General features: G+C 63.6%; 60 protein-coding genes (1 of these 60 running past the window's edge). 26 read left to right on the forward strand and 34 right to left on the reverse strand.

What is annotated here, in order from left to right:
• Positions 1–71: 71 nt before the first annotated feature.
• The 6 genes from FJW07_RS13095 to FJW07_RS13120 form a co-directional block, all read right to left on the reverse strand.
• Positions 72–1,484: a pyridoxal-dependent decarboxylase gene (locus tag FJW07_RS13095; RefSeq protein WP_140856843.1), complete on the reverse strand. Its 1,413-nt coding sequence runs from the start codon at positions 1,482–1,484 to the stop codon at positions 72–74.
• Between the two features lie 98 nt (positions 1,485–1,582).
• The gene (locus FJW07_RS13100; RefSeq protein WP_140856845.1) at positions 1,583–2,314 is read right to left on the reverse strand and encodes a peptidase; all 732 of its coding nucleotides are present in this window, start codon (positions 2,312–2,314) and stop codon (positions 1,583–1,585) included.
• A gap of 134 nt (positions 2,315–2,448) precedes the next feature.
• Positions 2,449–3,243, reverse strand: a complete 795-nt coding sequence (locus FJW07_RS13105) for a transglutaminase family protein (RefSeq protein WP_140856847.1) — start codon at positions 3,241–3,243, stop codon at positions 2,449–2,451.
• Between the two features lie 21 nt (positions 3,244–3,264).
• The gene (locus FJW07_RS13110) at positions 3,265–4,206 is read right to left on the reverse strand and encodes an alpha-E domain-containing protein (RefSeq protein ID WP_140856849.1); all 942 of its coding nucleotides are present in this window, start codon (positions 4,204–4,206) and stop codon (positions 3,265–3,267) included.
• Between the two features lie 122 nt (positions 4,207–4,328).
• Positions 4,329–5,741 carry a circularly permuted type 2 ATP-grasp protein gene (locus FJW07_RS13115; RefSeq protein ID WP_181181547.1) on the reverse strand — a complete coding sequence of 471 codons (1,413 nt, stop codon included), beginning with the start codon at positions 5,739–5,741 and terminating at the stop codon, positions 4,329–4,331.
• A 167-nt stretch (positions 5,742–5,908) separates the two neighbouring features.
• Positions 5,909–6,145: an Lrp/AsnC family transcriptional regulator gene (locus FJW07_RS13120; protein WP_040995065.1), complete on the reverse strand. Its 237-nt coding sequence runs from the start codon at positions 6,143–6,145 to the stop codon at positions 5,909–5,911.
• A gap of 216 nt (positions 6,146–6,361) precedes the next feature.
• Here FJW07_RS13120 and FJW07_RS13125 point away from each other — a divergent pair, with 216 nt between their 5' ends.
• The gene (locus tag FJW07_RS13125) at positions 6,362–6,781 is read left to right on the forward strand and encodes a DUF4864 domain-containing protein (protein WP_140856851.1); all 420 of its coding nucleotides are present in this window, start codon (positions 6,362–6,364) and stop codon (positions 6,779–6,781) included.
• A gap of 84 nt (positions 6,782–6,865) precedes the next feature.
• Here the strand turns inward: FJW07_RS13125 and tgt are convergent, their stop codons facing one another.
• The 7 genes from tgt to coaD form a co-directional block, all read right to left on the reverse strand.
• A complete protein-coding gene (tgt, locus tag FJW07_RS13130; RefSeq protein WP_140856852.1) occupies positions 6,866–7,996 on the reverse strand; it encodes a tRNA guanosine(34) transglycosylase Tgt in 1,131 nt (376 codons plus the stop codon).
• Entirely contained in the window at positions 7,989–8,258 is a 270-nt protein-coding gene (locus FJW07_RS13135) for a hypothetical protein (RefSeq protein WP_140856854.1), read from the reverse strand. The genes tgt and FJW07_RS13135 overlap by 8 nt, the downstream gene beginning before the upstream one ends.
• Positions 8,248–9,336, reverse strand: coding sequence for a tRNA preQ1(34) S-adenosylmethionine ribosyltransferase-isomerase QueA (queA, locus tag FJW07_RS13140; protein WP_140856856.1), 1,089 nt, complete (start codon positions 9,334–9,336; stop codon positions 8,248–8,250). The genes FJW07_RS13135 and queA overlap by 11 nt, the downstream gene beginning before the upstream one ends.
• The gene (locus FJW07_RS13145) at positions 9,336–9,785 is read right to left on the reverse strand and encodes a DMT family transporter (protein ID WP_140642855.1); all 450 of its coding nucleotides are present in this window, start codon (positions 9,783–9,785) and stop codon (positions 9,336–9,338) included. Before FJW07_RS13145 ends, queA begins: the two co-directional genes overlap by 1 nt.
• Before the next feature lie 10 nt (positions 9,786–9,795).
• Positions 9,796–10,308, reverse strand: coding sequence for a peptidylprolyl isomerase (locus FJW07_RS13150; RefSeq protein ID WP_140653014.1), 513 nt, complete (start codon positions 10,306–10,308; stop codon positions 9,796–9,798).
• Between the two features lie 29 nt (positions 10,309–10,337).
• Positions 10,338–10,868, reverse strand: a complete 531-nt coding sequence (locus tag FJW07_RS13155) for a peptidylprolyl isomerase (protein WP_246672319.1) — start codon at positions 10,866–10,868, stop codon at positions 10,338–10,340.
• Positions 10,869–10,945: 77 nt separating this feature from the next.
• Positions 10,946–11,446 (reverse strand): pantetheine-phosphate adenylyltransferase, encoded by a 501-nt coding sequence (gene coaD, locus FJW07_RS13160; protein WP_140642862.1) that lies wholly within the window; start codon positions 11,444–11,446, stop codon positions 10,946–10,948.
• Between the two features lie 191 nt (positions 11,447–11,637).
• Between coaD and FJW07_RS13165 the strand changes: the two genes are divergently transcribed.
• Complete coding sequence (locus FJW07_RS13165) at positions 11,638–11,790, forward strand: hypothetical protein (RefSeq protein ID WP_095765297.1); 153 nt, start codon at positions 11,638–11,640, stop codon at positions 11,788–11,790.
• A 51-nt stretch (positions 11,791–11,841) separates the two neighbouring features.
• Here the strand turns inward: FJW07_RS13165 and gyrA are convergent, their stop codons facing one another.
• Both gyrA and FJW07_RS13180 read right to left on the reverse strand, forming a co-directional pair.
• Positions 11,842–14,631 carry a DNA gyrase subunit A gene (gene gyrA / locus FJW07_RS13170; protein WP_140856858.1) on the reverse strand — a complete coding sequence of 930 codons (2,790 nt, stop codon included), beginning with the start codon at positions 14,629–14,631 and terminating at the stop codon, positions 11,842–11,844.
• Positions 14,632–15,016: 385 nt separating this feature from the next.
• The gene (locus FJW07_RS13180; RefSeq protein WP_140856860.1) at positions 15,017–15,844 is read right to left on the reverse strand and encodes an AraC family transcriptional regulator; all 828 of its coding nucleotides are present in this window, start codon (positions 15,842–15,844) and stop codon (positions 15,017–15,019) included.
• 85 nt (positions 15,845–15,929) lie between these two features.
• Between FJW07_RS13180 and FJW07_RS13185 the strand changes: the two genes are divergently transcribed.
• The 3 genes from FJW07_RS13185 (at position 15,930) to FJW07_RS13195 (ending at position 17,592) form a co-directional block, all read left to right on the forward strand.
• Complete coding sequence (locus tag FJW07_RS13185; protein WP_140856862.1) at positions 15,930–16,460, forward strand: hypothetical protein; 531 nt, start codon at positions 15,930–15,932, stop codon at positions 16,458–16,460.
• Between the two features lie 32 nt (positions 16,461–16,492).
• Positions 16,493–16,870: a VOC family protein gene (locus FJW07_RS13190; RefSeq protein ID WP_140856864.1), complete on the forward strand. Its 378-nt coding sequence runs from the start codon at positions 16,493–16,495 to the stop codon at positions 16,868–16,870.
• A 92-nt stretch (positions 16,871–16,962) separates the two neighbouring features.
• Entirely contained in the window at positions 16,963–17,592 is a 630-nt protein-coding gene (locus FJW07_RS13195) for a MarC family protein (RefSeq protein ID WP_140642873.1), read from the forward strand.
• A gap of 15 nt (positions 17,593–17,607) precedes the next feature.
• Here the strand turns inward: FJW07_RS13195 and FJW07_RS13200 are convergent, their stop codons facing one another.
• The 3 genes from FJW07_RS13200 to FJW07_RS13210 are packed head-to-tail and all read right to left on the reverse strand — an operon-like array spanning position 17,608 to position 19,015.
• The gene (locus FJW07_RS13200) at positions 17,608–18,033 is read right to left on the reverse strand and encodes an OsmC family protein (protein WP_140856866.1); all 426 of its coding nucleotides are present in this window, start codon (positions 18,031–18,033) and stop codon (positions 17,608–17,610) included.
• A 30-nt stretch (positions 18,034–18,063) separates the two neighbouring features.
• The gene (locus tag FJW07_RS13205) at positions 18,064–18,462 is read right to left on the reverse strand and encodes a DUF2306 domain-containing protein (protein WP_140856868.1); all 399 of its coding nucleotides are present in this window, start codon (positions 18,460–18,462) and stop codon (positions 18,064–18,066) included.
• Positions 18,463–18,496: 34 nt separating this feature from the next.
• Positions 18,497–19,015 (reverse strand): single-stranded DNA-binding protein, encoded by a 519-nt coding sequence (locus FJW07_RS13210; protein WP_140642880.1) that lies wholly within the window; start codon positions 19,013–19,015, stop codon positions 18,497–18,499.
• A 358-nt stretch (positions 19,016–19,373) separates the two neighbouring features.
• Here FJW07_RS13210 and FJW07_RS13215 point away from each other — a divergent pair, with 358 nt between their 5' ends.
• From FJW07_RS13215 to FJW07_RS13265, 11 genes are all read left to right on the forward strand, one after another.
• Positions 19,374–19,589 (forward strand): cupin domain-containing protein, encoded by a 216-nt coding sequence (locus FJW07_RS13215; protein WP_348640182.1) that lies wholly within the window; start codon positions 19,374–19,376, stop codon positions 19,587–19,589.
• A gap of 44 nt (positions 19,590–19,633) precedes the next feature.
• Positions 19,634–19,948, forward strand: coding sequence for a metalloregulator ArsR/SmtB family transcription factor (locus FJW07_RS13220; protein WP_140856870.1), 315 nt, complete (start codon positions 19,634–19,636; stop codon positions 19,946–19,948).
• Entirely contained in the window at positions 19,945–20,418 is a 474-nt protein-coding gene (locus tag FJW07_RS13225) for an SRPBCC domain-containing protein (protein WP_140856872.1), read from the forward strand. The genes FJW07_RS13220 and FJW07_RS13225 overlap by 4 nt, the downstream gene beginning before the upstream one ends.
• A 20-nt stretch (positions 20,419–20,438) precedes the next feature.
• A complete protein-coding gene (locus FJW07_RS13230; protein ID WP_140642887.1) occupies positions 20,439–21,041 on the forward strand; it encodes an ATP-dependent Clp protease proteolytic subunit in 603 nt (200 codons plus the stop codon).
• A 76-nt stretch (positions 21,042–21,117) separates the two neighbouring features.
• Entirely contained in the window at positions 21,118–21,399 is a 282-nt protein-coding gene (locus tag FJW07_RS13235) for a hypothetical protein (protein WP_140857155.1), read from the forward strand.
• Positions 21,400–22,196: 797 nt separating this feature from the next.
• The gene (uvrA, locus tag FJW07_RS13240) at positions 22,197–25,118 is read left to right on the forward strand and encodes an excinuclease ABC subunit UvrA (protein ID WP_140856874.1); all 2,922 of its coding nucleotides are present in this window, start codon (positions 22,197–22,199) and stop codon (positions 25,116–25,118) included.
• Positions 25,118–25,528, forward strand: coding sequence for a DUF302 domain-containing protein (locus tag FJW07_RS13245; protein WP_181182621.1), 411 nt, complete (start codon positions 25,118–25,120; stop codon positions 25,526–25,528). The genes uvrA and FJW07_RS13245 overlap by 1 nt, the downstream gene beginning before the upstream one ends.
• Positions 25,525–25,983: a GNAT family N-acetyltransferase gene (locus FJW07_RS13250; RefSeq protein WP_140856878.1), complete on the forward strand. Its 459-nt coding sequence runs from the start codon at positions 25,525–25,527 to the stop codon at positions 25,981–25,983. Before FJW07_RS13245 ends, FJW07_RS13250 begins: the two co-directional genes overlap by 4 nt.
• 26 nt (positions 25,984–26,009) lie before the next feature.
• On the forward strand, positions 26,010–26,813 hold the full coding sequence (locus tag FJW07_RS13255; RefSeq protein WP_140856880.1) for a DUF72 domain-containing protein: 804 nt from the start codon (positions 26,010–26,012) through the stop codon (positions 26,811–26,813).
• 216 nt (positions 26,814–27,029) lie between these two features.
• On the forward strand, positions 27,030–27,287 hold the full coding sequence (locus tag FJW07_RS13260) for a hypothetical protein (protein WP_140642900.1): 258 nt from the start codon (positions 27,030–27,032) through the stop codon (positions 27,285–27,287).
• A 104-nt stretch (positions 27,288–27,391) separates the two neighbouring features.
• The gene (locus FJW07_RS13265; RefSeq protein WP_140856882.1) at positions 27,392–28,543 is read left to right on the forward strand and encodes a GGDEF domain-containing protein; all 1,152 of its coding nucleotides are present in this window, start codon (positions 27,392–27,394) and stop codon (positions 28,541–28,543) included.
• 20 nt (positions 28,544–28,563) lie between these two features.
• On the opposite strand, the gene FJW07_RS13270 is transcribed toward FJW07_RS13265, so the two are convergent.
• The gene (locus FJW07_RS13270) at positions 28,564–29,463 is read right to left on the reverse strand and encodes a LysR family transcriptional regulator (protein ID WP_140856884.1); all 900 of its coding nucleotides are present in this window, start codon (positions 29,461–29,463) and stop codon (positions 28,564–28,566) included.
• A 112-nt stretch (positions 29,464–29,575) separates the two neighbouring features.
• Between FJW07_RS13270 and FJW07_RS13275 the strand changes: the two genes are divergently transcribed.
• Positions 29,576–30,613, forward strand: coding sequence for a DUF1254 domain-containing protein (locus tag FJW07_RS13275; protein WP_140856886.1), 1,038 nt, complete (start codon positions 29,576–29,578; stop codon positions 30,611–30,613).
• A gap of 44 nt (positions 30,614–30,657) precedes the next feature.
• On the opposite strand, the gene FJW07_RS13280 is transcribed toward FJW07_RS13275, so the two are convergent.
• The 6 genes from FJW07_RS13280 to urtA all read right to left on the reverse strand — a co-directional run bounded on the left by FJW07_RS13280 (position 30,658) and on the right by urtA (position 37,019).
• Complete coding sequence (locus FJW07_RS13280; RefSeq protein ID WP_095765283.1) at positions 30,658–30,834, reverse strand: hypothetical protein; 177 nt, start codon at positions 30,832–30,834, stop codon at positions 30,658–30,660.
• A gap of 397 nt (positions 30,835–31,231) precedes the next feature.
• Positions 31,232–31,927, reverse strand: a complete 696-nt coding sequence (gene urtE, locus FJW07_RS13285; RefSeq protein WP_140642909.1) for an urea ABC transporter ATP-binding subunit UrtE — start codon at positions 31,925–31,927, stop codon at positions 31,232–31,234.
• Between the two features lie 72 nt (positions 31,928–31,999).
• Positions 32,000–32,746, reverse strand: coding sequence for an urea ABC transporter ATP-binding protein UrtD (gene urtD / locus FJW07_RS13290; RefSeq protein ID WP_140856888.1), 747 nt, complete (start codon positions 32,744–32,746; stop codon positions 32,000–32,002).
• 7 nt (positions 32,747–32,753) lie between these two features.
• Positions 32,754–33,977 carry an urea ABC transporter permease subunit UrtC gene (gene urtC / locus FJW07_RS13295; protein ID WP_140856889.1) on the reverse strand — a complete coding sequence of 408 codons (1,224 nt, stop codon included), beginning with the start codon at positions 33,975–33,977 and terminating at the stop codon, positions 32,754–32,756.
• Positions 33,974–35,590 (reverse strand): urea ABC transporter permease subunit UrtB, encoded by a 1,617-nt coding sequence (gene urtB / locus FJW07_RS13300; RefSeq protein ID WP_140857157.1) that lies wholly within the window; start codon positions 35,588–35,590, stop codon positions 33,974–33,976. Before urtB ends, urtC begins: the two co-directional genes overlap by 4 nt.
• A gap of 118 nt (positions 35,591–35,708) precedes the next feature.
• On the reverse strand, positions 35,709–37,019 hold the full coding sequence (gene urtA, locus FJW07_RS13305; RefSeq protein WP_140652983.1) for an urea ABC transporter substrate-binding protein: 1,311 nt from the start codon (positions 37,017–37,019) through the stop codon (positions 35,709–35,711).
• 307 nt (positions 37,020–37,326) lie between these two features.
• On the opposite strand from urtA, the gene FJW07_RS13310 reads away from it, so the two are divergent.
• Positions 37,327–37,710, forward strand: coding sequence for a hypothetical protein (locus FJW07_RS13310; RefSeq protein ID WP_140642919.1), 384 nt, complete (start codon positions 37,327–37,329; stop codon positions 37,708–37,710).
• A gap of 58 nt (positions 37,711–37,768) precedes the next feature.
• Here FJW07_RS13310 and FJW07_RS13315 read toward each other — a convergent pair whose 3' ends face one another.
• From FJW07_RS13315 to FJW07_RS13325, 3 genes are all read right to left on the reverse strand, one after another.
• A complete protein-coding gene (locus FJW07_RS13315; protein WP_140856891.1) occupies positions 37,769–39,340 on the reverse strand; it encodes a GMC family oxidoreductase in 1,572 nt (523 codons plus the stop codon).
• Between the two features lie 48 nt (positions 39,341–39,388).
• A complete protein-coding gene (locus tag FJW07_RS13320) occupies positions 39,389–39,937 on the reverse strand; it encodes a gluconate 2-dehydrogenase subunit 3 family protein (protein WP_140708673.1) in 549 nt (182 codons plus the stop codon).
• Positions 39,938–40,015: 78 nt separating this feature from the next.
• Positions 40,016–40,411, reverse strand: coding sequence for a VOC family protein (locus FJW07_RS13325; protein ID WP_140642927.1), 396 nt, complete (start codon positions 40,409–40,411; stop codon positions 40,016–40,018).
• A gap of 340 nt (positions 40,412–40,751) precedes the next feature.
• Between FJW07_RS13325 and FJW07_RS13330 the strand changes: the two genes are divergently transcribed.
• Complete coding sequence (locus FJW07_RS13330; RefSeq protein ID WP_140652977.1) at positions 40,752–41,057, forward strand: ribbon-helix-helix domain-containing protein; 306 nt, start codon at positions 40,752–40,754, stop codon at positions 41,055–41,057.
• Here FJW07_RS13330 and FJW07_RS13335 read toward each other — a convergent pair.
• The gene (locus FJW07_RS13335) at positions 41,054–41,761 is read right to left on the reverse strand and encodes a purine-nucleoside phosphorylase (protein ID WP_140856893.1); all 708 of its coding nucleotides are present in this window, start codon (positions 41,759–41,761) and stop codon (positions 41,054–41,056) included. The two genes, FJW07_RS13330 and FJW07_RS13335, sit on opposite strands and share 4 nt — an antisense overlap.
• Positions 41,762–41,838: 77 nt before the next feature.
• A complete protein-coding gene (locus tag FJW07_RS13340; protein WP_140782863.1) occupies positions 41,839–44,421 on the reverse strand; it encodes an ATP-binding protein in 2,583 nt (860 codons plus the stop codon).
• A 211-nt stretch (positions 44,422–44,632) separates the two neighbouring features.
• Here FJW07_RS13340 and FJW07_RS13345 point away from each other — a divergent pair, with 211 nt between their 5' ends.
• Positions 44,633–45,343 carry a flagellar biosynthetic protein FliO gene (locus FJW07_RS13345; protein ID WP_140856895.1) on the forward strand — a complete coding sequence of 237 codons (711 nt, stop codon included), beginning with the start codon at positions 44,633–44,635 and terminating at the stop codon, positions 45,341–45,343.
• 120 nt (positions 45,344–45,463) lie between these two features.
• Here FJW07_RS13345 and dksA read toward each other — a convergent pair whose 3' ends face one another.
• Entirely contained in the window at positions 45,464–45,880 is a 417-nt protein-coding gene (gene dksA, locus FJW07_RS13350; RefSeq protein WP_140856896.1) for an RNA polymerase-binding protein DksA, read from the reverse strand.
• A 249-nt stretch (positions 45,881–46,129) separates the two neighbouring features.
• On the opposite strand from dksA, the gene FJW07_RS13355 reads away from it, so the two are divergent.
• From FJW07_RS13355 to FJW07_RS13370, 4 genes are all read left to right on the forward strand, one after another.
• Positions 46,130–46,633, forward strand: coding sequence for a histidine phosphatase family protein (locus FJW07_RS13355; protein WP_140652968.1), 504 nt, complete (start codon positions 46,130–46,132; stop codon positions 46,631–46,633).
• 63 nt (positions 46,634–46,696) lie between these two features.
• Positions 46,697–48,169: a YcjX family protein gene (locus FJW07_RS13360; RefSeq protein ID WP_140856898.1), complete on the forward strand. Its 1,473-nt coding sequence runs from the start codon at positions 46,697–46,699 to the stop codon at positions 48,167–48,169.
• Entirely contained in the window at positions 48,166–49,269 is a 1,104-nt protein-coding gene (locus FJW07_RS13365) for a TIGR01620 family protein (protein WP_140856900.1), read from the forward strand. The genes FJW07_RS13360 and FJW07_RS13365 overlap by 4 nt, the downstream gene beginning before the upstream one ends.
• Before the next feature lie 99 nt (positions 49,270–49,368).
• Positions 49,369–49,923 (forward strand): hypothetical protein, encoded by a 555-nt coding sequence (locus tag FJW07_RS13370; protein WP_181175520.1) that lies wholly within the window; start codon positions 49,369–49,371, stop codon positions 49,921–49,923.
• Between the two features lie 76 nt (positions 49,924–49,999).
• Here the strand turns inward: FJW07_RS13370 and FJW07_RS13375 are convergent, their stop codons facing one another.
• Positions 50,000–50,266 (reverse strand): hypothetical protein, encoded by a 267-nt coding sequence (locus tag FJW07_RS13375; RefSeq protein WP_140782867.1) that lies wholly within the window; start codon positions 50,264–50,266, stop codon positions 50,000–50,002.
• A gap of 366 nt (positions 50,267–50,632) precedes the next feature.
• Between FJW07_RS13375 and FJW07_RS13380 the strand changes: the two genes are divergently transcribed.
• Positions 50,633–52,468, forward strand: coding sequence for a monovalent cation:proton antiporter-2 (CPA2) family protein (locus FJW07_RS13380; protein ID WP_140856901.1), 1,836 nt, complete (start codon positions 50,633–50,635; stop codon positions 52,466–52,468).
• A 10-nt stretch (positions 52,469–52,478) separates the two neighbouring features.
• Complete coding sequence (locus FJW07_RS13385) at positions 52,479–53,027, forward strand: DUF924 family protein (protein ID WP_140856903.1); 549 nt, start codon at positions 52,479–52,481, stop codon at positions 53,025–53,027.
• A 10-nt stretch (positions 53,028–53,037) separates the two neighbouring features.
• Here FJW07_RS13385 and folK read toward each other — a convergent pair whose 3' ends face one another.
• Positions 53,038–53,550: a 2-amino-4-hydroxy-6-hydroxymethyldihydropteridine diphosphokinase gene (folK, locus tag FJW07_RS13390; RefSeq protein WP_140856905.1), complete on the reverse strand. Its 513-nt coding sequence runs from the start codon at positions 53,548–53,550 to the stop codon at positions 53,038–53,040.
• Positions 53,534–53,807, reverse strand: partial view of a dihydroneopterin aldolase gene (folB, locus tag FJW07_RS13395; RefSeq protein ID WP_140642958.1) — the 3' portion only. 86 nt of this gene lie beyond the right edge of the window; 274 of the gene's 360 nt are visible here — the last part of the coding sequence; its start codon lies beyond the right edge, outside the window; it ends in the stop codon at positions 53,534–53,536. The genes folK and folB overlap by 17 nt, the downstream gene beginning before the upstream one ends.

Raw genomic sequence — 53,807 nt, forward strand, 5'->3', positions numbered from 1 at the left:
AAAGGCATAAGCCGGCTAACGAAAATCACCTGATTGCAAAAGGCAATCCAGTGCGGAACACGCCTGCTGCTTCAGGATAGACGCCGCGCAATCTCGGTTATGACGTCGAACGCCGCGTCGACATCGGCTGCCGTCGCCTCGAACTGCCCCGCCTGAAAGCGGATCGCCACGCGCCCGTCGACCCGCGTCTGCGTGAGATAGATGCGGCCATCGGTGTTGATGGCGTCGACCAGACGTAGATTGTGCTCGTCAGCATCGATGCCGGGTGCCGCGCGATGCCGGAACGAGAAAAGCGACAGCATCGGCTCGCTGCTGAGCTCGAAATCCGCCTCCCTGGCCAGCCGCGCGGCAAGCCCTTCGCTCCAGGCGACATGGTTGCGGATCATGTTGCGCAACCCTTCGAGACCGTGGGCACGCAGCAGGAACCAGAGCTTGAGCGCCCGGAAGCGGCGCCCGAGCGGCACCGACCATTCCGAATAGTTGATGATGCCGTCATGGCCTCGGGTTTTCAGATAGTCCGGCTTGATCGCCAGCGTGCGCACCAGGTCTTCCGGCTGACGCACGAACTGGATCGAGCAGTCGAACTGCGCACCCAGCCACTTATGCGGATTGAAGACGATGGAATCGGCGCCTTCGACGCCGGTCCAGAATTGCCGGTATTCCGGGCAGATCATCGCCGATCCGGCCCAGGCGGCGTCGACGTGCAGGTAGAGCCCATGCCGATTCGCGACGGCGGCTACCGCCGCGATGTCGTCTGTGCCGCCGGTGCTGGTGCCGCCGACGCAGGCGATGATGCCGGCCGGCAGAAGGCCGGCCTTGCGATCGGCAACGATCGCAGCCTCGAGCGCCGCCGTGTCCATGGCGCGAAAACGTCCGCCGACCGGGATGCGGATGAGGTTTTCCTCGCCGATGCCGGAAACCCAGATGGCGCGGTCGATCGAGGTATGGACCTGGTCGGAGGAGTAGACGCGAAGCTTTGCCTGCCCGGCCAACCCTTTTTTGTTTCCCTGCCAGTCAAGCGCCCGCTCGCGCATGGTGAGCACCGCGGCAAGCGTCGCCGACGAGGCCGAATCCTGGATCACGCCGGCAAAGCCCTCGGGCAGGCCGAGCGCCTGGCGCATCCAGTCGACGACGCGCGTCTCGAGCTCGGTCGCCGCCGGCGAGGTCTGCCACAGCATGCATTGCGCGGCCATCGCCGAGACCAGATATTCCGCCACGACCGACACCGGCGCCGCATTGGCCGGGAAATAGGCGAAGAAACGCGGGTGCTGCCAATGCGTCATGCCCGGCACGATCTTTTCTTCGAAGTCGGCGAAGATCTTGTCCATCGGCTCGGGCATTTCGGGCGGCGAAACCTCGATGCTCCTGAAAATCTCGCCCGGCGCGATCGCCGGCCGCACCGGACGCTCGCGCAGGCCGGCGCGGTAATCGGCGCCCCAATCGGCTGCCCGCCTCGACCAGTCGCGGAATTCCTCATTGTCCATAATTTCCTCCCAGCAGCCGCCCATGTCGGCTAACCGAACCGCTCTCAATTTTGCTTAACATGTTAAATATATTAAGGCAACGGCTGGATCGAAAGGCCCTACCCCGGAAAATCCGGCAGGTTTGAAAAGGCCAGTTTCAGCGCGCTGGACCAGCCATCCGAAATGGTGCGGTAGTAAGGATCGTCATGGCCGATCCGCTGGTTCAGCCCCACCTTGAACGCATCCTGTTCCATGAACAGAAGATCGAGCGGCAGCCCGACCGAAAGGTTGGATTTCAGCGTCGAGTCGAAGGATACCAGCAACAGCTTCACCGTCTCCGCCAGGCTCATTGTCCGGTCATAGGCACGGATGATGATCGGCTTGCCGTATTTCGTCTCGCCGATCTGGAAGAAGGGCGTGTCGTCGGTCGATTCGATGAAATTGCCTTCCGGATAGATCATGAATAGCCTGGGCGGGCTGCCCTTGATCTGACCGCCGAGGATGAAGGAAGCATTGAAATAGGCGTCCGCCTTCTCGCCGTCGGGCGACGCATGCGCGATCGCTTCCTTGACCGTATCGCCGACCAGCCGCACCGTCTGGTACATGGACGGGGTCTCGAGCAGCTTCCCATGGCGGTCGCCGACCGCCTTGTTGCGCTCGTCGAGCAGGCTGACGACGGCCTGCGTCGTGGCAAGGTTGCCCGCCGACATCAGCACGATGACGCGCTCGCCGGGCTGTTCCCACACATGCATCTTCTTGAAGGTCGATATCGAATCCATGCCGGCATTGGTGCGCGTGTCCGACATGAACACGAGCCCGCGATCGATCTTGAGGCCGACGCAATAGGTCATGGTCGCTCTTCTGCGAAAGCAGTTCCAGGAAAAACGTGTAGCGGTTTTCCGTCTGGAATTGCGTGAAAACAAAGAGATAGAGCGGTTCAGCGATTCTATCAAACGCTGAACCGGTCTGGCGATTGCGGCGCAGATTACTGCTCTACCGTGACGGTCACGGCAAGCTTCTCTTGCGCCTGCCCCAGCAATACCCCCGACACCGGCGAGGCATCGCGATAGTCGCGCCCCGTCGCCACCCGCACATAGCGTTCGTCGGGAGAGATACCGTTCGCCGGGTCGAAGGACACCCATCCGAGCCCGACGACATAGGCCTCGGCCCAGGCATGGCTTGCCGCCTGCTCGACGGCAGCATCCATCATCAGGTAGCCGCTGATATAGCGGGCGGGAAAACCAAGCGCGCCCGCCGCGGCGATGAAGATATGGCTATGGTCCTGGCAGACGCCGGATTTCAACGCGAGCGCCTCCTCCGCCGGCGTCACGACGCTGGTGGTGCCTGGCCTGTAGGCGACGCGTTCGCCGATAGCGCCCATCAGCCGGTGCAGTCGCTCGATCTCGGTGCCCTGTCCGACCGCGCCGGCCAATTCGCGGATGCGCTCGCCGGCAGTGGTGAGCTGCGTCTGCTGTGCGAACAGCCAGAGCGGCGCAAAGCCCTGATGCGGGCCCGTCACGCCCGCCGTATCATGCGTGGTCACGTCTCCGGTGGCCTCGACGGTGATCGAGTTCTGGCCGCTCTCGGCGCTCACCAGCCGCGTGTCGTTGCCGAAATGGTCGGTGAAGCGCACCTCCTCGCGCGCGCCTTCTACCTTGATCGCCCAGGAGTCGACGGTCTGCGTACGCCCGCTGGAAGGCAGCAGACGCAGCCGCTGCAGCAGATACTGCACCGGCTGATCGTAGCGGTACTCGGTGCGATGGGTGATCTTGAGCCGCATAGCGCTCGCCCTCGGCTTTGCTCAATAGAACCGGTAGTCCTGGGCGATCTCGTCGCCCAGCCTGGTGTTGTCGCGAATGAACTCGGCTAGGAACTCGTGCAAGCCGTGGTCGAATATGTCCTTGATCGACCCTCTCTTGAGCAATGCCTGGATCTTCTCGGCCGTGGCATGGCAGGCATGGCGCTCACCATAATCGTCGGCGAGGAATTTCAGATGCTCGCCAAGGAAGCGATAGCAGAAGGTCAACGAGCGCGGCATGCGCACGTTGAGGATCAGATAGTCGGCGATGTTCGTCGGCTTGTAGTCGGCTTCGTAAACCCAGCGATAGGAGCGGTGTGCCGACACCGAGCGCAGGATCGACTCCCACTGATAATTGTCCAGCGTCGAGCCGACCCAGGACAGCGAAGGCAAGAGCACGTAATATTTCACGTCGAGGATGCGAGCCGTGTTGTCGGCGCGCTCGACATAGGTGCCGAGTTGCGAGAAATCGAAAATCTCGTTGCGCAGCATCGTGCCGTAGAACGAACCGCGGATCAGCGCCGTCTCGCGCTTGATGGCATCGAGCACCGTCGGCAGGTCGCGTTCGTCGATCGGCCTCGCCAGCATGCGCTTCAGCGACATCCAGGCTTCGTTGATGCTTTCCCAGGTCTCGCGCGTCAGCGCCGTGCGCACCATGCGGGCATTGTTGCGCGCCGTCTCGATCGACGACATCGTGCTCGACGGGTTCGAAGTGTCGCGCAGCAGGAAGTCGGAGACGTTGGCGGCGGTGTAGTCTTGGGATTTCCGGCTGAAGGCGATGTCCGAGCCGGCGCTGAGCAGCACCGAGTTCCATTCCTCCGAAGCGCTCTGCGTGCGCGTCAGTGCCATGCGCAATCCCGCGTCGACCAGGCGCGCCATGTTTTCGGCCCGCTCGATATAGCGGTTCATCCAGTAGAGACCGTTTGCGGTGCGGCCGAGAAGCATGTCAGGCCCTTCGGGTTAGCGAATAGGGAATAGGGAGTAGTGAGTAGTGAATTTTCGAACTTCGACCGAATGTGGCATTGCTCTTCCCCTACTGACTACTGACTATTCCCTACTCACTCATCTCAATCATCCAGCACCCAAGTGTCTTTCGTGCCGCCGCCTTGCGAAGAGTTCACCACCAACGAGCCTTGCTTCAGCGCGACACGCGTCAAGCCGCCCGGCACGATCTGGATACGATCCGAAACCAGCACATAAGGCCTGAGGTCGACATGGCGCGGCGACAGGCCCTTCTCGGTCAGGATCGGGCAGGTCGACAGCGCCAGGGTCGGCTGGGCGATGTAGTTCGAGGGCTTCGCCTGCAGCTTCTTGGCAAACTCCTGGCATTCCTTCTTGGTCGCCGCCGGGCCGACCAGCATGCCGTAGCCGCCGGAGCCGTGCACTTCCTTGATGACGAGCTCGCCGATGTGCTCGAGCACATATTTGAGGCTGTCCGGTTCCGAACAGCGCCAGGTCGGGATGTTGCCGAGGATCGCCTTGCGGCCGGTGTAGAACTCGACGATCTCCGGCATGTAGGAATAGATCGCCTTGTCGTCGGCGATGCCGGTTCCCGGCGCGTTGGCGATGGTGATGTTGCCGGCGCGGTAGACATCCATGATGCCGGGCACGCCGAGCGCGGAATCCGGCCGGAAGGTCAGCGGATCGAGGAAGTTGTCGTCGACGCGCCGGTAGAGCACATCGATCTGCTTGTAGCCCTCGGTCGTGCGCATCGCCACATGGCCGTCGACGACGCGCAGATCCTGCCCTTCGACGAGTTGCACGCCCATCTGGTCGGCGAGGAAGGCGTGCTCGAAATAGGCCGAGTTGTAGGAGCCCGGCGTCAGCACCGCGATGGTCGGCGCGCCCTTGCTGCTTTGCGGCCGCACCGCGGCGAGCGACTGGCGCAAAAGCTGCGGGTAGTTCTCGACCGGCCGGACCTTGATCTTCTGGAACAGCTCCGGAAAAAGCTGCATCATCGTCTCGCGGTTCTCCAGCATGTAGGAGACGCCGGACGGCGTGCGGGCGTTGTCCTCCAGCACATAGAACTCGTTCTCCGAGATACGGACGATATCGACACCGATGATGTGGGTGTAGACGCCGGCCGGCGGCCTCACCCCGATCATCTCAGGCAGGAAGGCCTCGTTCTTCGCGACAAGCTCCCTCGGCACGCGCCCGGCGCGCAGAATCTCCTGGCGGTGGTAGATGTCGTCGAGAAAGGCGTTCAGCGCCTGCACGCGCTGTTCGATGCCTTGCGTCACCCGGCGCCATTCCTGGCCGGAGAGGATGCGCGGGACGATGTCGAAGGGGATCAGCCGCTCGGACGCCTCCTGCTCGCCATAGACGGCAAAGGTGATGCCGGTCTTGCGGAAGACGCGCTCGGCGTCCTGCATTTTCTGGGTAAGCCTGGCCGGGTCCTGCTCCTTCAGCCAGCGATCGTAAGCCTCATAAGGTCTTCTCAATCCGGAGACTTCCGGAAGCATTTCGTCGAACGCTGCCAATCGCGTACTCCCCTCTGGACCATTTCACTGGCCTCGCCGGAGAAAATCAAGCGCAATCGGTGATTTAAGACGCGATGACGGCCGCTCTATGCGAATTGCCTAAATTTAAGGCATGAGCGGCAAGGCCGGGTCAGTTGCTGCTGCCCGGCGGGGCATCGCCAGGTCCGTCAAAACGCCCGGAAGGTCACGATCGTGAAGGTGTCCTTGATTCCAGGCAGAATCTGCACCCGCTCGTTGACGAAGTGGCCAACGTCTTCCTCGTCGTCGATATAGAATTTGGCGAGCAGGTCGTAGTTGCCGGCGGTCGAGTAGATCTCGGAAGCGATCTCGGCATCGGCAAGCGCGCTGGCGACCTCATAGGACTTGCCCAGGTCGCACTTGATCTGCACGAAAAATGCCTTCATTGCCCGGTCCTGCCAGCCTGCTTCACGATTAAGCGGCCCTTGTGGCAGACTGCCGCCCGGCTTTCAAGCATCAGCCGGCGCGCGCCGTTCTTGACGACTGCCTAAGCAGGGCGCTCCGGCGTCGAAACGGCGAAATCTTACGAAGGGATGAAACCGCCGGGCATCGAAGCGCGTATGTTAGATTGCATTCGCCAAGCGAGTTCCGGGAGGCAGGCCATGCGCCGCGTATTGTTCGCACTAGCTCTTGTTCCGATGTGGATAGCCTCGCTTGCCTTTGCCGGCGATGCCGAGATCAAGACCGCGCAGGCAGTCATCGACAGCCAGTTGAAAGCCTTCATCGCCGATGACGGCGCCACCGCCTACAGCTTCGCCGCGCCGAACGTGAAGCAGATCTTTCCGACCGTGGATACCTTCATGAACATGGTGACGAAGGGCTACGCGCCGGTGCGCAAGCCCCAGTCCTATTCCTTCGGCAAGGTCGAGCAGACCGGGCCGGGCTCGATCGTCCAGCAGGTGCTGATCGTCGGACCCGACGGCAAGGACTATGAGGCGGTCTACACGCTGCAGCAGCAGGCGGACGGCAGTTTCAAGATCACCGGCTGCAGCCTGCGCGCCTCGACTTCGGTCAGCACCTGAGCAATTCCAGGAAAAGTGTGAGCGGTTGGGCTCGGCGTCTTCGCCGTGGCCTTCCGTCCGGAATTGCGCCAGAACAATGCGGCGTCATAGCGCCCGGATATCGCCCCTCGCCCAGCCCTCAGTGATCTCCGCCGCCCGCGTCTCAAAAGCCTGCGCCTCGATGGCCGCCCGGATGTCCTGCATCAGCCTCTGATAATAGGACAGGTTGTTCCAGGTCAGCAGCATGGCGCCGAGCGCTTCCTGCGAGCGCACCAGGTGATGCAGGTAGGCGCGCGAATAATCGCGCGCGGCCGGGCAGTCGCTTTCTTCGTCGAGCGGCCGCGGATCGTCGGCATGCCGGGCGTTCCTGAGATTGACCTTGCCGCGCCGCGTGTAGGCAAGACCATGGCGGCCGGCGCGGGTCGGCATCACGCAGTCGAACATGTCGATGCCGCGCGCTACCGATTTCAGGATATCGTCCGGCGTGCCGACGCCCATCAGGTAGCGCGGCTTGGCGGCCGGCAGTTCCGGGCAGGTGATGTCGAGCATCTCCAGCATCACCGACTGCGGCTCGCCGACCGCCAGCCCGCCGACGGCATAGCCTTTGAGGTCCATCTCCTTCAGCGCTTGAGCGGAGTGCACACGCAAGGCCGCGCTGTCGCCGCCCTGGACGATGCCGAACATCGCCTTGCCCGGCTGGTCGCCGAACGCGGTCTTGCAGCGTTCGGCCCAGCGCAGCGACAATTCCATGGCGCGCTCGATCTCCTTGGGCTTGGCCGGAAGTGCGGTGCATTCGTCGAGCTGCATCTGGATGTCCGAATCGAGCAGACCCTGGATCTCGATCGACCGTTCCGGTGACATTTCGTAGGGCGCGCCGTCGATATGCGAGCGGAAGGTGACGCCCTGTTCGGTCAGCTTTCTCAGCTTCGACAGCGACATGACCTGGAAGCCGCCGCTGTCAGTCAGGATCGGATATGGCCAGCGGGCGAACTCGTGCAGGCCGCCGAGCCGGGCCACGCGCTCGGCGCCGGGGCGCAGCATCAGATGGTAGGTGTTGCCGAGGATGATGTCGGCGCCGACGCCGCGCACCTGGTCCATATACATGGCCTTGACTGTGCCGCCGGTGCCGACCGGCATGAAGGCCGGCGTGCGGATTTCGCCGCGCGGCATCGAGGCAAGGCCACGCCTGGCCTTGCCGTCGCTGGCAAGCACCTTGAAGGAAAAAGTCTCAGCCATTGAATTCCTTGTCGTGCAGCGGCGCGCCGGGCGCCTGCTCGTCGAGCGACTGCCGGTAGCGGATGCAGCCGCGCATGAATTTCGGCCATGGCGGCACGGCGATCGCAGGTTCGGTCTTTTCCGGCAAAAGGTCCCAGAGGTCGGGGTGATGCCAGCACAGATCATGCCCGGTCGTGTCGCGATGTGCGCGGATGCCGGCGCGCAGCTTCTTCACCTCGGCGATCAGCCTATCGCGGTCCATGCCGTCGAGATCATCGTCCATCGCTCGTCTCCGCCCGGTAAAGCAGGCTGGCATCGCCATAGGAATAGAACCTGTAACGGTTCTCGATGGCATGCGCATAGGCCGAACGCATCGTCTCCAGCCCGCTGAAGGCCGAGACCAGCATGAACAGCGTCGAGCGCGGCAGATGGAAATTGGTCATCAGCATGTCGGCCGTGCGGAAGCGATAGCCGGGCGTGATGAAGATGTCGGTGGGACCGGACCAGGGCTCGATCCTGCCGTCGCTGCGCGCTGCGCTCTCAAGCAAGCGCAGCGACGTCGTGCCGACGCAGATGATCCGCCCTCCCCGTGCCTTGGCCGCGTTGAGCGCTGCCGCCGTTTCCGGACTTACCGAGCCCGTCTCGGCATGCATCTTGTGGTCGGCCGTGTCGTCGGCCTTCACCGGTAAAAAAGTGCCGGCGCCGACATGCAGCGTGACGAAGCGGCGCTCGATGCCCTTGGCGTCCAGCGCGGTAAACAGCTCCGGCGTGAAATGCAGGCCGGCGGTGGGGGCAGCGACCGCGCCCTCTTCCCGGGCATAGATGGTCTGGTAGTCGGCGCGGTCGCGCTCGTCGTCGTCGCGCTTCGAGGCGATATAGGGCGGCAGCGGAATATGGCCGACGGCATGCAGCGCCTCGTCGAGGAACTGTCCGGAAAGGTCGAAACCGAGCAGCGCCTCGCCCGCCTCGCCCTTTTCGAGCACCGTGGCGTCGAGCTGGCCGAGGAAGCAGGAATTGCCGTCATGGCCGAAATGGATGCGGTCGCCGGCGGCGATGCGCTTGCCCGGCCGCATGAAGGCCTGCCAGCGATCCGGCGCCACCCGCATGTGCAGCGTCGCCTCGACCTGCGCCACCGCCTCGCCGCGCCTGCGCATGCCCTTCAGCTGCGCTGGGATGACCTTGGTGTCGTTGAACACCAGCACGTCGCCTTCGCGAAGCAGCGGCGGCAATTCGCCGACAAGGCGGTCTTGCGGCGTCTCGCCCGGTTTGACGACCAGGAGCCTGGCGCTGTCGCGCGGCTCAGCCGGGCGAAGCGCGATGCGCTCTTCCGGCAGATCGAAGTCGAACAGGTCGACGCGCATCAGTAGAGCCGAATGAGCAGCGCCCCGGCAAGCAAGAGCACAGCGCCGGCGACACGGCCAAGCGAGATTTCGCGCACCGCCACGCCAAGGAAGCCGGCGCGGTCGATCAGCATGCCGGCGATCAGCTGGCCGGCGACCAGGAAGGCCATCAGCGCCGCGGCGCCGATACGTGGCGTGAGGATCGTCGACAGCGTCACATAGAAGCCGCCGAGCATACCGCCGGCGACGAACAGCCATGGCGCCGGCGCCTTCCAGTCGAGCTCGATGCCCTGCAGCCTCACCACCGAGATGGAGATGATGCCAAGCACGATGGCGCCGGACAGGAAGGAGAACGCCGCGGCGGCCACGGGAAGGCCGAGGCCGCGCGCCAATTGCGAATTGATCGGCGCTTGGATGGCGATGAAGGCGCCGGACAGGATGCCAAGCAGGGACCAGACAGCGCCCATCATCGTTCCGCCCTTACTTGACGTCTGCCGCGACTTTCAGCGAGACGATCTTGTCGGGATCCTGCACAGGCTCGCCGCGCTTGATCTTGTCGACATTCTCCATGCCTTCGATGACCTGGCCCCACACCGTGTACTGGCGGTTGAGGAAGGCGGCATCGTCGAAGCAGATGAAGAACTGCGAATTCGCCGAATTCGGGTTCTGGGCTCTAGCCATCGAGCAGGCGCCGCGTCCGTGATTGGCGTTGGAGAATTCGGCCTTCAGGTCCGGCTTGTCGGAGCCGCCCATGCCCGCGCGCGACGGCGCATAGGTAGGCTTGCTCGAATTGCCGAACTTGACGTCGCCGGTCTGCGCCATGAAGCCGTCGATGACGCGGTGGAACACCACGCCGTCATAGGCGCCTTCGCGCGCCAGCTCCTTGATGCGGGCGACGTGGCCGGGCGCCAATTCAGGATACATTTCGATGACGACCTGTCCCTTGGTCGTTTCCAGGATGAGCGCGTTCTCGCGGTCCTTGATCTCAGCCATGTCACAAAATCCTTTTGAAAATGAGGAGGTTATTTGCCGTCGGCGGCGATGCGAACCTTGATCATCCGGTCGGGGTCGGTGACCGTGCCGTTGTCGGCCTCGTCGCCCTTCTTGATCTTGTCGACGAGGTCCATGCCGCCGACCACCTTGCCGACGATGGTGTACTGGCCGTCGAGGTTCGGCGCCGGCGCGAACATGATGAAGAATTGCGAGTTCGCCGAATTCGGATCCTGCGAGCGGGCCATGCCGATCACGCCGCGCGTGAACTGCTCGCTCTGCGAGAACTCGGCCGGCAGGTCGGGAAGATCGGAACCGCCGGTGCCGACGGCTTCGGGGTTGAAGCCCTTCTTCATATTGCCGAATTTGACATCGCCGGTCTGCGCCATGAAGCCGTCGATGACGCGATGGAAGGCGACGTTGTCATAGGCGCCGTCGCGCACCAGCTTCTTGATCTGCGCGACGTGCTTGGGCGCCAGGTCGGGACGCAACGCGATGGTCACGTCGCCGTCCTTCAGCGTGATGATCATGGTGTTTTCCTTGTCGGCGGCGACGGCCGGCATGGATGCCGCGAAAAGGCCGGCAAGCACGACGAGGAACGAAGCGAGCTTCTTCAGCTGCATAGGAATCTCCGGAAAGCCTATTTGGTGAACTTGGCGGTGAGAGCGCCGGCGACGGCCGCTGGCACGAAAGGACGGATGTCGCCGCCCATCGACGCAATCTGGCGCACAAGTGTGGCGGTAATGGTGCGCACGGACGGGCTGGCGGGCAGAAAAACCGTCTGCAACTCCGGCGCCATCGTCTCGTTCATGCCCGCCATCTGCATTTCGTAATCGAGGTCGGTGCCGTCGCGCAGCCCCCGGATCATGATCGAGGCGCCGTGCTTGCGGGCCGCGTCGATGACAAGGCCGTCAAAGGAAACGACCTTGATGCGACCGCCGTCACGGCCGAACTCGGCCTTGGTTGCCGCCTCGATCAGTTCCACGCGTTCCTCGAAGGAAAACAACGGCTTCTTGCCCGGATGGGTGCCGATCGCCGCATAGACGGTGTCGGCCACCGCCAGTGAGGCCTTGAGCACGTCGAGATGGCCGTTGGTCAGCGGGTCGAAGGAGCCGGCATAAAGGGCGGTGCGTTCGGTCATGGCAGGCTTCTAGCGAGCCTCTCGAACAAAGGCAAATCCCATCGATTGCCCGGCCGTGAACCTTTCCGCGGCGATGAACGACAGATGAATGCGACGATCACGAACGTTTCACGCAGCGTTCACTAAGTTGCCGCTTCAAGGGATGAAACCAAATCCCCATGTCATCGTTGTAAGTCCAGGAGAACACGCAGATGCTGATCTACATGCTTGCCACTGCAATGACCATCGTGATGCTGATCGCGACCGCATTCGGGTTGCATCAGGAAGCAGCGCGGGTGCGCGTCAAGGCCAACACCAAGCGGCTCGATGGTTTCGCCCATCGCAACGTCTACCGCCGCCACTGATCCCCACCATGACCGAGCCGGCCCAAAGGGCCGGTTAAGCCGGGCGAAAGCTTATTCGCTCCCGCCCATATCGTCGTCCGCTCCAGTCTCGCTCGAAGACACCTCCTCGACCTCATCGTCGGCCTGCGGCTCCGAAATCCGCTCCACCGACACGACCTTCTCGCCTTCGGCCGTATTGAAGATCGTCACGCCCTTGGTGGCCCGGCTGGCAAAGCGTATGCCGTTGACCGGCACGCGGATGACCGTGCCGCCATCCGAAACCAGCATGATCTGATCGTCATTGCCGACCGGGAAGGTCGCAACCAGCCGGCCGATCTCAGCTACCTTCGACACATCGGTGGCTCGGATGCCTTTGCCGCCGCGGCCCGTCAGCCGGAAATCGTAGGAAGACGAGCGCTTGCCGTAGCCATACTCGGTCACCGTCAGCACAAGTTTTTCATGCGCCCTGAGGAACTCGTAGCGCTCCTCGGAAAGCTCGGCTTCCTCGCCGATTTCCTCATTGGTGAGCACAATCTCCTCCTCCTCGGCCGCGCCGCCGGCGGCAAGCCGGCGCTCGGCCGCGGCGCGCTTCAGATAGGCGGCGCGCTCGGCGGGCGACGCATCGACATTCTCGATAATGGACATCGAGATGATGCGGTCGGTCTCGGCCATGGTTATGCCGCGCACGCCGACGGAATTGCGGCTCTGGAAGACACGCACATCGGAGACCGGGAAACGAATGCACTGGCCGGAATTCGCCGTCAGAAGCACATCGTCATTGTCGGTGCAGGTCTCGACGCCGAGGATCTCGTCGCCCTCTTCCTCCAGCTTCATGGCGATCTTGCCGTTGCGGTTGACCTGGACGAAGTCGGACAGCTTGTTGCGGCGCACGGTGCCGCGTGTGGTCGCGAACATCACGTCGAGCTCGCCCCAGCTGGTTTCGTCCTCCGGCAGCGGCATGATCGTCGTGATGCGCTCGCCCTGCTCGAGCGGCAGCATGTTGATCAGCGCCTTGCCGCGCGATTGCGGGTTGCCGATCGGCAGCCGCCAGACCTTTTCCTTGTAGACGATGCCGCGCGAGGAGAAGAACAGCACCGGCGTGTGCGTGTTGGCGACGAACAGGCGGGTGACGAAATCCTCTTCCTTGGTCGACATGCCGGAGCGGCCCTTGCCGCCGCGGCGCTGCGCCCGGTAGAGCGAGAGCGGCACACGCTTGATGTAGCCGGAATGGCTGACGGTGACGACCATGTCCTCGCGCTGGATCAGGTCCTCGTCTTCCATATCCGAACCGCCGTCGGTCAGCTCGGTACGGCGCGGTGTGCCGAACTCGTCACGGACCGCGACCAACTCATCCTTGACGATCTGCTGTATGCGCGCGCGCGACGACAAAATATCAAGGAAATCAACGATTTCAGCGCCGATCTGGTTCAATTCATCGGCGATCTCGTCGCGGCCGAGCGCGGTCAGGCGCTGCAGGCGCAGGTCAAGGATGGCGCGCGCCTGTTCCTCGGACAGATTATAGGTTCCATCCTCGTTGATGCGGTGGCGCGGATCGTCGATCAGCTGGATCAGCGGAGCGACGTCGTGTGACGGCCAGCGCCGCTCCATCAACTGCTCACGCGCCGTCTGCGGATCCGGCGCGGTGCGGATCAGCTTGATCACCTCGTCGATATTGGCCACGGCAATCGCCAGGCCGACCAACACATGCGCCCGCTCGCGCGCTTTCCGCAACAGATACTTCGTGCGGCGGCTGACGACTTCCTCGCGGAAGCCGACAAAGGCCTTCAGCATGTCGATCAGCGTCAGCACTTCCGGCTTGCCGCCGTTGAGCGCCACCACATTGGCGCCGAACGAGGTCTGCAGCGGCGTGAAGCGGTAGAGCTGGTTGAGGACGACGTCGGCCACGGCGTCGCGCTTCAACTCTACGACGACGCGGTAGCCCTGGCGGTCACTCTCGTCGCGGATGTCGGAAATGCCCTCGATGCGCTTGTCGCGCACCAGCTCGGCCATCTTCTCGATCATCGAGGCCTTGTTCACCTGATAAGGAATCTCGGTGACGACGATGGATTCGCGGTCATTGCCGCGTTGCTCGATCTCGACGCGACCGCGCATGACGATCGAGCCGCGGCCCGTCGAATAGGCGTTGTAGATGCCCGAACGGCCAAGCACGATGCCGCCGGTCGGGAAATCAGGACCGGGCACGATCTCCATCAGCGCCGTCAGGTCGATCGCCGGATTGTCGATGAGAGCGATGGCGCCGTTGCAGACCTCGACGAGATTGTGCGGTGGAATGTTGGTGGCCATGCCGACGGCGATGCCGCCGGAACCGTTGACCAGAAGGTTCGGGAAACGCGCCGGCAACACCTTGGGCTCGCTGCCGGAGGCGTCGTAAGTGTCCTGGAAATCGACGGTTTCCTTGTCGATGTCCTCCAAGAGCTCATGCGCGACCTTGGTGAGCCTGGACTCGGTGTAGCGCATCGCCGCCGGCGGATCGCCGTCGATCGAGCCGAAATTGCCCTGACCGTCGATCAGCGGCACGCGCAGCGACCAGTCCTGCGCCATGCGCACCAAAGCATCATAGATCGAAGCGTCGCCATGCGGATGGTATTTGCCCATCACGTCGGCGACCGGGCGGGCCGACTTCACATATTTGCGGTTCCAGTGGTAGCCGCTCTCATGCGAGGCGTAGAGGATGCGGCGATGCACGGGCTTGAGGCCGTCGCGCACGTCGGGCAGCGCGCGGCTGACGATCACGCTCATGGCGTAGTCGAGATAGGAGCGCTGCATCTCCTCGATGATCGAAATCGGCTCGATGCCGGTGGGGCCGCCGTCCGGCCCGCGCGGTGTCTTCTGGTCGGTCAAATCAGGTCACAATCCAGTCGGGAATCACTGCATGCTTATATAGGAAGCCTTGTCGAAACTCCAATGTCGGCCGGACTTTTCCAGAGACAATTTTGATGGTAATTTCAAATGGATACCGCTGATTGCGACGATATGGCCACAGTCGTTTTCGCCGTCGTGCGGCAAGGTCGGCGATGGATCGGGCAAAAACCGCAAGCGCAATGAACCTGGCCTCATGGTTGCCTTTGCGGGCGCTGAGCGGCCGGAGTGTCAGAGACCGTGAAGAACTTCGACAAGGCGATGAAGCAAGCGCTCGTTCTGGCCAAAGGTAAGGACGCGGATTACCTGCCGGGCTGGTGCGGCCCGACATCGGACTGACGATAAATCCGGCTGACAGCGACAGACCTCATCGGCCCGCGCGGCGGGCGCGATAGGCGCCGGGAGCTTTCCCCATCTCGCGCCGGAACCGGCGGTTGAAGGTCGACAGATCGTTGAAACCGGCGTCGAAAGCGATCGTCGAGATCGCGGCATTTGACGTGCGCAGTTGCACCGCGGCACGGTGCAACCTCGTCCTCAGCAGGAACTGGTAGGGCGTCATGCCGGCAACGTGCCGGAAAATGCGCAAGAAATGATACGGGCTGGTCGCCGTGCCGTCGGCAAGCTCGGTCAGCGACAGCGGCCGTTCGGCATTGAGCTCGATCAGCCGCACCGCCTCGGCAACGCGTTTCTGGTCGCGACGGCTGGGTATCCGGGTAGGTCCGGAGGAGCCTGTCGCAGCCGCGGCAACCGCGCCGGCCATGCGCAGGCCGAGTTCCTCGAACGCTCCGTCGTCACCGGTTTCTCGCGCCGCCTCCGCCTCGGCCAGTAGCGGCGCCAGCGCCGGCAAGGGCGGCAGGCGTGGATCGGCGAAGCCCAGTCGCTTCGCGCCCGGCAGTTCGGCCACGACGCGCTCCAGATAGGCCGGCGAGAAATGGAAGGAGAGGCAGCGGTCGCCGGCGCCGTGCTCATGCCCGCATTCGTAGCAGGCGCCCGGATTGCCGAGCAGGATGGCGCCCGGCGCCAGCATCGCCGTGCCTTGGCTCGTGCGATAGCGGAACGTGCCCCTGGTCACCGCGGCGACGCAGAAGCTCCGATGCTCTTCCTCGAACGGCCTGTCGCCGGCGACTGCCGTGCAGATCACGTCGGACACCTGCCAGCCATGTCCGCAAGCCAGAGTTTTCTGCGCGGCGGTCATGGCTGAAGGATAGCAATTTTTCCCAAGCGAAGAACCCAGGCATGCCGCTATTGCTCGCCCTCTCCTGACAAACAAGGCAGCAACAATGACCGATCCCTTTGCCGAGGCCCTGCACAGCGACGGCCCCAATCCGGATCTTGCCGAAAAACTGAAGCTCTATGGCCGCTTCATCGGCGCCTGGACCTTCGACGCCACACGCATCCTCGAGGATGGCACCACGCTCACCGGGCGCGGCGAGGTGCATTTCGGCTGGGTTCTCGAAGGCAGGGCCGTGCAGGACGTCTGGATCCTGCCCGCGCGCGACGCCGGCCCCTCGCCGTCGCTCGGGCCATGGACCTTCTACGGCACGACGTTGCGCGTCTACGATCCCGGTGCCGACGCCTGGCACATCTTCTGGAGCGATCCGCGCAGCCAGTATTACAGCCGGCAGCTCGGCCGCGCCGAGGACGACACCATCGTCCAGGTCGGCGCCGACGGCACCGGCGCGTCGGTGCGCTGGAGCTTTTCGCGTATCACCGGGAACTCGTTTCGCTGGCTCGGCGAACGCTCGCATGACCGCGGCGCGACCTGGCGCATGGAGGTGGAATTCCTAGCCCGCCGCACGACTCCAGCCTGAGCGATCAACCAATTGCAATCATGGAGGAAACAATGCTTGATCATGTCTCGATCGGTGTCCGCAACGCCGGCGCTTCGAAACGCTTCTACGATGCCGCGCTCGAGCCGCTCGGTTATTCCTGTCTCAGCCAGTCGCCCGGTTCCCTCGGTTACGGCGCCCAAGCGGTCCAGCTTTGGGTGAATGACGCCGGGCGGCCGGTTCCGGCCGAAGCGGAGTCTGGCCTGCATTTCTGTTTCTCAGCGCCGACGCGCGCCAGCGTCGACGCCTTTCACGCCGCGGCATTGCATGAAGGCGGCAAGGACAACGGCGCGCCCGGGCTCCGGGCGGCCTATGGGGACAACTACTACGCCGCCTTCGTTATCGACCCGGACGGCTACCGGCTGGAAGCCTTTTGCGGCAGGCCCGAATAGCCGGCTGTTTCCCCTTCCGCGCTGTTTCCAGCGCCCGGGCTTGCTCTACCAATTGCAGAGTCTGGGCTTCGCCCGGCGGGAGGGGACCAGCGATGCCGAGTTTCGACAGCCTGTTCAACGCCTTCGTCACCATCCTGGTGACCATCGACCCGCCGGGGCTGGCGCCGCTCTTCCTCGCCGTGACGCGGGGCATGAACCGCGAGGAGCGTCAGCAGGTCTCGGTGCGCGCTTCGGTCATCGGCTTCCTGGTCATGGCGCTGTTCGCGATCGCCGGCGCCTCGATCCTGTCGGTGTTCGGCATCACGCTGCCGGCCTTCCGCGTCGCCGGCGGTTTTCTCTTGTTCTTCATCGCCTTCGAGATGGTTTTCGAGCGCCGCCAGGACCGCAAGGAGAAAATCGGCGACGTCGCCATCACCAAGGACATGATCCACAACATCGCCGCCTTCCCACTGGCGATCCCGCTGATCGCCGGCCCCGGCGCCATTTCGGCAACCGTGCTCTTGTCGGGACATTTCGAGGGCTTTGCCGCCCAGGCAGCGCTGGTCAGCATCATCTTCCTCTGCCTCGTCATCACTTATCTGGTGTTCGTGCTGTCGGAACGCATCGACCGCATCCTCGGCCAGACCGGCCGCTCGATCCTGACCAGGCTCCTGGGCGTGATCCTCGCGGCGCTCGCCGTACAGTTCGTGGCCGACGGCGTCAGGGCGCTGATGGCCGCTTGAGCAGTACCCTACTGCCTACTGCTCCGTCGTCTCAACCACCTCGAAATCATGCGTGATGGTCGCCGTCTTGGCCATCATGGCGCTGGCCGAGCAGTATTTCTCGATCGACAGGTCGATCGCGCGTTTCACCTTGTCGTGCGACAGGGCACGGCCCTTGACGATGAAATGCATGTGGATGCGCGTGAACACTTTTGGATCGGCCTCGGCCCGGTCGGCGTCGAGCTCGACCACGCAATCCTCGACCGCCTCGCGTCCTTTCTCGAGGATGTGCACGACGTCATAGGCCGAGCAGCCGCCGGTACCGATCAGCACCAGTTCCATCGGGCTCGGTCCGGGTGTCCGGCCTTCCGGCCGGTTCGCCGTGCCCAGCACGACCTTGTGGCCGCTGCCGGATTCGCCGACGAAGGTGCGTTCCTCGACCCATTTGATGCGTGCTTTCACGTTGATCTTCCTTACGAGTTTCCTGTCGCCCTACTGGCCGAACGCGACGGCGTGCATGATCCGGCCGGGCAGCAGCGTGAAGATGCCGGCGCCGACCAGCGCGAACAGATAGAGCTTGATCATGGCGCCGCGATGCGCGGTTACCTTATGCGTGTGCGCATACCAAGCCGCCAGCGGCACGGTGACCAGCACCAGGATCGACAACAGATGGATCGGACTGAACGGGCCGATGAGCCGGATTTGCTGGATCCAGAAACTGGATATGGCGATGACCAGCATCAGCGTCACCCAGGCATAACCCATCACCCGGTGCCGCGTATTGCCCTTGGGCAGCGCCAACTGGGCGCCACCCACGGCGAGCGCGGCGAAGGCCGCGAATGCATGCCATGGAATGGGAGGAGGCGCCGACAGAAGCGGTCCGAGCGACATCGCGCCTTCCCTTCAGACGACCGTTTCGAGACGCTTAGAACGGGATCTCGTCGTCCAGCTCGCGCGACGAGCCGCCGCCACCGCCGCCCCTGGAACCGCCGCCGCCGCCACGGCCTTCATTCGGACCGGACTGGCCGAAATCCGAGCCACGGCTGCTGCCGCCGCCGGAATAGTTGCCGACCTGGCCGCCGCCGCCCTCGCCGCGCGCGTCGAGCATTTGCAACTCGCCCCGGAATTTCTGCAGCACGACCTCGGTCGTGTATTTGTCGGCACCGGTCTGGTCTTGCCATTTGCGGGTTTGCAGCTGGCCCTCGACATAGACCTTCATGCCCTTCTTCAGATACTGCTCGGCCACCTTGGCGAGCTGGTCGTTGAAAATGACGACGTTATGCCACTCGGTCTTTTCCTTACGCTCGCCCGAGTTCTTGTCGCGCCAGCTTTCCGACGTGGCGATGCGAATGTTGACGACCGGATCACCGGAATTCAGGCGGCGGATTTCAGGATCCGCTCCGAGATTGCCGACCAGAATGACCTTGTTGACGCTACCCGCCATCTTACTTCTCCGCGCTCATCCGAAACAAATTTTAAGTCGCTCACCTTACAGCCTGCGGGTCGCCGCCGCCCGCACAGGCTGGCTTTTCCCACAAGGTTTTTGTTCTCTTTTCGTTCTAGTCCTGGCCGCAGCCTCTGTCAAGGAATGTCAGCAACAGGTAGTATTCCTGCGCAGGAAACAAGGGGGACATCGGAATGGACATTGTTTCGCATGAGGATCAGCCGCGCGAAACGTGGCGAGCCGGAGTCGAAACCCGCATGCATGTTGCCGCCGTCAATGGCGCGACGGCCTTTGTATATTCGAGCAGTGGGTCGGATCAGGTACCGGCGCGCCGACGCACGCGCACACGGTCGAGGAAGTGCTGACGGTGATTGCCGGCGAAGCCGAAATGTGGATCGACGACCGACGCGCCATGCTCACGGCCGGGCACTCGCTGATCATTCCCGCGCACTGCAAACATGGCTTTCGAAACGTCGGTTCCGGCACGCTTCACATCCAAGCCGTGCTCGCATCGCCGGTGTTCGAGGCAAACTTCGACGGAGCCGCGGCGCCGGTGAGACGCTGGACATCTTAAAACAACACTTGCCAAATCAATAAGTACCGACTTATGCTTTCGCCATGATCGAAGCAGAGATTTTCCGCGCCCTGGCCGACCCGACGCGACGCGCCGTCTACGAGCGGCTGGCGGCCGGCGAGATGAGCGTGAGCGAACTGCGCACCGGGATGAGCGTGTCGCAGCCGGCGGTCTCGCAGCACCTTGCCGTGCTGCGCGGCGCCGGCCTAGTGGTCGAGCGGCGCGCCGGCCGCAACGCCTATTACCGCGCCGATCCGCAAGGGCTCGACCCGCTGCTCGGCTGGATCGAACGCTACCGCGCCTTCTGGCCGGAACGCATCGAGAAGTTGAAGACCGCTCTGAAGGGAATGGACCAATGACCAAAGCAGGGAACCCGACAGCGGCCGAGGCGCCGCTCAGCTTCGAATGCGACCTCCCCGAGCCGCCGGAAAAAGTCTGGCGGGCACTGACCGAGCCGGAGCTGCTCGCCGCCTGGATGATGCCGAACGACATGAAGGCGGAAGCAGGCAGCCGCTTCGCTTTTGCCGGCCCGGATGCGCCGATCGAATGCGAGGTGCTCGAGGCCGAGCCCGGCAGGCTGCTGCGCTATTCCTGGCGCGAGCGGCCTGGCGCGGACGATGGCGAACTCCCGGCCTTCGACAGCATCGTCACCTTCACGCTGGCGCGCACCGCTTCCGGCGGCACGCATCTCAGCATCGTCCATGACGGCTTCGCGCAGGCAGCGCAGCCTCTCGTCGCCATCTCGGGCGCCGGCTGCGGTCTTTCGCTCGATGCGCGCAAAAATCCAATCGCCGCCAATACGCCCCGCATGATGCTGCGCGCGGCCTGATCAGATCGAGGAGAAAAGCGATGAGCATTGCCAATCTGGTGCCGATGGTGATCGAGCAGTCGAGCCGCGGCGAACGCGCCTTCGACATATTTTCGCGGCTGCTGCGCGAGCGCATCGTCTTCATCAACGGGGAAATCAACGACAGCGTCTCGGCGCTGGTCTGCGCGCAGCTCCTGTCGCTGGAATCCGATCATCCCGACAAGGAGATCTCCATCTACATCAACTCGCCCGGCGGCATGGTGACCAGCGGCTTCGCCATCTACGACACCATGCAATACATCTCCTGCCCGGTGTCGACGGTGTGCATGGGTTTTGCCGCCTCGATGGGCTCCTTCCTTTTGATGGCCGGCAACCCGGGACGGCGCATCGCGCTGCCCAACACCCGCATCGTGCTGCATCAGCCGCTTGGCGGCTTCCAGGGCCAGGCTTCCGACATCCAGCGCCATGCCGAGGACATCGTGCGCACCAAGCAGCATATGACCGAGCTCTACGCCAAGCATTGCGGCCGGACCTATGAGGAGGTCGAGCGCACCCTCGACCGCGACTATTTCATGAGCGCCGCGGAAGCGAAGGACTGGGGTCTCGTCGACCACGTCTACGACACGCGCAAGAAAGCTGCCTGATATCGCGGGCCGGACGCGCGGCAAATTGATCGCCCTGCGTCTGGCTTCGCTCCAGCCGCGCCTCTATAGTTCGGGCATGCCCAAGCTGTTGCAAACCAGACATTTGTGCGTTGCCGCCGCCGCGCTTGCCGGCGCGCTGACGGCCGGTGCCGCGGTTGCCGACGACAGCTCATCGCAGAAGCTGCCCGGCGTCAGCGGCGACTACCGTATCGCCAAGCCGGCGCCGCGACCGGAACCCGACGACGCCCTGCCGGCCGGCAACGACGGCTCGTTCAGGATCGGCAACACCGATGTCAGGATCGGCGGCGGCATAACTATCGATATGGCCACGGGCGGCATGAAGCTGCCGAACCACTGAGCGTCCTGCCCCGGAAATTTGTCGGATTGGGTGGTGCCCTCAGCACAGTCGGCGCCTGTGGCGGTGCAGGCCAAAGAACGTAAGAGCAAAAAATGTAAGCCCCATCCCTGCTGTGCAGATGGATGGGGCTTCATGGATCTGAAATCCAACTTTAGCCGGGAGTGGACTGCCGGCGTTCTGTTTCGGATGCAACGCGGCGTTCAACCGACGATCCGACTATCGTCTCTAATTGTAGGGAATCGGCAAGTCACGGTTTGTCGGGCTGGCGTTTCAAGTCTGCCCTGGCACTTATGCCCGCCGCGGCTCCATCTCCGTGTGGAGCCTCAAGGGACTGTCCGGTGGCGTCATGCTCCGCTCCTGGGTCCGTTGCGACAATGTCGTTCGAAGCGCTAATCGCTATCGCCTGCGGCGTCTCGCAGGCCGCCAGTTGGGCGGCGAGGCCATCGAAAGACGGCCGGCTTCGTTGACGCTTTCGAGACTGCTCCCCCCAGTCCGACACGTCAACCGTTGAATAGCCGGTTACCGAAAAATGTGATCGGGGAGGTTACGTCCAGGTAAGTCGAGCGCCTTCGTGAACCGGTTCGGACGCGGCGCAGGCGCTCTCTGTTTCCACAGTTTTGTCAGGAGCGTGTTCGGCCTTTGTTCTTTCCGCTTGCCCGCTCGCGCGAAAGGCGGTTAAACGCTTGTTGTCGAGATGTGTGGCGTCACTCGACTTGGCGGCGAAACCACCTACATAAGGGATGGCCGGGGAAAACCCGCCAATCCACCACATTCCAGACTTGAGGCGGCGACCGGCGATGGCCGACCATAAATACCTTTCCATTCGCGGGGCGCGCGAACACAATCTCAAGAACGTCGATCTCGACCTGCCGCGCGACAGCCTGATCGTGATGACCGGACTGTCGGGCTCCGGCAAGTCGTCGCTCGCCTTCGACACCATCTATGCCGAGGGCCAGCGCCGCTATGTCGAAAGCCTTTCGGCCTATGCCCGCCAGTTCCTGGAGATGATGCAGAAGCCGGACGTCGACCAGATCGACGGCCTGTCACCCGCCATCTCGATCGAGCAGAAGACCACCTCGAAGAATCCTCGCTCGACGGTCGGCACGGTCACCGAAATCTACGACTACATGCGCCTGCTGTTCGCGCGTGTCGGCATTCCCTATTCGCCGGCCACCGGCCTGCCGATCGAGAGCCAGACGGTCAGCCAGATGGTCGACCGGGTGCTCGCGCTCGACGAAGGCACGCGCCTGTTCCTGCTGGCGCCCATCGTGCGTGGCCGCAAGGGCGAGTACCGCAAGGAACTGCTTGAGCTGCAGAAGAAGGGCTTCCAGCGCGTCAAGGTGGACGGCGTCTTCTACGAGATCGCCGACGTGCCGGCGTTGGACAAGAAGTACAAGCACGACATCGACGTCGTCGTCGACCGCATCGTCGTGCGCGGCGATCTGGCAACCCGGCTTGCGGATTCGATGGAGACCGCGCTGAAGCTTGCCGAGGGCCTTGCCGTGGCCGAGTTCGCCGACCGGCCGCTCGACGCCAGCCTGACCGGCGAGGATTCCGTCAACAAGTCGAAGAACGAGACGCATGAGCGCATCCTGTTCTCGGAGAAGTTTGCCTGTCCGGTGTCCGGCTTCACCATTCCGGAGATCGAGCCGAGGCTGTTCTCGTTCAACAACCCGTTCGGCGCCTGCCCGACCTGCGATGGCCTCGGCAGCCAGCGCGCCATCGATCCCAACCTCGTGGTCCCGGACGAGAACGTTTCATTGCGCAACGGCGCCATCAGCCCGTGGGCGAAGTCGACCTCGCCTTACTATGCGCAGACGCTGGAAGCGCTGGGCAAGGCTTATGGCTTCAAGCTCGGCGACAAGTTCAAGGACCTCAGCGCGGAGGCGCAGGACGCGGTGCTGCGCGGCACGGGCGAGCGTGAGATCACCTTCCAGTATGACGACGGGCTGCGCTCCTATAAGACGACCAAGACTTTCGAGGGCGTCATCCCCAATCTCGACCGGCGCTGGAAGGAAACGGAATCGGCCTGGATGCGCGAGGAGATCGAGCGCTTCATGTCGGCCACCCCCTGCCCGGCCTGCAACGGCTACCGGCTGAAGCCGGAAGCGCTGGCGGTGAAGATCGGCGGCAAACATATCGGCGAGGTCACGGAGCAGTCGATCCGCAAGGCCGATCAATGGTTCACCGACCTGCCGGCGCAGCTCAACGACAAGCAGAACGAGATCGCGGTGCGCGTGCTCAAGGAGATCCGCGAGCGGCTGCGCTTCCTCAACGATGTCGGCCTCGACTATCTGACGCTGTCGCGCAACTCCGGCACGCTGTCGGGCGGCGAGAGCCAGCGCATCCGGCTGGCCTCGCAGATCGGCTCCGGCCTGACAGGCGTGCTCTATGTGCTGGACGAGCCGTCGATCGGCCTGCACCAGCGCGACAATTCACGCTTGCTCGAAACGCTCAAGCATCTGCGCGATATCGGCAATACGGTGATCGTGGTCGAGCATGACGAGGACGCCATCCTGCATGCCGACTACGTCGTGGACATGGGCCCCGCCGCCGGCATCCATGGCGGCGAGATCATCGCTCAGGGAACGCCGCAGCAGGTGATGGCCAATCCCAATTCGATCACCGGCAAATATCTGTCGGGTGCGCTCGAAGTGGCGACGCCTGGCGTGCGGCGCGAGGCGAAGAAAAACCGGCGCATCAAGGTTGTCGGCGCGCGCGGCAACAATCTGAAGAATGTGACGGCGGAAATCCCGCTCGGCACCTTCACCGCGGTCACCGGCGTGTCGGGCGGCGGCAAGTCGACCTTCCTGATCGAGACCCTGTTCAAGGCGGCCTCGCGCCGCATCATGGGCTCGCGCGAGCATCCGGCCGAGCATGACCGCATCGAGGGGCTGGAATTCCTCGACAAGGTCATCGACATCGACCAGTCGCCGATTGGCCGTACGCCGCGCAGCAATCCCGCCACCTATACCGGCGCCTTCACGCCAATCCGCGACTGGTTCGCAGGCCTTCCGGAAGCCAAGGCGCGCGGCTACCAGCCGGGCCGCTTCTCCTTCAACGTCAAGGGCGGCCGCTGCGAGGCCTGCCAGGGCGACGGCGTCATCAAGATCGAGATGCACTTCCTGCCCGACGTCTACGTCACTTGCGACGTCTGCCACGGCAAGCGCTACAACCGCGAGACGCTGGACGTCCTATTCAAGGGCAAGTCGATCGCCGACGTGCTCGACATGACGGTCGAGGAAGGCGTCGACTTCTTCTCGGCGGTGCCGGGCGTGCGCGACAAGCTGGAGACACTGAAGCAGGTCGGCCTCGGCTACATCCACATCGGCCAGCAGGCGACGACGCTGTCGGGCGGCGAGGCGCAACGCATCAAGCTCGCCAAGGAATTGTCGCGCAAGGCGACCGGCAAGACGCTCTACATCCTCGACGAGCCGACCACCGGCCTGCACTTCCACGACGTCGCCAAGCTGCTCGAAGTGCTGCACGAATTGGTCGACCAGGGCAACACGGTGGTGGTGATCGAGCACAATCTTGAGGTGATCAAGACCGCCGACTGGGTGCTCGACCTCGGCCCCGAAGGCGGCGACGGCGGCGGCGAGCTTGTGGCGTCGGGCACCCCGGAAGCGATCGTGCGCGAAAAGCGCAGCTACACCGGCCAGTTCCTGAAGGAGCTTCTGGAGCGCCGCCCCGGAGGCAAGCGCGAAGCGGCCGAGTGATGACGAACAACGGTCTCGTCTCCGTCGAAAGCCGCTTCGGCGTCACAGAGACGATCGATAGGCTCGTTGAAACCATCACGCTCGCCGGATTGCGCGTCTTCGCACGGATCGACCATGCCGCCGGCGCGCATGAGATCGGTGCGCCGCTGCGTCCAACCGAATTGCTGATTTTCGGCCATTCCAAAGGCGGCACGCCGTTGATGCAGGACAAGCAAATAGCCGGCATCGACCTGCCGATCAAGGCGCTGGCCTGGGAGGACGAGCAGGGCACTGTCTGGCTGTCCTACAACGACGCGCAGTGGCTGGCGGAGCGCCATGGCCTCGGCGACGCCAGCCGCGACGCCGTTGCGACGATTGCGGCAAGCATGAAAAAGGTTGTCGCGGCCGCTGCCGGAGTGGACCAATCATGAGACTGGCTCGCCCCGACGATCTCGCCGCCGTCGTCGCGCTAACCGCCGAAGCCTATGCGCCTTACACGCTCATCTTCGGCGGACCGCCGGTCCCGGTCACCGAGGATTATGCGCCGCGCATCGAGCGCGGCGAGGTCTGGCTGCTGGAAGAAGGCTCACAGCTCGCCGGATTGATCGTCATCGAGCGTCATCCCGACCACGCCATGATCTTCAGCGTCGCCGTCGCGCCGGCTTTCCAGGGCCGGAAGCTCGGCATTGCACTATTGGCCTTCGCCGACGAGCAAGCGCGGTCATGGGGCGTGCCGGAGGTGCGGCTCTATACCAATTCGCGCATGGAGCGGAACATCGCGCTCTATGCGGCCTACGGCTATCGCGAAACGGGTCGCCGGCCCAACCCGTACCGATCAGGATGGATCCTGGTCGATATGGCTAAGCCGGTCGACCGAGCGGCCTGATCGCATTTCAACGGAGGAGGAAGACGATGAGCCAAGGAAAGATCCGCTCCGGCATGGGCGGTTGGACTTTTGAGCCCTGGGATACCTCCTTCTATCCGGAGAAGCTCGCCAAGGCCAAGCAGTTGCACTATGCCAGCCGCCAAGTGCCGAGCATCGAGGTCAATGGCACCTACTATTCCAGCTTCAAGGAACCGACTTTCGTCAAGTGGGCCAACGACGCGCCGAACGGCTTCGTCTTCTCGCTCAAGGGCAACCGCTTCATCACCAACCGCCGCGTGCTTAGCGAGGCGGGAGAGTCGATGATGCGCTTCCTCGGCTCCGGCGTCGCCGCGCTCGGCGAGAAGCTCGGCCCGATTCTCTGGCAGTTCGCGCCGACCAAGAAATTCGACGCCGACGATTTCGAAGCTTTTCTCAAACTTCTGCCCGAGAAGCAGGACGGCGTGCCTCTGCGCCACGCGCTGGAGGTGCGCCACGACAGCTTCATCGTGCCGGAGTTTCCAGCGCTGGCGCGCAAATACAAGGCCGCGATCGTCTATGCCGACCACGCCAAATATCCGGCGATCGCCGACGTCACCAGCGACTTCGTCTATGCGCGGCTGCAGACCGGCAGCGACGACAACCCCGACTGCTACACGCCGAAAGGCCTGGACGAATGGGCGGGACGGGTGAAGACATGGGCACAAGGCAAGCAACCCGCCGACTTGCCGCGCGCCGATCCCAAGACCGATGCTCCAGTCAAGCCGCGCGACGTGTTCGCCTACTTCATCACCGAGGGCAAGGTGCGCGCGCCGTTCGGCGCCATGGCGCTGATGAAGCGGGTAACCGATTGAGGCGAGCCTTCACTGCGGCCATATCCTTTTGTTTGAGCATCGGATCCTGCCTGCCTGGCGTCGGCTGCGCCTTGCCTCCGGCAGCTTCGTCGGAACTTACGGGGCGTCTTGACCGTTTTGCCTTTCTCGCCGGGAGCAGGTTTCCATAGCGGTTGAGCGTCGCGGAACAATGGCCCGGGCTCCGGCATCGGGAGAGCCCGAAGAAAGCGAGGTGATATGGCTGTCATCCTCATCGGGGCATTGCTCATTGTCGCCGGCATTGTGTACATGGCGGGTGCGGTCCTGAGGCGCGGGAAACTTAGCGATCCGGCACCTGCAGCATCCGATCGCCCGATGCCAAACCTCACAACGCCTGGCCCGACGCTTGAGCCACGTCGGCGCGGCCTCGGTTTCCTCGGCCTCTCACAGAACTGGCCGGGTCTGCTGATGATGGGGGTCGGTATCATCCTGCTATTGTTGGTGGCGGTCTTCTGAATTAATGGCATCTTCACCGCTATCGTAACGTAATCGATACTTCCTTGCCGCACTAATGCACGCACGACAGGTTGCAGAGACCCGGCGGCGGCAAGGGCGAGTGCATGCTTCTCGACTACAATTCATTGCTGCTGGCCGTCGGCTTCTCCGCAGCCTGCCTCAGCCTCACACTGTTCGGAACATGGCTGACCGCCCGTTCCGACAAATTCCTGCTGACTTGGGCGATCAGCGTGCTGGTCGTCGTGGCCGAGGTCTTTGCCTACGAGGCTTATATCGAGAGACCCGGAACGGCCCTTGGCGTGCTGACGCTGGCGCTGCTGCTGCTCTGCTTCTCCGTGATGCTTGGCGCTGCCCATCAATTCAGGACAAGATGCTCGCCCTTGCCGCTTATCGCGCTTGGCGTCGGCATTTCCTATGCTCTCGCCTTGCCGCCCATGGCGATCGGCTATGACGGGCTGGGCTTCATGCTGGAAAACGCCCTGGCCGCGCTGCTGCTGTTCGGCACCGCGTATCAATATTGGCGGAGTCGCGCGGAGGCCCCCGTCCACCTCATCGGCGTGGCGCTGCTCTATTCGCTGACGGCCGCATCCTTCGTGCTGTGCGCGGCCGTGCTGGCATGGGACGGCAAGCTCGTCCTCGGCCATGCGCCGAGCAATTGGGCGGAGGATCTGAGCCTTGTCATCGTCATCGCCTCCATGACCGGCATCGGCGCATTGTCGCTGGCGCTCAACCAGGGGCGGCTAGCCCGCCATCATCAGCGCGAGGCGCAGACCGATGCCTTGACCGGGCTGCTCAACCGCCGCGCGTTGTTCGACCTTCACGGCAAGACACCTGTCGGCGCTTTCACGGCTGTGGTGGTGTTTGACCTCGACGGCTTCAAGGCGGTCAACGACCAGTTCGGTCACGCTGCGGGAGACGAGGTGCTGAAGGTCTTTGCCGAAGTGCTCTCCGCCGATCTGCGCCCGAGCGACTCGGTTGCCCGCATGGGCGGCGAGGAATTCGCCATGGTGTTGAGGCGCACCTTGCCCGAGACAGCCGAGGCGACGGCCGAACGTGTCAGGGCCGCCTTCGCCGCGCGCACGGTGGAGACAGAGACCGGGCCATTGCGCTGCACGGTCAGCGCCGGCTTCGCCTTCGGCAGCACGGACGGCATGAGCTTCGACAAAGTGCTCAGGGCCGCCGACAAGGCGCTCTATGCCGCCAAGCGAGACGGCCGCAACCGCGTGCTCGCAGCAGCACTGCGCCGCGCGGGCTAGCTGTCGCTCGCAACCGTTACCTATTCGTCGGCATCGATCTCGCAGGCTTGCACGATCCTCGGGAGGTAGCTCTGGCAGAAGTCGAGATATGCCCTGACGATAGTCGATCGGTGGCGCTGTGGCGGATACAGCAGATTGATTGACCATTCGGGCAAGGGATACTGCTGTAGCAGCCTCACCAGGCGCTTCTCGCGAATGGGCGTGGCCGCCAGGAACGGCGGCAACTCTGTCACAACATCGCCGCCGAGCGCACGACTAAACAGGTGGTGATAGTCATTGGTGGACAGAATCGCGTTCGGTTCAATGACATGGTCGCCCAATTGCCAGCGGACAGGAGTATCGACGCGCGAGGCCCACACCGCGCACGGCAAGCGATGAAGCGCATCGGGATCGACCGGCATACCGAAACGCTCGACCAACTTTGGGCTGGCGACGAGAATATTGCGGACTGACATCATCTGTCGCGCCACCATGCCCTCGTGAACGATCGCGCCGACCCTTAGGGAAATATCGATACCGTCCTCGATCAGGTCCAGCCGACGTTCGGTTGAGTAGACATAGATCTGTATGTCCGGATAGCGATGCTGGAAGGCGGCGAGCAAATCCCACCATGGCTGGACCGTCGGCGGAAAAGACAGCCGCAAACGTCCTCTCAACTGGGCCTGGTCGCTCACCACAGCCTGCTCTGCCTCCAGCAATGCCTCGACACCGCGAGCGGCGTGCTCGTACAGCCTCATGCCAGCGTCAGTCAGTCTGGTGCCGCGTGCCGAGCGGGCCAACAACTGCACGTTGAGCTGCCGCTCCAGTTCCCGGACACGGCGGCTCAGTGTTGGAAGGGGTATTCCGAGACGAGTCGCTGCCGCCGACAGGCTGCCCGCCTGGACGACCGCAACAAACATCCGCGTAGCGTTCAAATCCATGCGGCATGGCCTACCATATTTGATAGGATGACTGTCAAGGCTGACTGTTCACTTCCACATCTGGCCGGCGTAGCAAACCCGGGATCGTAAGATCTCCGACCCGGAGGGCACTATGAAGAAGGCCGGCATCAGGATTTTGATAGGCATGTCATTGTTGCTAGCGAGTTCCGTCACGTCGGCACAGGCAAGTCCTTCGACAGCCCAAGCCGTCACATTCGAAAACTACAACCGCGCGCAGACCGATGTTTATTTCGCCGGGGTGGTCAAGAGCGGCGGCTTCGGGAAATTCCGGCATGGCCGCGAGCTCGCCCCTCCCGTGCAGCAAGGCATCGTTCGCCCCAACCGCGACACGCTGTACTCGTTTGTGATTGTCGATCTCGACGCCGGGCCGGCGACCATTACGCTCCCGGACGCGGGCAGGCGCTTCATGGGGCTACAGGTCGTCAATGAAGATCAATACAGCCGGGCCACCTTCTACGATGCCGGCAGTTACACGCTAACCCGGGATACGATCGGCACTCGCTATGCGATTGCCGTCGTGCGTTTCCTTGTCAACTACACGAATAAGACAGATATCGAACAGGTTCACGCGCTGCAGGATACGGTGCAATTCTCTCAGGAGGGGACAGGCACGTTCGACGTCCCCAACTGGGACGAGGCAAGCCTCAAGAAAGTGCAGGCGGCGCTCTTGCAGTTGGGAACGACAGTTTCCGACACGCGCCGCATGTTTGGCGCCACTGAAGATCAGGTCGACCCCGTCAAGCATCTGATCGGAAGCGCCATGCTTTGGGGCGGAGCTCCCGAGAAGGACTCTCTCTATCTTCCGACGACGCCTGCGCGGAATGACGGCGCCACGATCCACGAATTGACGGTTGGGGAAGTGCCTGTCGACGGCTTCTGGTCACTCACCGTCTACAACAAGGAAGGCTATCTCCAGCCCAACAAGGATAACGCCTATTCGGTGAACAGCCTCACCGCGAAAAAAGGGGCTGACGGTGCCGTCAGCATCCAGTTCGGCGGGTGCGACGGCCAGGTCCTGAATTGTCTGCCGATCACACCCGGTTGGAACTACACGGTGCGCCTCTTTCGACCGCGGGCAGAAATCATCGACGGCAGGTGGTTATTTCCGTTGGCGCGACCTGAGAGTTGAGGTTGGCACTCGTTTCATCTGCAGTCGAGATTGAACGCAAGCCGTCAATGGTGTGAGATCACTTCGTTGAAGGCGTCGAGATCGACATAGAAAACCTTGGTGATCTCATCCAGGAGATGATCCTCGTCATAGCCTTGCGACATCAGGATGTTGATCGCGGTCATGATATCGACGCGCTCGGTGAGACGCCGCTTTTGGTAGTCCTCGACAAAACGTTCCATCGCCGTCCCCTGGCAAGATTCTTTTTGGACGCGTTGACCGACAATCACTGCGGGGAAAGCTAAGCAGGCTTGCTTGCGTGGAACTTGCGGGCGGTGTCCGCGCGCCTTCCCCCTCATTCGCGACTGATACGGAAAGCGGCCGACTCACCAAGGCCAAGAAAAGATTAGCATGCGGTATTTGACGCACCAGAGCCGTCGAACACTTCGTCATCCTTGGGCGTAGTGACGCGAAGCGGAGCGAAGACCTGAGGATCCATTCCGTTACTTCGAAGCGTCACTAACGGTGCAAAAACGTAGGGCGGTAGGAGCGAGGTTGAACGGCTGTTATTTCTGCACCGCCGCATCATCCGGCATCGGTGCGCGGCATCGCTGCTTCGCTCAAGGATGACGACCGGCGCTACACTGTCAGGAACTTCCGCACATCCGCCCGGTCGAGGTCCTCGGCCGGACCGGTATGCACGATCTGGCCGCGATCCATGATGTTGACCTCGTCGGCAAGCTCCCGGCAGAAGTCGAGATATTGCTCGACCAGAAGCACCGCGATCCCCGCCTGGTCGCGCAGATAGCGGATGGCGCGGCCGATATCCTTTATGATCGAAGGCTGGATGCCTTCGGTGGGCTCGTCGAGCACCAGAAGCTTGGGCCGCATCACCAGCGCCCGGCCTATGGCGAGTTGCTGCTGCTGCCCGCCGGAAAGGTCGCCGCCGCGGCGCGACAGCATCTGCTTCAGGACCGGGAACAGCTCGAAGACATGTGCCGGAACACTACGGTCTGCACGCCTGAGTGGCGCGAAACCGGATTCCAGGTTCTCGCGCACCGTGAGCAGCGGAAAAACCTCCCTGCCCTGCGGCACGAATGCGATGCCCGACCGGGCGCGATCATACGCCGCGCTCCGGTCGAGCGCCTTCCCCTCGAAGGCAACGCTTCCGCTCGTCAGCCGGTGATGGCCGACGATCGATCTCATCAAACTGGTCTTGCCGACGCCGTTGCGGCCGAGCACGCAAGTGATCTTGCCGGCACCTGCCTTCAGCGAAACGCCGCGCAGCGCCTGGGCGGCGCCGTAATGCAGCGTGGCATTGGAGACTTCGAGCATGGTTCAGCCCCTTGTCCAGCACTTCAAAAAAGCGAAATCGAAACGATGGAACGGAACCCGCCAGATCATCCTTCACCGCCCCAGATAGACTTCGACGACGCGCTCGTCCGCCGAGACGAAATCGAGCGTGCCTTCCGACAGCACCGAGCCCTCGTGCAGGCAGGTGACCTTGACGCCGAGCTCTCGCACGAAATGCATGTCGTGCTCGACGACCACCACCGAATGGTCGCGGGCGATATCCTTGAGCAGGCGAGCGGTCTCCTCGGTCTCGGCATCGGTCATGCCGGCGACCGGTTCATCGACGAGGAGAAGCTTCGGGTCCTGCGCCAAGAGCATGCCGATCTCCAGCCATTGCTTCTGGCCGTGGCTCAGATTGGCGGCGAACTCGTCGCGCTTGTCGCCGAGACGGATGATGCCGAGTATGTCGTCGACGCGCCGTGTCTCGGCGGCCGAGCGGCGATGGAACAGCGCCGGGAAGATCGAGCGCGGCCCCTTCAGCGCCAGCATGAGATTGTCCTCGACGCTGTGGCTTTCGAAGACGGTCGGCTTCTGGAACTTGCGGCCGATGCCCATCATGGCGATCTCGGCCTCGTCATGCCGGGTGAGATCGACCTGGCCGTCGAAGAACACTTCGCCTTCGTCGGGCCGTGTCTTGCCGGTGACGATGTCCATCATCGTCGTCTTGCCGGCGCCATTGGGCCCGATGATCGCTCGCATTTCGCCCTTGTCGAGCACCAGCGACAGATTGTTGATGGCGCGAAAACCGTCGAAGGAGACCGACACGCCGTCGAGATAAAGGATGGTGTTGGACTTGCTCATGGATCGCTCACTCCGCCGGCTGCGGCTCGGGGCCGGTGGCCGACCAGGCGCCCGGTGTCGTCGCCGCCGAGCGCACGATCTTCGGTTCGGGCGCCTGCGGATCGGCGCCGGCTTCCGCCGCAAGCGAAGCCGCGCGCAGCGCCTTCGCTCGGCCGCGCCAGCCGTCCCACATGCCGACGATGCCCTTGGGCAAAAGCAGCGTGACGGCGACGAACAGCCCGCCCAGGGCGAACAGCCAGAATTCCGGCATCACGCCGGTGAACCAGGATTTGCCGGCGTTGACCAACAGCGCGCCGATGATCGGGCCGACGATGGTGCCGCGCCCGCCGACGGCGGTCCAGATCACCACCTCGATCGAGTTGGACGGCTCGAACTCGCCGGGATTGATGATGCCGACCTGCGGCACGTAGAGCGCGCCGGCTATGCCGGCCATGATGGCCGAGACGGTGAAGGCGAAGAGCTTGACGTTCTCGGCCCGCCAGCCGAGGAAGCGGGTGCGGCTTTCGGCGTCACGCACGGCCATCAGCAGCTTGCCGTATTTGGAGCGAACGATCGTCGCCGTCACGAAGACGGCAAGCGCAAGCGTGACGGCGCTCGCCGCAAACAGCGCCGAGCGCGTCGCGTCGGCCTGCACGCTGAAGCCGAGTATGTCCTTGAAATCGGTCAGTCCGTTGTTGCCGCCGAAGCCCATGTCGTTGCGGAAGAAGGCGAGCAGCAGCGCATAAGTCATCGCCTGGGTGATGATCGACAGATAGACGCCGGTGACGCGGCTGCGGAAGGCGAACCAGCCGAAGACGAAGGCAAGCAGGCCCGGTACCGCCAGCACCATGAGCGCCGCAAACCAGAAATGATCGAAGCCGTGCCAGAACCAGGGCAGCTCCTTGTAGTTCAGGAACACCATGAAATCCGGCAGGATCGGATTGCCGTAAACGCCGCGCGAACCGATCTGTCGCATCAGATACATGCCCATCGCATAGCCGCCGAGCGCGAAGAAGGCGCCGTGGCCGAGCGAAAGAATGCCGCAATAGCCCCAGACCAGGTCGAGCGCGAGCGCAAGCAGCGCGTAGCAGAGGTATTTGCCGACCAGCGCCACGATGTAGGGCGGGATGTAGAAGGCGCTTTGCGGCGAGACTGCCAGGTTGAGCAGCGGCACGACGATGGCTGCGGCGAGCAGCGCGAGGATCGTGACGGCGATGCGGCGGTCGGCCGAAAAGAAGCGCTTCACGATCATGCTTCCACCGCCCTGCCCTTCAGCGCGAACAGGCCGCGCGGGCGTTTCTGGATGAACAGGATGATCAGCACCAGGACGACGATCTTGCCGAGCACCGCGCCGGCATAGGGCTCGAGGAACTTGTTGACGATGCCGAGCGAGAAGGCGCCGACCAGCGTGCCCCACAGATTGCCGACGCCGCCGAAGACCACGACCATGAAACTGTCGATGATGTAGCCGCGGCCGAGATTGGGCGAGACATTGTCGATCTGGCTGAGCGCCACGCCGGCAATGCCTGCGATGCCGGACCCCAGCGCGAAGGTCAGCGCGTCGACCCATGGCGTCTTGATGCCCATCGAGGCGGCCATGCGCCGGTTGGCGGTGACGGCGCGCATCTGCAGCCCCCAGGACGTGCGCTTCATGACATAGAGCAGCACGCCGAACACCAGCAGCGCGAACACCAGGATCCACAGCCGGTTCCAGGTGATCGCCAGTTGGCCGATATCGAACGAGCCCGACATCCAGGACGGATTGCCGACCTCCTGGTTGGTCGGGCCGAAGATGGTGCGCACCGCCTGCTGCAGGATCAGCGAGACGCCCCAGGTGGCCAAAAGCGTTTCCAGCGGCCGGCCGTAGAGGAAGCGGATGATGCCGCGCTCGATGGCGAGGCCGACCAGCGCGGCGACGAGAAAGGCGAGCGGCAGCGCGATCACCAGCGACCAGTCGAACAGGCCGGGGAACGAGGTGCGGATCACCTGCTGGACGACGAAGGTGGTGTAGGCGCCGAGCATCACCATCTCGCCATGCGCCATGTTGATGACGCCCATGACGCCGAAGGTGATGGCGAGCCCGATCGCGGCGAGCAGCAGCACCGACCCGAGCGAGATGCCGTACCAGATGTTCTGCCCGGCATCCCACAGCGCCAGCGTCGAATTGATCTTGCCGATCGCGGCAGTCGCCGCATCCTTGACCGCACCTTGCGCATTGGCCTCGATGGAGGTGAGCAGCGAGAGCGCGTCGCGGTCGCCGCGGGTCGCGATCACCGAGATCGCCGCGAGCTTGTCCGCCTCCGGCTTATCCGAGACCAGGATGGACGCGGCGTGCGCCTCATCGAACATCGTCTTGACGGCGGGATCGGTTTCGGCGGCGATCGCGGCATCGAGCGGCTCGATGTTCGCCGCGTCTGGCGTCTTGAACATCGTCATCGCCGCGGCGAGGCGCACGCTCGCGTCCTTGGCGCGCAAGGTCAACGTGCCCAAGGCATCGCGGATCGTGCGGCGGAGCCCGTTGTTGACCTTGATCTTGGTGAGATCGGCCTTGGCGGCGTCGGCCGTCTTTTCGCCGCTTAGGGGATCGAGCAATTCGATGCTGTCTCCCGCTTCCTTGCCGACAAAGACCTGTGAGTCGCCCTTGCGAATGTAGAGATTGCCGTCGGCCAGCGCCGAAAGGGGTCGCTCGACGGCCGGATCGCCGCTCGCGGCAAGCTCGTGCACGACGGCCTCGGTAGCCGAGAAGCCGGTTGCCGTCGCGAATTTGGCGATCGATGCGCGAAGGTCGGCCTCGGCCGCCTTCGACGGCGTCAGTCCAGCCATCGTCAGCAGCAACATCAGACCAATTGCGCGCAGCAGCAGCATTGTCGTCTTCAAGCAGCTTTCCTGGTTTCGGTGATCTTGCCCGGGCGGGTTGAGGAACCTGCCCGGGCAGCGGTCTCGGATCGTGGGGCCACTCCTCGACCCGAAGGACCTGGGAGGATCAGTTGGTGCCCTTGCCGCCGCACTTGCCGGTCTTGACGTTGAAGTTGCCGCAGCTGAGCGGGGCGCGCCAGTCGGAGATCAGGTCCTTGGAGTCCGGCAGGTAGTCGGACCACTCGTCGCCCATCACCAGGCCAGGCGTCTGCGAGACGGTCTCGAACTGGCCGTCGGCCTGGATTTCGCCGATCAGCACCGGTTTGGTGATGTGGTGGTTGGGCATCATCGTCGAATAGCCGCCGGTCAGGTTCGGCACCGACACGCCGACCATGGCGTCGATGACCTTGTCCGGATCGGTGGTGCCGGCCTTCTCGACCGCCTTCACCCACATGTTGAAGCCGATGTAGTGGGCTTCCATCGGGTCGTTGGTGGTGCGCTTGTCGTTCTTGATGAACTTGTGCCAGTCGTCGATGAACTTCTTGTTCTCGGGCGTATCGACGCTTTCAAAGTAGTTCCAGGCGGCGAGATGGCCGACGAGCGGCCCGGTATCGAGACCGGCCAGTTCTTCCTCGCCGACGGAGAAGGCCATGACCGGAATGTCTTCGGCCTTGATGCCCTGGTTGCCGAGCTCCTTGTAGAACGGCACGTTGGCGTCGCCGTTGACGGTCGAGACCACGGCCGTCTTCTTGCCGGCCGAACCGAATTTCTTGATCGCCGAAACCTCGGTCTGCCAGTCGGAGAAGCCGAACGGCGTGTAGTTGACCATGATGTCCTCGGCCGGCACGCCCTTCGCTTTCAGATAGGCTTCGAGGATTTTGTTGGTGGTGCGCGGATAGACGTAGTCGGTGCCTTCGAGCACCCAGCGCTTCACCGAACCGCCATCGGCGCTCATCAGGTAATCGACAGCAGGGATGGCCTGCTGGTTCGGCGCCGCACCCGTGTAGAAGACGTTGCGCTCGCTCTCCTCGCCCTCATACTGGACCGGGTAGAACAGGATGTTGTCGAGTTCCGAGAACACCGGCAGCACCGATTTGCGCGACACCGAGGTCCAGCAGCCGAACACGGCCGCGACCTTGTCCTTGGAAATCAGCTCGCGCGCCTTTTCGGCGAAGAGCGGCCAGTTGGACGCCGGATCGACGACCACCGCTTCCAGTTTCTTGCCGAGCAGGCCGCCCTTGGCGTTTTGCTCGTCGATGAGCATCAGCATGACGTCCTTCAGCGTCGTCTCGGAGATCGCCATGGTCCCCGACAGCGAGTGGAGAATGCCGACCTTGATCGTGTCTTCAGCCGCCTTGGCGGAAGCCGAGGCCAGCAGGCCGGCAGCGACGACGCCCGCCGACAGGATTTTTGTAATTTTCGCGAAGTTACCCCTCATATGACACACTCCCAAGCGTGATTGTTTGCATCGCAACATACACTGTGCAAGCGACGTGCCAGACGGGAATGCGCTCGACGGAATTTCAGGATAACGAAGAGATTACAATCGGTTATCCGGTAGCCGGGAAACTTTTCGCATCCGCTGCAATGCAGCGGGTTGAGAAAAGTTTACGCAATGCTGCCTAGATTTTGCCCAAATGTAAAAAATGCCTAAACTTTCACCATGAGGGCAAAGCCGGGCTGATCAGCCCTGTTGCGGGCCTATGGCAAAATGGGGCAAGGTCGCCGCGCAAACGAGCGACGTCATGGCCCGAACGATCCTGAGTTTCCTGCTTCTTGTCTCCGCCGCCGGCGGCGCTCGCGCCGATTTCACCGATGGCAAATTGCCGGACGGCGCCTATCACTGCGAGGTCTACCTGCTCGGCCTGTTCCTCAATCTCGGCGACATCACCATCAAGGGCAATGTCTATAGTGGCCCAGTGACCTTTGGCGCTTCGGGAACCTATAACTACCAGATGAATCCCAATGGCGAGATCACCTGGCTTGGTCCGCTCGGCGGCTACACCAGCGGCGGCAATTCGATTTCCATGACCCAGGCGACGCTGGACGACCCAAGCGGTCCCTCCTTCGACATCATCATGAAGCAGCAGGACGGTGCCTTCACGGCCTCGACCTGCACCAGAAGATAGTCCGCATAAAAAAGGCGCGGAACCCTCACGGGTCCCGCGCCAGCAGGCAGTCGGGAGGTCAGATAGTCTTTGCCGACATCTGGGCTGCGATGTAGTCGGCCTGGCGGATCGCCAGCGTCACGATGGTCAGCGTCGGGTTCTCCGCGGCACCGCTGGTGAACTGGCTGCCATCGGAAACGAACAGGTTCTTGATGTCGTGCGACTGGCCGTGCTTGTTGACGACGCCGTCCTCCGGCTTCTCGCTCATCCGGTTGGTGCCGAGATTGTGGGTCGACGGATAAGGCGGTGTCGGGAAGGTCCGCGTTGCGCCGACCGCGGCGTAGAGCGCCTGGCCTTGCTTGTAGGCATGGTCACGCATTGCCTCGTCGTTCGGATGGTCGTCGAAATGGACGTCGGCGATCGGCATGCCGTGCTCGTCCTTCTCGTCCTTGTGCAGCGTGATGCGGTTGTCCTCGCGCGGCATGTCTTCGCCGACGATCCACAGGCCCGCCATGTGGTCGTAATGGTCGAGCGCGGTGGTGAAGGATCGGCCCCAGCCGCCGGGGTTCAGGAAGGCCGCCATGAATGGCAGGCCAAGCGACAAGGTCTCCATCTCATAGCCGCCGACGAAGCCGCGCGAGGGATCGTGGCGCGCCTCGTCGCGGATGATGCCGGCCATGGTTGTACCGCGATACATGTGCACCGGCTTGTCGAAGATCGCATAGACCGAGCCGGTGGTGTGGCGCATGTAGTTCTTGCCCACCTGCCCGGATGAGTTGGCAAGCCCATGCGGGAATTTGGACGATTCCGAATTGAGCAGCAGGCGCGGGCTCTCGATCGAATTGCCGGCGACCGCGACGATTCGGGCCTTCTGCTCCTGCAGCTTGCCGTCCTTGTCGGCATAGACGACGCCGGTCACCTTGCCTGAAGCGTCGTGGTTGATCTTGATCGCCATCGAGTTCGGCCGGACCTCCAGATGCCCGGTCGCCTCGCCCTTCGGGATTTCGGTGTAGAGCGTCGACCATTTGGCGCCCCATTTGCAGCCCTGGAAGCAGAAGCCGGTCTGCTGGCAGGAGTTGCGGTCGTCGCGCTCCACCGAATTGATGGCCATGTTGCCGGTGTGGCACTCCTTGTAGCCGAGCTTGTCGGCGCCGGCCTTGAGCACCTTGAAGTTGTTGTTGCCAGGCAGCCGCGGCCAGTTGTTGGTGCCTGTCACACCCATCTTGGCTTCGGCCTTGGCGTAATAAGGCTCCATCTCGGCCAGCGTCACCGGCCAGTCCAGCAGGTTCGCGCCCTTGACCTTGCCGTAGGTCGAGGCCGTTTTGAACTCATGTTCCTGGAAGCGCAGCGAGGCGCCCGCCCAGTGCGTCGTCGAGCCGCCGACCGACTTGACGATCCAGGCCGGCAGGTTCGGGAAATCCTTGGCCACGCGCCAGTCGCCCGAGGTGGTGCGCTTGTCCTTCCAGGCAAGCTGGGCAAAGGAATCCCACTCGTCATTGATGAAGTCCTCATATTCGTGGCGGGCGCCCGCCTCGAGGATGACGACGTCGATGCCTTTCTGCGCAAGTTCGTTGCCGAGCGTGCCGCCGCCGGCGCCGGAGCCGATGATGACGACCACGCCGTCGTTCTTGAGATCAAATGATGCTGCCATGGTTTCCTCCCATGAAATCTGTCGAAATGCGGTTCGGGACAGAGCGGCTCAGAGCCACTCGATGTCGTTGAAGCCGCGCGCGATGTAGCCGCCCTTGGAGTAGGACTCGCCCTCGTAACCGAAGATCGGCCACACCTCCTTCTGGTTGTAGAGACTGACGACGAGGCCGCCGCGCACCGCCTGGAAGAAGGGCGTCTTCTCGATGCCGGTGAGCAGCGCGACCCGCTCCTCTTCCCAGCCAAGCCCGCGATAGCCGCCCTTGCCGGCCTTCTTGTCGAGCTCGGCGATGCCCTTCTCGATCAGTTCCTTGTGGGCCGGGTCCTTGGCAGCAGTCTCGTCGTGGCCCTTGACGGCAATGGCGTAGTATTTGTCCGGCACCTGGTCGTGCGGATAGATGTCGCGCGCCACCTGGATCAGCGTCGCCATCGTCTCGGGCTTCAGCGCCGAGGTTTCGAGACCCCAGGCGTGTTCGGGGCTGATGACGGCGCTGCCGGAGATGATGAGCAGCGCACCAGCGCCGCCGCGCTTGAGAAGCTCGCGCCGCGAAAGCCCGGCTTTCTTCTCGTAGCCCGGCTTCTTCTCGTAGACTGTAACCATGATTTCCTCCCTGCTTGCTGTTCGCACCCCTGAGGGAGTGCCGTTGCTGGCGCCGCGCCCCTCCGCGGCGAATATTCCCTATTGGAAGCGCCCTCCCCGCTGCAGGACCTCGATCTTGTAACCGTCGGGATCCTCGATGAAGAAGAAGCGGGCGATCAGCGCTCCGTCGCGGTTGAACTCGACGATCTTCTTCGGATTGAGGCCGAGCGCGCCGATCCGGTCGTGCTCGCTGTCGAGATCGGCGACCGAGACAGCGAGATGGCCGTAGCCGTCGCCGAGCGCATAGGGTTCGGTGCGCCCCTTGTTCACCGTCAGCTCCACCTCGAACAGCGAACTGCCATTGCTGAGATAGATGAGCGTGAAGGTCTCGAAATCGAGCCGCTGCGCGATCTCGAGGCCGAAGGCCTTGTTGTAGAAATCGACGGACCGCGCCTCGTCGAGAACCCGGATCATGGAATGGATCGCCTTCGCCAAATCGGTCTCCGCAGCTTCTGGTGCTTACGCAAACGATTATGCGCGCCGGCGAAAAAAGGTGGTGGCAGCCGATTACCACGCACGGAACTGGAAAACGGCTAGTGTCGCTCCAGTTTTAGCTGCATGCTGTCCAAAGGCTGCCGCGGTTTTGGGGACCGGCATGCAGCAAACAAAGGCTTGAAGCGGGGCGCGCCGAAACGGTTTCAAGCGGCGCGCTTCAAGGACGAAAGTCCGATTGCCGTTGCCGGCCATCGGATCGAAAATGACAAACGCAGGCAGTGTTCAAAAAGGCGCCAGCAACTCAATCGGCGCCCAAGACAAACAAGAACGGGAGGTACCGATGTGCAGAGTCTTTGCCGGACAGGATCCGGAAGGCTACCGGCAGATCAACAGGTCGATCCGCATCGACGGCCATTCGACCAGCATCCAGCTCGAGGCGACATTCTGGGGTCTTCTTGACGAGATCGCCGACAGCCAGGGACTGACGACGCCGAAATTCATCTCGAAGCTCTATGACGAGGCGATCGAGATCAACGGCCAGATTCCGAACTTCGCTTCCATGCTGCGCACCACCTGCGCGCTCTATCTGCGGGGCCATCGCCCCAACGCCGAGGAGCAGGCTGCGTTGAAGCAGGAAGCCGCCTAGCTCCCGGCCGCGACTTCGAGCGCCAGCCGGGTCATGTCGGTGAAGAGAGCCTGGCGCTCCGAATAATCGGTCAGCTCGCCGGTGGCGATATGATCGACAACGGTGAGCAGCGACAGCGCTCGCGCGCCGAACTGCGCCGCAATCCTGTAGAGGGCGCTGGTCTCCATGTCGACGGCCAACGCCCCCAGCGCGATCGGCTCGTCGAACCGGGCGCGGCCATCGGGATGGTGGAACACGTCGCTGCAAACGGTCAGTCCCGAGCTGCAGGCGATGCCGAGATCGGCCGCGCGTCGAAGCGCCAGCGCATGCAGCGCCGGATCCGGCCCGGCCGGCTGATAAAGCCCGAAGACTTGCCCACTGATTGCTCCCTCGGCCCGCACCTCGCTGGAGATGACGACGCCGCGCAGGGGCACATCTTCCGACAAACCGCCGCAGGTGCCGGTGCGTATCAGTGTCTTGGCACCGTAACAATCCAGCAGCTCGAAGGCATAGATCAGGAAAGACGACACCCCGATGCCGGTTGCCTGGATGCTGACCGGCTTGCCGCGGAACCGGCCGGTGAAGCCTAGCGCGCCTCTTCGACGGTTCACGCAGCGCGGCGCGTCCAGAAAAGTTTCCGCCATCCATTGGGCGCGCTCGGGATCGCCCGGCAACAGCACCGTTTCGGCATAGTCCCCCCGGCCCGCCTCGACATGCGGCGTCACGCGCTACCATCCCCATGATAGACCCATCCGACGACCATCATGGGCAGGGCTGCCGCAATGTGCAAGCGCTAGCTTCTTTAGGACTCCAGCACGTCCTTGACGATCGTCGCCAGTTGCTTGAGCGAGAACGGTTTCGGCAGGAAGCCGAAATGCGCGTCGGCCGGCAGGTTCTTCGCAAACGCGTCCTCGGCATAGCCCGAAACGAACACGAACTTGATGTCCGGTTGGCGCTTGCGCAGTTCGCCGAGCAATGTCGGCCCGTCCATCTCCGGCATCACCACGTCGGAGACGACGATGTCGACCTTGCCGCCGAGCGCCTCGAACACTTCCAGCGCCTCGACACCGGAAGACGCCTCATGCACGGTGTAGCCGCGCGAGATCAGCGCCCTGACGCCGCCCATGCGCACAGCGTCCTCGTCCTCGACCAGAAGCACGGTGGCCGAGCCGGAAAGATCCTTGGCCGTATCGGCCGGCTTGGTCGGGGCCGCCGCCGCGGCCGGCGCCTCGCCGGGCTCTGCCTGCTTCTTCACCTCGGCGATGTGGCGCGGCAGGAAGATACGGAACACCGTGCCCTTGCCGACCTCGGAATCACAGAAGATGAAGCCGCCGGTCTGCTTGATGATGCCGTAGACCATCGACAGGCCGAGGCCGGTGCCCTTGCCCACTTCCTTGGTCGTGAAGAACGGCTCGAAGATTTTCTTCAGCACGTCGGGCGCGATGCCGCTGCCGGTGTCCTCGACGTCGACGAGCACATAGTCGGCCGGCGCCAGTTCGCGATAGGCGAAGGACTTGCACTCGTCGGCGGTGACGTTTCGGGTGCGCACGGTGAGATCGCCGCCGCTCGGCATGGCGTCGCGCGCATTGACGGCGAGATTGACCACCACCTGCTCGAACTGGCCGATATCGACCTTGACCGGCCACAGGTCGCGGCCGTGGTCGATCTTCAGCTTGATGTCGTTGCCGACCAGCCGGGCGAGCAGCATCCTGAGATCGGCCAGAACATCGGTCAGGTTGAGCACTTCCGGCCGCAACGTCTGCTTGCGCGAGAAGGCCAGCAATTGCCGCACGAGCGAGGCCGCCCGGTTGGCGTTCTGCTTGATGTTCATGATGTCGGGGAAGGACGGGTCCGACGGCCGGTGGTTGGTCAAGAGAAGATCGGACGCCATGATGATGGCGGTCAGCACGTTGTTGAAGTCGTGCGCGATGCCGCCGGCAAGCTGACCGACCGCCTGCATCTTCTGGCTCTGCGCCATCTGCCCCTCGAGCGCCTTCTGCTCGGTGGTCTCGACCGCGTAGACGATCGCCGATTCCTCGGCGCCTTCGCTGCCCGCGCTGTCGGCGACGGCGTTGACGTAGAAGCGGATGTGGCGCTCCTCGTTGCCGGGCAGCACGGAGTCGATCGGCTCGATATTGGCCTGCCGCTGCCGGGCCTTCTCGAAGGCTGTGGCGAAAGCCGGCCGGTCGCGCTCGTGAACGATGGTCTCGAACCGCACCCGCCGGTCGACCGCGTCGCGGTCGACCACGGACGAAAACAGCTGCAGGAAGGGTGCGTTGGTGCGCAGGATGCGTCCGTTCGCATCGACGCCGGCAATGGCCATCGGCGTCGAGTTGAAGAAACGGGTGAAGCGAACCTCGGAGGCTCTGAGTTCCGCGGAAGCGTCCTCGCCCTGGGTGCGGTTGAGCACGATCGTGCGGGTCGGGCCGTTCACGCCTTCGCGGCTCGCCGAAACGCGGTGCATGAAGCGTACCGGCAGCGCCTGGCCGCTCATGGTGGTGAGGTCGAGGTCGATGACGGCGTTGCGGGTGGTACCGGGGTCGGCTTTGACCGAGCGGACCAGCGCCATGCCGTCGCCGGCGATGATTTCCGGCAGCGTGATGGCGCCCGGCGTGAAGGAGGCAAGGTCGATGCCCAGCCACTCGGCGAGCGTGGCGTTGATATAGGTGACGCGGCCCTCCTGGTCGGCCGAGAAGAACCCGGCCGGCGCATGGTCGAGATGGTCGATGGCTTTCTGCAGGTCGAGGAAGAAACGCTCCTGCTCCGCCCGTTCCTGCGAGATGTCGGCGAGCTGCCAGGCCAGCATCGGCAGCCTTTGCCCGGGCATGCTGAAGGCGCGGGCGCGGGCGCGGTACCAGCGCGCGCCGGGCTCGGCACCCGGCTTGATCGACTGCGCCAGCCGGAACTCGCCGTCGCCGGCCTGGCCGTCGCGCAGGCCCGACGCCAGCCGGTAGATCGTCATCGAGGCCTCGGGAACATCCGAAAGCAGCCCTTCGACGGTCTTGAGATCGGCGGCCGAGGCGGCACCCGTCATATCGGCATAGGCGCGGTTGGCGTAGACGACGCGGCCCTTGGTGTCGGTGACCACAAGGCCCTGCGACATCGAGTCGACGAAGGCTTTCGACAATTCGTCGCCGGTCGAGCGCGGCGCGATCTGCACGAAGCCGATCGCGGTCGCGAACAGGAAGCCGACGCCGATCATGGCGAGCACGCCGAGCATGCCGAGCAGGAAAGGATCGCCGAGACGCTCGCGGAACAGTCCGAAGACGATCGCGGCGCCGGTCAAGACGACGATGAAGACGATAAGCCTGGTGACGGCGCCCGGACGCGTGTTCTGGTCGACGATCGGTACCGGATAGAAATCGCCGCGCGCTTCCTTGGCCATGTTCCCCCTGCTCGTGATTCCGGTGTCCGATGGGCGCGGACGGCCGGTTGAATCACATTCTCCTGTAACGGAAAAGGCCCCGGCGGCAAATGTCCGATAAAATCAACGATTCATGTTTCAAACTGTTCACGATAGGTGATGTGAACTTGCGGTCGCTGGTCCCAACGGTCTAGTGTCCCCTCACTTCAAAGATGGCGATTGGGGTGCACTGATGCAGTGGCTGGATAATGTAGCGGGCCCGGGTTACGTCGCTGCAATCCTGTGGACGGTAGCGGCCCTCATCCTGCTGGTTGTCGTCCTGCTCGCCATCAAGGTGGTCCGCAACCTGACCTTCGGCACCTTCGTCGCCGGCGGCAGGAACCGCAAGACGCGGCTTGCCGTGATGGATGCCACCGCTGTCGACAGCCATCGCCGGCTTGTCCTGGTGCGCCGCGACGACATCGAGCACCTGATCCTGATCGGCGGGCCGACGGATGTCGTGGTCGAGCGCGACATCAGGCTGGCGGCGCCGCGCCGCCCGGCATTGACGGGCGACGGCGGTCAGCAGCAGACAGGAGCTGCGCAACGCCCGCGCGCGCCGCAACCGGCGCCCGCCCCCGCCAGGCCGCCCACTCCGCCTGCCGCCCAGCCAGTTGCCGCCACACATCCGCGCGCGCCGGCGCCCGCGCCCATCAAGCCGGCGGCGCCGAGCCAGCCGACGGCCAAGGTCATGCCGCTGCCGGGCTACGGGACGACGAACGGCAGCACCAGATATGCGCCACCGCCCTCAAACGACTCCATCGACGACACGCTGATGCACGAACTCGAGACCTCTCTCGACGACCAGCATTCCCAGCCGGCAATCGCCAAGCCCGCGGCCAAACCTTCGCTCGATGACGAAATGACCAAGCTCCTTGGCGAGTTGGGCAGCCACAAGCGCTGACCGGCCACCGGCGCAAGCGAGCCTCTTCACGCCCCTGTCGGCAAAGACAAATGGGGCGCTGAAAAACAAAATGGCCGGAAATCCCGGCCATTTTCGATGTTCTTGCCCAGCTAGATCGCGTCAGTCGTCGCGATAGACCTTCTCGCGGCGCTCGTGGCGCTCCTGCGCCTCGATCGACAGTGTCGCGATCGGACGCGCGTCGAGCCGCTTCAGCGCGATCGGTTCCCCGGTCTCCTCGCAATAGCCGTAGGTGCCTTCGTCGATGCGCTGGAGCGCGGAGTCGATTTTCGAGATGAGCTTGCGTTGGCGATCGCGGGCGCGCAATTCGATGGCGCGGTCGGTTTCGGAGGAGGCGCGATCGGCTAGGTCGGGGTGGTTGGCGTTTTCCTGCTGCAGGATTTCGAGGGTTTCGCGAGCTTCGCGGAGAATGTCGTTCTTCCAGGTGATAAGCTTTTGACGGAAGTACGATTTTTGCCGTTCGTTCATGAACGGCTCGTCTTCGGAGGGTACGTAATTGGCGGTAGCGATATCGTTCATTCGACTCACCCAACAACCCCAAATTTGGCGCCTATATATTCGGGGACAAGAGCCTGCACAAGCGCTATCGGCGACAGTTTCACGCAATTGTTAGTCACGCATCGGCGGCCCGCGCGATGACTTTGTTTCAACGGCACAAAACGAATTCGCACATGATTCGTTGCAGTTGCTGGCGCCGGCCATTGTGCATGACTTGGTTCTGGTGACTAATCGCGCTTTGCCAAGAAGGCGGCGCCACGGGGGTTCCGGTTGAGCAGACTTTATCTGTTGCGGCATGCCAAAGCCGGCTGGGCGCTGCCCGGCGTGCGCGATTTCGACCGCCCGCTCGACGAATCGGGCATGGCCGATGCCGAAGCGATCGGAGAGGCCATGCGGGCCCGCACCTACGTGCCGGACGTCACCCTTTGCTCCAACGCCAAGCGGGCGAGGCAGACGCTGGAAGGCCTGGCGGGGCGCACCGACACCGGCCGGGTCCTGTTCTTCGACACGCTCTACAGCGAGGATGCGGCCGGCTACCTCGACATCATCCGCAAGAATGGCGGCGCCAACTCGCTGCTGGTGATCGGTCATAACCCCATGACCGAAGATCTGGCCATGGCGGTGTCCGGAGATGGCGAGCAGGCGGCGCGCGGCATGATGAATCACGGTTTTCCGACCTCTGGCCTTGCCGTGGTGCGCTTTCCCGGCAACCTTGCCGAAGCGGCGCAGGGCAACGGCTATCTCGAAGCCTTTCTCACGCCGGCCGACCTCTGAGGCCATTTCAAACGCGCGGTCCAGGGCCTATATCGGGCGCTGACGCGCAACCAGAGGCCCGATTTGGCATCACCGCTGACCAATTTCACCGACGAGGCAAGGATTGCGCTCGACACGTTGTCGGGCCGCGCCGCCGGGCTCTTCTCTCCGTCATTGCGTCTTGGCGTCACCGGCCTTTCCCGCTCCGGCAAGACGGTGTTCATTTCGGCCCTCGTCCACAATCTCATCCATGGCGGACGCCTGCCGCTCTTCGAAGCGCAGAAATCCGGCCGCATCGCCCGCGCCTTCCTCGAGGAGCAGCCGGACGATGCCGTTCCGCGCTTCCAGTATGAGGATCATGTCGCGGCTTTGGTGAACGATCGCATCTGGCCGGACTCCACGCGCGCCATCTCAGAACTGCGGCTCACCATCGAATATGAGTCGGCTTCGGGCTGGAACCGGTTGTTTTCAGCCGGAAAACTATCCATCGATATCGTCGACTATCCTGGCGAATGGCTGCTCGATCTGCCGCTGCTTGGCAAATCCTTTGCCGACTTTTCGCGCGAGGCGGTCGAACTGGCCGCCCTGCCCGTCCGCTCGGACCTGTCGCAGGCCTGGCGCGACCTGGCCTGCGCCATCGATGCCGATGCCGACGCCGACGAGATGGCGGCGCGGCGATTGGCAGAAAGCTTCGCCGCCTATCTCAAGGCCTGCAAACTCGACGAACGCGCGCTGTCGACGCTGCCGCCCGGCCGGTTCCTGATGCCGGGCGATCTCGAAGGCTCGCCGGCGCTGACCTTCGCGCCGCTGATGACGCTGTCGCAAGGCCGGCCGCGCTCCGGATCGCTGCAGGCCATGATGGAACGCCGCTACGAGGCCTATAAGACGCATGTCGTCAAACCGTTCTTTCGCGAGCACATCGCCCGCCTCGACCGGCAGATCGTGCTGATCGACGCCATGCAGGCGCTCAATGCCGGACCGGCCGCCATGGCCGATCTGGAGCGCGCCGTCACCGAGATCCTGTCTTGCTTCCGGCCCGGGCGGGGCAATTTCCTCACCGACTTCTTCTCGCGCCGTATCGACCGCATCCTGGTCGCCGCGACCAAGGCGGACCATCTGCACCACGAAAGCCATGACCGGCTGCAGGCGATCGTGCGCCGGCTGACCGACCGCGCCGTGGCGCGCGCGAATTTTAGCGGCGCCGCCGTCGACGTCGTCGCCATGGCCGCCGTTCGCTCGACCCGCGAGGGCACGGTGAAGCAGGGGCGAGAGACGCTCCCTGTCATCATCGGCACGCCGCTGAAAAGCGAGAAGATCAACGGCGAGACATTCGACGGAAAGGCCGAAACCGCCATATTCCCGGGCGATTTGCCGGAAAAGGTCGACGCGGTGTTCGACGTTTCCGGATCGCAGGCGGACAGCGCCGAACCGGCGATCCGCTTCGTGCGTTTCCGCCCGCCGAAGCTTGAACGCACCGCCGAAGGCGTCACGCTGTCCTTGCCGCATATCCGGCTCGACCGCGCGCTGCAGTTCCTGATCGGAGATCATCTGGCATGACCGCGCCCCGCAAACCGGCGGCCTTCCGCATCGCGCCCGAGACCGAGGCGCCGCCGCAACCACAGCGAAACCGCGTCGCCGAGGAGCAGCCGGCGCGCACCGAGGAGCATCCGGCGCGCAGGCCACGTGCCGCGCGGGCTGATGTGGCGGTGGTGATCCCCTCGGAGGTCGACGTCTTCGACGAGCCGGACATCGAGGCTGCCGTCCCGCCGCCGGCGACGGCGCCGAGAAAGCGCTCGCTGCTTGCCCGGCTGTTCCTCGGTGCTCTGAGCGTGCTCGTCTCGCTGGCGGTCGGTCTTTGGGCCGACCAGCTGATCCGCGACCTGTTCGCGCGCGCCGAATGGCTTGGCTGGCTGGCGGCCGGCATGGCGGCGATTGCGCTGCTCTCGCTGCTCGTCATCCTGATCCGCGAATTCCTCGCCATCGCCCGCCTGGCCGAAGTCGAAAAGATGCAGAAGCGGGCCCTGGATGCCGTGGCGCGCGACGATCCCAAGGCGGCGCGTGCCTTGGTCGACGAACTCTCGGCCTTCGTCGCGGCAAAACCCGAGACCGCCGCCGGGCGCCGCTCGCTCGCCGAATTGCGCGGCGAGATCATCGACGGCGCCAATCTGGTGCGGCTTGCCGAGACCGAGATCCTGTCGCCTCTCGATGCCCGCGCGAAAATCATGATCCTCGAAGCCGCGAAGCGTGTATCCCTGATCACGGCGGTCAGCCCGCGCGCTCTGGTCGACATCGCCTATGTCGTGTTCGAGGCCGGCCGCCTGATCCGGCGGCTCTCCGAACTCTACGGCGGCCGCCCAGGCACGCTCGGCTTCTTCCGGCTGGCGCGCGGCGTGCTCGCGCATCTGGCGGTGACCGGCTCGATCGCGGTGGGCGACAGTTTCGTGCAGCAGATCGTCGGCCATGGCCTGGCCGCAAAACTCTCGGCAAAGCTCGGCGAAGGCGTGGTCAACGGCATGATGACGGCGCGCATCGGCATCGCCGCGATGGAAACCGCCCGCCCCTTGCCGTTCATCGCAGTCAAGCGCCCCGGCCTCGGCGATTTCCTCTCGGCGCTGACGTCGTTCGCGGCGCGAAAGAACAGCCAAGACGACCGATAAGGTAAACGCGTGACCCGCCGCGGGTGACGAAGCATTAACCAATCTTCTGCATGGTCAGCGCGGTCCCAAGAATAGACTCTTTCGTGCCGGGTGTCGTCGATGAGAAGCGTAATCCTGTCCTGCGTCCTGCCTGCCACCATTGCGATTGCCGCGCCGCTCGGCCTCGTGGAAAAGGCCTTTGGCGCAGAGCCGGACAAGCAGTTTTTCCGCTCCGTCGAAGGCAGATGGGTCGGCCCTGGCGAGATCATCGCCGGCAAGTACAAAGGCACCAAATTCACCTGCGATTTCAATGGCTCGACGCCCGCCAGCAAGCTCGGCATGACGCTTGACGGCGGCTGCAGGGTCGGCGTGTTCACGCAAAAGATGTCGGCCAGCGTCGAACGCAAGGGGCGCGATGGTTACAGGGGCACCTTCATGGGCGGCTCGACCGAAAGCGGCATGGACATTGTCGGCGGCAATGTCGTCGACGCCCAGAAAGTCGTCTTCACCATCAACCGCAAGCAGTTGAACGGCGTCATGCAAGCGCGTGTCCCCGACGGCAATTCGATGACCGTGACGGTGGCCGTGCGCGTCAACAATCAGCTGGTGCCGGTGATCGGCATGAGCCTGAAGCGCATCGATCCGGTCGAAGTCGGCGCCATCGCCAAGAACTGATCCGGCGCGCCAACATCTGCAAGAAAAGGGCGGCGGCCGCGTGTGACCACCGCCTTCGCATTGTCGATGGTTGAGCTCAACCCTTGATGGTGGCGGTCAGCTCGTCATAGGCCTTGCAGGCTTCGTCGAGCGTCGTCGCGCCCTGATATTTGGTCGTTACGGCCTGCACCTTGGCGGTCAGATCGGCAGCCTTGCTCGGATCCTTGGTGATGGCCTCCTGGAGCGCGGCGGCCATGTCCTGCGCCTTCTTGGCAGCTATTTCCTGCGTGCATTCCGGCCCCTTGGAGCAAGCCGAACCGGCCAACGCCGCAACCCCGACGGCAATGAGCAAAAACTTCTTCATATCAATCATCTCCTCAAAAAAGGCAGCCGCCCATCGCCGCTGCCTCCGATGGCCAAAGCCGAACGTGCCATAACCTCTGATTGTGGCGTTACGCAACGACCGGGCCGTGTCAACTTGTGTAACGCGGTTGCAACAGGCGTTCGCCGCGGAACCTGCTGCTTCGTATCCTACGGCGTGCCCCTGCTCTTCCAGCCAGTTTCCGCGCCCTTGCCTCTCGCTCCCGGGGCATGCAAGGAGTGCTTCTGATGCATGTCGCCCAGAAGTGTGCAGCGGTTCTGGGACAACGACATGCATCAAATCAAAAACCTAAAGCGCGTCGCCTGAATCCGTTCAGAGGGACGCGCTTTAGAGGATGGGATGACAGGCATGGCAGCTGAAGCGTCGAGCAGCGATCTGGTGCAGGTGGTGGCGCTGCTCGCCGCGGGCGTCGTCGCCGTGCCGATTTTCAAGCGCATGGGGCTGGGCTCGATCCTCGGCTACCTCGCCGCGGGCGTGGTCATCGGCCCCTTCGGCCTGCGCATCTTTTCCGAATCGGAAGCGATCCTCCATGTCGCCGAGCTCGGCGTCGTCATGTTCTTGTTCATCATCGGCCTGGAAATGCAGCCGTCGCGGCTCTGGGGGCTGCGCCGCGAGATTTTCGGCCTGGGTGCCTTGCAGGTTGGCGTCTGCGCTGTCCTGCTCACTCTGGTCGGACTGGCCGGAAGCTTTCCCATCGCGCAGTCCTTCGTCGCCGGCGCCGGCTTCGTGCTGACCTCGACGGCGATCGTCATGCAGCTGCTCGAGGAGCGCGGTGAGATCGCCACGCCGAAAGGCCAGCGCATCGTCTCCATCCTGCTGCTCGAAGACCTGATGATCGTGCCGCTGCTGGCGCTGGTCGCGTTCCTCGCGCCCGGCGGCGCCGAAACCAGCCTTTCGGAGCGACTGACCGAAGTCGGCATCGGCATCGCCGCGATCGTTGGACTGGTCGTGGCCGGCCGTTACCTGCTCAATCCGCTCTTCCGCATCCTGGCCGACGCCCGCGCCCGCGAAGTCATGACCGCCGCCGCGCTTCTGGTGGTGCTGGGATCGGCCCTGGCCATGCAGCTCTCCGGCCTGTCGATGGCCATGGGCGCCTTCCTCGCCGGCGTGCTTCTGTCGGAATCGACATTTCGCCACCAGCTCGAAGCCGATATCGAGCCGTTCCGCGGCATTCTGCTCGGCCTGTTCTTCCTCGCGGTCGGCATGTCGCTCGACCTTGGCGTCGTCGCCCAGAACTGGCGGCTCGTCGCCGTCTATGTCGTCGCCTACATGGTCATGAAGGCGGTCGGCATCTACGCCGTCGCGCGCATTCTGAAGAGCAGCCACCGCGAGGCACTCGAACGCGCCGTCTTCATGGCGCAGGGCGGCGAGTTCGCCTTCGTGCTCTATTCGTCCGCAGCCGCGCTCGGCATCATCGATGGCCAGGCCAACGCCACGCTGACCGCCATCGTCATCATCTCCATGGTGCTGACGCCCTTGGCGATCATAGCGCTGCGCTACCTGACCCCGCGCGACGAGCAGTCCCTCGACGGCGTCGACATCGCCGACGGCCTCACCGGCAGCGTGCTGATCATCGGCTTCGGCCGCTTCGGCCAGATCGCCAGCCAGCCGCTTTTGCTGCGCGGGATGGACGTCTCGATCATCGACAACGAGGTGGAGATGATCCAGGCCGCGGCCGATTTCGGCTTCAAGGTCTATTACGGCGACGGCACGCGGCTGGACATCCTGCATGCGGCCGGCGTCGGGCGCGCCCGCGCGGTGCTGATCTGCGTCGACAAGCCGGACGCCGCCGTGCGCATCGCCCAGCTGATCAAGGCCGAATTCCCTCTGGTCGCGATTCTGGCGCGCGCCTTCGACCGCGGCACGGCGCTGCAACTCGTGCGGGCCGGCGTCGACTATCAGCTGCGCGAAACCTTCGAATCGGCGCTGGTCTTCGGCGGCTCCGCGCTGGAGGCGCTGGGCGTCGATCCGGAAGAAGTCGCCGAGGTCATCGAGGATGTGCGGCGCCGCGACGAAGCGCGCTTCGAGACGCAACTGGCCGAGGGCGTGCGCGCTGGCCAGCGTTTCCTCAAGGGCAATATCGGCACGCCGATCCCGACACCGCTCACCCAGCCGCGCCGCGCCGGCCGAGCGTTGAACCAGGAAACGGCCGTCGTGCTGAACCAGGCAGAGACCAAGAACTGAGGGGCAACGCATGGCAGAACTCGATCCGTGGGCGCTTTCGGTCACCAAATTCTGGCGCGATGGCGGCGAGGACGCCTGGTTCGAGAAGAACGACGCCTTCGACACGGATTTCCGCAATCGCTTTTTGGAGCTGCATTACGCCGCCGCGCGGCGCGAATGCGACCATTGGAATGCGCATGCCGAAGGGTCGCTGGCGCTGATGATCCTGCTCGACCAATTCCCGCGCAACTGCTTCCGTGGCACCGGCCACATGTTCGCGACCGATCCGCTGGCGAGATACTTCGCCGACAAGGCAATCGCCGCCGGTCAGGACCTGGAACTGGAAGAACTGGTTCGCGTCTTCCTCTATTTGCCCTTCGAGCATTCCGAATTGCTGGCCGACCAGGAACGGTCAATGCAACTCACAACCGCCAAAGCGCCCGAATACCTCAAATACGCCGAGGAGCATCTGCAGATCATCCGGCGCTTCGGCCGTTTTCCGCACCGCAACCGGATGCTTGGCCGCGCGACGACCGCCGAGGAGCAGGCATTTTTGGACGGCGGCGGTTTTTCCGGCTAACCAGCCGGTTTTACCCAAGCCACCATTCGCGGCCGGACGGCAGCCGCTCGATACCGGAAATATCGACGGCGCCGAGCCGCTCCGACACGCTCCTGCCGCCGACCGAAAGCCCTGGCGCGATCTCCGCCAGCGGCGCCAGCACGAAGGCGCGCTCCAGCATGCGCGGATGCGGCACTTCGAGCCCCGTCTCGTGGATCACCCGGTCGCCGAAAACCAATATGTCGATATCGATCAGGCGGGGCCCCCAGCGCTCCTCGCGCACGCGCTTCAACCGCCTCTCGACGTCGAGGCAAAGGTCGAGCAGCGCGCGCGGCGAGAGAGCCGTCTCGATCGCGGCGGCGGCATTGAGGAAATCCGGCTGGTCGAGCTTGCCCCAAGGCGGCGTGCGATAAAGCGAGGAGACGGCGGTGACGTGCGTCGCGTCGTCGCCGTCCAGTATGCGCAATGCCGCGCCCATGGACTTCGCCGGCTCGCCGAGGTTGCCGCCGAGACTGAGGTAGACAGCGCTATTCTGGCCAGACAACGGTCACCTCGACATAATCGAGCACGCCGGGCACCGGCGCGTTTGGTTTGCGCACGGTGATCTCGGCCTTCCTGATCTGCGAAAACCTGGCCGTCAGCGCCTTCGCGACCTCCAGCGCCAGCGCCTCGATCAGGAAGCGGCGGTGTCCGGTCACGATCTTCTCGATGACCGCGAAGGCGACGCCGTAATTGACGGTATCCTCGATGGAATCCTCCGTCAGCGGACGGCTGGGCTCGACCGTCAGCTCGGCATCGACA

Source organism: Mesorhizobium sp. B3-1-9 (assembly GCF_006439595.1).
Lineage (GTDB): Bacteria > Pseudomonadota > Alphaproteobacteria > Rhizobiales > Rhizobiaceae > Mesorhizobium.

Excerpts from the sequence above, each read along its gene's own strand:
- FJW07_RS13095 (WP_140856843.1), bottom strand. The coding sequence starts at position 1,484 with ATGGACAATGAGGAATTCCGCGACTGGTCGAGGCGGGCAGCCGATTGG.
- FJW07_RS13100 (WP_140856845.1), bottom strand. The coding sequence starts at position 2,314 with ATGACCTATTGCGTCGGCCTCAAGATCGATCGCGGGCTCGTGTTCATG.
- FJW07_RS13105 (WP_140856847.1), bottom strand. The coding sequence starts at position 3,243 with ATGCGGCTCAAGATCACCCATCGCACCGAGTACCGCTACGATCAGCCG.
- FJW07_RS13110 (WP_140856849.1), bottom strand. The coding sequence starts at position 4,206 with ATGCTTCTCGGCCGCACCGCAAACGGTCTCTACTGGATGAACCGCTAT.
- FJW07_RS13120 (WP_040995065.1), bottom strand. The coding sequence starts at position 6,145 with ATGAAGGCATTTTTCGTGCAGATCAAGTGCGACCTGGGCAAGTCCTAT.
- FJW07_RS13125 (WP_140856851.1), top strand. The coding sequence starts at position 6,362 with ATGCGCCGCGTATTGTTCGCACTAGCTCTTGTTCCGATGTGGATAGCC.
- tgt (WP_140856852.1), bottom strand. The coding sequence starts at position 7,996 with ATGGCTGAGACTTTTTCCTTCAAGGTGCTTGCCAGCGACGGCAAGGCC.
- FJW07_RS13135 (WP_140856854.1), bottom strand. The coding sequence starts at position 8,258 with ATGGACGATGATCTCGACGGCATGGACCGCGATAGGCTGATCGCCGAG.
- queA (WP_140856856.1), bottom strand. The coding sequence starts at position 9,336 with ATGCGCGTCGACCTGTTCGACTTCGATCTGCCGGAAGAGCGCATCGCG.
- FJW07_RS13145 (WP_140642855.1), bottom strand. The coding sequence starts at position 9,785 with ATGATGGGCGCTGTCTGGTCCCTGCTTGGCATCCTGTCCGGCGCCTTC.
- FJW07_RS13150 (WP_140653014.1), bottom strand. The coding sequence starts at position 10,308 with ATGGCTGAGATCAAGGACCGCGAGAACGCGCTCATCCTGGAAACGACC.
- FJW07_RS13155 (WP_246672319.1), bottom strand. The coding sequence starts at position 10,868 with ATGCCGGCCGTCGCCGCCGACAAGGAAAACACCATGATCATCACGCTG.
- coaD (WP_140642862.1), bottom strand. The coding sequence starts at position 11,446 with ATGACCGAACGCACCGCCCTTTATGCCGGCTCCTTCGACCCGCTGACC.
- FJW07_RS13165 (WP_095765297.1), top strand. The coding sequence starts at position 11,638 with ATGCTGATCTACATGCTTGCCACTGCAATGACCATCGTGATGCTGATC.
- FJW07_RS13180 (WP_140856860.1), bottom strand. The coding sequence starts at position 15,844 with ATGACCGCCGCGCAGAAAACTCTGGCTTGCGGACATGGCTGGCAGGTG.
- FJW07_RS13185 (WP_140856862.1), top strand. The coding sequence starts at position 15,930 with ATGACCGATCCCTTTGCCGAGGCCCTGCACAGCGACGGCCCCAATCCG.
- FJW07_RS13190 (WP_140856864.1), top strand. The coding sequence starts at position 16,493 with ATGCTTGATCATGTCTCGATCGGTGTCCGCAACGCCGGCGCTTCGAAA.
- FJW07_RS13195 (WP_140642873.1), top strand. The coding sequence starts at position 16,963 with ATGCCGAGTTTCGACAGCCTGTTCAACGCCTTCGTCACCATCCTGGTG.
- FJW07_RS13205 (WP_140856868.1), bottom strand. The coding sequence starts at position 18,462 with ATGTCGCTCGGACCGCTTCTGTCGGCGCCTCCTCCCATTCCATGGCAT.
- FJW07_RS13210 (WP_140642880.1), bottom strand. The coding sequence starts at position 19,015 with ATGGCGGGTAGCGTCAACAAGGTCATTCTGGTCGGCAATCTCGGAGCG.
- FJW07_RS13220 (WP_140856870.1), top strand. The coding sequence starts at position 19,634 with ATGATCGAAGCAGAGATTTTCCGCGCCCTGGCCGACCCGACGCGACGC.
- FJW07_RS13225 (WP_140856872.1), top strand. The coding sequence starts at position 19,945 with ATGACCAAAGCAGGGAACCCGACAGCGGCCGAGGCGCCGCTCAGCTTC.
- FJW07_RS13230 (WP_140642887.1), top strand. The coding sequence starts at position 20,439 with ATGAGCATTGCCAATCTGGTGCCGATGGTGATCGAGCAGTCGAGCCGC.
- FJW07_RS13235 (WP_140857155.1), top strand. The coding sequence starts at position 21,118 with ATGCCCAAGCTGTTGCAAACCAGACATTTGTGCGTTGCCGCCGCCGCG.
- uvrA (WP_140856874.1), top strand. The coding sequence starts at position 22,197 with ATGGCCGACCATAAATACCTTTCCATTCGCGGGGCGCGCGAACACAAT.
- FJW07_RS13245 (WP_181182621.1), top strand. The coding sequence starts at position 25,118 with ATGACGAACAACGGTCTCGTCTCCGTCGAAAGCCGCTTCGGCGTCACA.
- FJW07_RS13250 (WP_140856878.1), top strand. The coding sequence starts at position 25,525 with ATGAGACTGGCTCGCCCCGACGATCTCGCCGCCGTCGTCGCGCTAACC.
- FJW07_RS13255 (WP_140856880.1), top strand. The coding sequence starts at position 26,010 with ATGAGCCAAGGAAAGATCCGCTCCGGCATGGGCGGTTGGACTTTTGAG.
- FJW07_RS13260 (WP_140642900.1), top strand. The coding sequence starts at position 27,030 with ATGGCTGTCATCCTCATCGGGGCATTGCTCATTGTCGCCGGCATTGTG.
- FJW07_RS13265 (WP_140856882.1), top strand. The coding sequence starts at position 27,392 with ATGCTTCTCGACTACAATTCATTGCTGCTGGCCGTCGGCTTCTCCGCA.
- FJW07_RS13270 (WP_140856884.1), bottom strand. The coding sequence starts at position 29,463 with ATGGATTTGAACGCTACGCGGATGTTTGTTGCGGTCGTCCAGGCGGGC.
- FJW07_RS13275 (WP_140856886.1), top strand. The coding sequence starts at position 29,576 with ATGAAGAAGGCCGGCATCAGGATTTTGATAGGCATGTCATTGTTGCTA.
- FJW07_RS13280 (WP_095765283.1), bottom strand. The coding sequence starts at position 30,834 with ATGGAACGTTTTGTCGAGGACTACCAAAAGCGGCGTCTCACCGAGCGC.
- urtE (WP_140642909.1), bottom strand. The coding sequence starts at position 31,927 with ATGCTCGAAGTCTCCAATGCCACGCTGCATTACGGCGCCGCCCAGGCG.
- urtD (WP_140856888.1), bottom strand. The coding sequence starts at position 32,746 with ATGAGCAAGTCCAACACCATCCTTTATCTCGACGGCGTGTCGGTCTCC.
- urtC (WP_140856889.1), bottom strand. The coding sequence starts at position 33,977 with ATGATCGTGAAGCGCTTCTTTTCGGCCGACCGCCGCATCGCCGTCACG.
- urtB (WP_140857157.1), bottom strand. The coding sequence starts at position 35,590 with ATGCTGCTGCTGCGCGCAATTGGTCTGATGTTGCTGCTGACGATGGCT.
- urtA (WP_140652983.1), bottom strand. The coding sequence starts at position 37,019 with ATGAGGGGTAACTTCGCGAAAATTACAAAAATCCTGTCGGCGGGCGTC.
- FJW07_RS13310 (WP_140642919.1), top strand. The coding sequence starts at position 37,327 with ATGGCCCGAACGATCCTGAGTTTCCTGCTTCTTGTCTCCGCCGCCGGC.
- FJW07_RS13315 (WP_140856891.1), bottom strand. The coding sequence starts at position 39,340 with ATGGCAGCATCATTTGATCTCAAGAACGACGGCGTGGTCGTCATCATC.
- FJW07_RS13320 (WP_140708673.1), bottom strand. The coding sequence starts at position 39,937 with ATGGTTACAGTCTACGAGAAGAAGCCGGGCTACGAGAAGAAAGCCGGG.
- FJW07_RS13330 (WP_140652977.1), top strand. The coding sequence starts at position 40,752 with ATGTGCAGAGTCTTTGCCGGACAGGATCCGGAAGGCTACCGGCAGATC.
- FJW07_RS13340 (WP_140782863.1), bottom strand. The coding sequence starts at position 44,421 with ATGGCCAAGGAAGCGCGCGGCGATTTCTATCCGGTACCGATCGTCGAC.
- FJW07_RS13345 (WP_140856895.1), top strand. The coding sequence starts at position 44,633 with ATGCAGTGGCTGGATAATGTAGCGGGCCCGGGTTACGTCGCTGCAATC.
- dksA (WP_140856896.1), bottom strand. The coding sequence starts at position 45,880 with ATGAACGATATCGCTACCGCCAATTACGTACCCTCCGAAGACGAGCCG.
- FJW07_RS13365 (WP_140856900.1), top strand. The coding sequence starts at position 48,166 with ATGACCGCGCCCCGCAAACCGGCGGCCTTCCGCATCGCGCCCGAGACC.
- FJW07_RS13370 (WP_181175520.1), top strand. The coding sequence starts at position 49,369 with ATGAGAAGCGTAATCCTGTCCTGCGTCCTGCCTGCCACCATTGCGATT.
- FJW07_RS13375 (WP_140782867.1), bottom strand. The coding sequence starts at position 50,266 with ATGAAGAAGTTTTTGCTCATTGCCGTCGGGGTTGCGGCGTTGGCCGGT.
- FJW07_RS13380 (WP_140856901.1), top strand. The coding sequence starts at position 50,633 with ATGGCAGCTGAAGCGTCGAGCAGCGATCTGGTGCAGGTGGTGGCGCTG.
- FJW07_RS13385 (WP_140856903.1), top strand. The coding sequence starts at position 52,479 with ATGGCAGAACTCGATCCGTGGGCGCTTTCGGTCACCAAATTCTGGCGC.